Origin of the sequence: Lactobacillus sp., from assembly GCF_051893255.1 — a bacterium.
Lineage (GTDB): Bacteria > Bacillota > Bacilli > Lactobacillales > Lactobacillaceae > Lactobacillus.
Genome location: NZ_JBJFHB010000023.1, coordinates 1 through 43,151 on the forward strand (window position 1 = coordinate 1; position 43,151 = coordinate 43,151).

A 43,151-nucleotide genomic window follows, 5' to 3' on the forward strand; every position below is an offset into this window, starting at 1 on the left:
TATCTTGTATTTGAATTCGATAAATGCTTCAGCGGCTGTCCAACCTGCATAAAAGATAAAGATAAAAACGAGAATACTTGTAGCAACTTTACTTGTTAAGATGTCTTTTAGCTTTTTCATTTTTAGCCCTCCAAATAAAACCTGTTACCTACGCCCTTATGGTAGCACTTTTTTGGGATTGTACAATATTAATTTTTTAATATTGCTATAAAAAGTCAAATAAAAAAGAGCTCCGTTCAAAGACGAGGCTCTTAGTAGATATCAATTTTTTACAAAGTCCATGGGTCTTGCAAAACGATGGTTTGTTCCCGGTCTGGACCAACAGAAACAGTCACAACTGGTACGCCAGTCAATTCGCTGATTCTCTTAACGAAGTTTTGCGCATTTTCTGGAAGATCTTCCCACTTCTTGGCAGAAGTAATGTCTTCTTCCCAAGCTGGCAATTCTTCGTAGATTGGCTGGCAAGCTTCAACTTCCTTCAAGTTGGCTGGGTAGTAGTCGATTTGTTCACCGTTCAAGTCGTAGGCTACGCAGACCTTGATCTTGTCAAAGCCGCTGAAGACGTCCAGCAGGTTCAAGCTCAAAGCGCTGATGCCGGCTACACGCTTTGCGTGACGCAGGGCAACTGAGTCAAACCAGCCAACCCGGCGTGGACGGCCAGTAACCGTACCGTATTCGTGGGCGATGTCTCTGATCTTGTCGCCAGTTTCGTTGTTCAATTCAGTTGGGAATGGACCAGCACCAACTCTAGTGGTGTAGGCCTTGCAGATCCCTAAGACCGTCTTGATCCGGTTGGCACCGATCCCGCTGCCGGAAGCAATCCCGCCGGAAACGGAGTTAGATGAGCTGACAAATGGGTAGGTACCTTGGTCAATGTCCAGCATGATCCCTTGAGCACCTTCAAAGAGGACCTTTTCGTCCTTGTCTAAAGCGTCGTTTACGTAAAGAGACGTGTCGCAAACGTACTTAGCGATGCGCTTGCCGTATTCAACGTACTTGTTGTAGATTTCGTCAAAGTCCATCGCTGGCTTGCCGTAAACCTTGGTGAACAGTGCGTTCTTGCTTTCCAAGTTGAAGCGCAATTTTTCAGCAAAAGTTTCTGGGTCGATCAAGTCGCAAACCCGGATGCCGATTCTAGAAGCCTTGTCCATGTAAGTTGGCCCGATCCCGTTCTTGGTCGTGCCGACCTTCAAGCTGCCCTTAGCTTCTTCTTCATAAGTGTCTTGCATTACGTGGTAAGGCATGATCACGTGCGCACGGTTTGAGATCTTTAAGTTGCTGGTGTCAATGCCGCTCTTTTCCAGGTTGTCTAATTCGCCTAAAAGGACTTCTGGGTTGATAACGACCCCGTTGCCGATTACGGCACCTAACTTAGCTGCGAAGATCCCGGAAGGGATGAGCCGCATCTTGAATTCCTTGCCATCAAAGTCGATGGTGTGGCCAGCGTTGTTACCACCGTTGGCGCGGACTGATAAGTCAGCGGTCGTTCCTAAAAAGTCAGTAATCTTACCTTTGCCTTCGTCGCCCCATTGGCTGCCGACAACTGCGATTGATGTCATTTTTTCACCTCAAAAAAATTTCGTTAAACTTACGTATGAAAGATTAGCATTTACGAGCCAATTAGTCAATAAAAATCCGAATAATATTTTTTAAATGTTCGTGAATCGTCCGAATAAGTCTTGACTTTTTATAAAAATGTAAGTAAAGTATCAAAGGTAATTTAGAAAAGGAGCTGGAAAAATGAGTAATTATTTCAGTATGGAAGCCTTTGACTATGATGATATTCAACTGGTTCCCAACAAAGCAATCGTAAAGTCCCGTAAGGAATGCGATACTAGCGTTAAGTTTGGAAACCGAACTTTTAAGATCCCAGTCGTTCCAGCCAACATGGCCAGCGTAATCGATGAAAACTTAGCTGTTTGGCTAGCAGAAAATGGCTATTACTATGTGATGCACCGTTTTGCTCCAGAAAAGCGGGCTGGTTTTATCAAGATGATGCACGAAAAGGGCCTTTTTGCCTCAATTTCCGTTGGCATTAAGGATGACGAATACGACTTTATCGACAGTCTGGTTAAGGAAAACTTGATCCCAGAATACACCACTATCGATGTGGCCCACGGTCATTCCGTTTACGTGATCAAGATGATCAAGTACATCAAGGAAAAGATGCCAGATACCTTTTTGACGGTCGGCAACGTGGCTACCCCAGAAGCTGTCCGGGAACTGGAAAATGCCGGCGCTGACGCTACCAAGGTGGGCGTTGGCCCAGGCAAGGCCTGCATCACCAAGCTCAAGACCGGTTTTGGTACGGGCGGCTGGCAGTTAGCTGCTTTAAGAATGTGCAGCAAGGTAGCCAGAAAGCCATTGATCGCTGACGGCGGCATCCGCCACAACGGTGACATCGCCAAGTCGGTCCGCTTCGGCGCTAGCATGGTCATGATCGGCTCCATGCTAGCCGGTCATGAAGAATCTCCTGGCAACATCATCAAGATTGACGGCAAGACCTATAAGCAATATTGGGGCTCAGCCAGTGAAGTGCAAAAGGGTGCTTACCGCAACGTTGAAGGCAAGCAGATGCTGGTGCCATACCGGGGCCACATCGCTGACACCTTGGAAGAGATGAAGGAAGACTTGCAGTCTTCAATTTCTTACGCCGGCGGCAAGGACCTAGAATCAATCAAGCGGGTTGACTACGTGATCGTCAAGAACACGATCATGAACGGCGACTATTAAGCCGAATAACATGAAAAAGGCAAAACTGAATAAACCGAAAATTGCTTCAAAAATTTTGAAGCAATTTTTTTCTGCGTTCGCTTGCAATTTCGAACTAACGTTCTAAAATAGAGTTATCGAAATTCGAACAAGTGTTCAAAATTCCAGAAATGTCAAGTGAGGGGGCAAAGACGATGTATGATTACCGCTATGAGCCGCACCGGCTGATTTTCATGATTGACAACAAGTCCTTTTTTGCCTCGTGTGAGGCCTTGCGACTGGGGCTGAACCCGATGCTGGTGCCGCTCGTCGTCTTGTCTCGGCCAGAAGCCGGAAAGAGTGCCTTGGTCATGGCGGCTTCTCCTGTGGCCAAGAGCAAGTACGGCTTAAAGAACGTTATGCGGGCCAAAGACCTGCCCAGCCGGCAAGAAGCACCAGATTTAATGATCGTCCAGCCGCACATGGCCTTATATATTGAAAAGAGCATGGCAGTGCGGGAGATTTTTAGAAAATATGCCGCTGATGAGGACATCTATGTTTACTCGATCGATGAAGCCATGATCGACATGACTGCTTCGTGGAAGCTGTTTGGCGAAGACCCTTATCTGGTGGCCCGAAAGATTCAAAAAGACATCCATGATGAACTGGGCTTGTATACAACCTGTGGGATTGGGGAAAATCCCTTGCTGGCTAAACTGGCCATGGACCTGTCGGCCAAGCACCGCAAGTCGATGATTGCCTACTGGCACTATATTGATGTCCCTGACACCATCTGGCAGGTCAAGAATCTAGAAGACGTGTGGAGCATCAACACCCGGACGGCGCGGAGGCTGGAAAGACTGGGCATCCATAACATGTACCAGCTGGCCCACAGCGATCCGGCTGTACTTCACAAGGAATTTGGTCTTTTGGGCGACCAGCTTTTTGCCATCAGCTGGGGGGTGGACCGGAGTATCATCAAAGAGCGCCGGCCTCATGGGAAAAGCTGCGGAAACTCACAGATCTTAGACCGGGACTATTTGGACCAGCGGCAGATCGAGATCGTGATTGAGGAATTAGCTGACCAAGTAGCCAGCCGGATTCGGGCCAAGGGACTCTTAGCTGGTCAGGTTCGTCTAGAAGTCGGCTATTCCTATTTAGAAGAAGAACGGGGCTTCACCAAGCAAGTCAAGATCACGCCTACCGATGTGTCTAAAGATTTGGTGGATTTCCTGTGGAGAATTTTTCGCCAAAACTGGCGCGGGCAAGCCGTCCGGCAATTGGGCGTGTCGTGCGGCTATTTGGCGCCAGCGACGGCCATGCAGCTGGACTTGTTTATTTCCCCGGAAGCAGCCGAGAAGAAGCGGCGTTTTGATCAGATTGTGGACCAAATCCGGAATAAATACGGCTTTGTCAGCTTAGTCCGGGCAGCCAGCCTCTTGCCGGGGGCAACGGCTATTCGCCGCAGCCGCCTGATTGGCGGGCACCAGGCATGAGTGCCTTTGACAAGCGGGTGGAGGACTTTTTCGCCCACTACCAAGACCGGGGGATGCTGAAGTGGGAAGGCTTTTTCCTAAGCGACCACCGCGAGCAGCTGGCCCGGGCGCGCAAAGCGGATGCCGCGCCGGCTTTTAAGCCGGTGGCGATGAGCCAAGAAGAGGCGGCTAATGCGCTATATCTTGCTTGCTTCAGTGACAAGCCGGTCAAGGTCGTCTTATGCCAGGTTGACAGCGAGGGCCACTTTAAGACGGTAACGGGGCCGGTTGCGGCTGACCAAGAAGGCGGGATCTTGATTGGTCAGCAAAAGCTGGATCTAGACGAGATCGTGCAGGTGATCGTGCTGTAGGCAAAAGAAAAAAGCTGCCAAGTGGCAGCTTCGATTTTCGCTAATCAATGAAAGTGCAGATTTGAATTATTCGTCTAATCCCTTTTTGCCCTTAAAGATCAGGTTCAAGAGAACTGAAGAGATGGAGGCAATCACGATCCCGTTTTCCAGGAACAGTTGAAGGGATGCAGGCAGGAATTGGAAGATGCTTGGGTAAACGGACACGCCCAGGCCCAGCCCCAAGGAAATGGCCACGATCAAGAGGTTGTGGTTGTCGTTAAAGTCAACCTTTAAGAGCATCTTGATCCCTTGCACGGCGATGGAAGAGAACATGACTACCATGGCCCCGCCCAAAACGGCAGTTGGCATGATGGTTACCAGGGCACCAACCTTTGGTAAGAGCCCCATGGCCATGAGGAGGCCGGCTGCCCAGTAGATTGGCCGCTTGGACCGGATGCCAGACAATTGGAGCAGACCCACGTTTTGGGAGAAGGTCGTGTATGGGAAAGTGTTGAAGAGGCCGCCGAAGATTTGGGCCAAGCCTTCAGCTCGGTAGCCGCGCTTTAAGTCATCTTCCGTAATTTCCTTGCCTAAGAGGTCGCCCAAGGCGAAGAAGACGCCAGTTGATTCCACCATGGAAACCAGGGCAATGATCATCATGGTTAAGCTGGATGACCATTCAAATTTTGGCATCCCGAAGTAGAAGAATTGCGGGAAGTGGAACCAGGCTGCTTGACTAACTGGAGCCAGGCTAACCATGCCCAGGCAGGCCGCTAAGAGGGTGCCGACGATCAGGCCAACCAAAACAGAGATGGAGGACAAGAAGCCCTTGGCAAAAGCCTGCAGAGCCACGATGACCAAGATGGTCACAAAGCCAACGATCAAGTTCTTGGGACTGCCGAAGTCCTTGGCCGTTGCCGTGCCCCCGCCCAGGTTTTGGATGCCGACGGGGATCAGGGTTAAGCCGATCGTGGTGATTAAAGTCCCGGTAACGACTGGCGGGAAGAGCTTTTTGATCTTGGAGAAGACCCCAGCGATCAAGAAGACGAAGATCCCGGCTACGATGATGGAGCCGTACATGGTGCCGACTGAATACTTTTGCCCGATCATTTCCAGTGGGGCCACGGCTTGGATAGCGCAGCCTAAAACGACTGGCAGGCCAATCCCGAAGTAGCGGTTCCGCATCAATTGGAGCAGAGTAGCCAACCCGCACATAAAGATGTCGATGGAAACCAGGTAAGTCAATTGTTCTGAGTTAAAGTGCAGGGCGTTCCCAATCAAGATTGGAACAGCAACTGCGCCAGAGTACATGGCTAACAGGTGCTGCAGGCCCAGTACAAAAGAACGTCCTTGTGATGGTTCTTGAGTTTGATCCATTTTTTAGTTTTTACTCCCACGTAAATCTTAGTTAAAGATAACTTTGCCGTCTTTGAATTCCTTGATGCTGGCCAGGGCTTCCAAGCGGTAGCCGTGGTCAAGCAGCCAGTCATGGCCGCCTTGGAAGGCTTTTTCAACGACAACGCCCACGCCAACGACTTCAGCGCCGGCTTGTTCAGCCAAAGAAATCAAGCCCTTGGCTGCTTCGCCGTTAGCCAAGAAGTCGTCGATCACCAAGATCTTGTCGTCTTTGTCCAAAAACTTGGCTTCAACGGAGATGGTGTTGGTCACGTGCTTGGTGTAAGAGAAGACTTCCGCGGTGTAGACATCGTCGGTCACCGTAGATGGCTTCTTTTTTCTGGCAAAGACCATCGGCACGCCCAAGCAGTAGGCAGCCATGATCCCGGGAGCAATCCCGCTGGCTTCTGCCGTCAAGACGCGGGTGACGCCAGCGTCTTTAAAGAGGCGGGCAAATTCTTCACCCAAAGTCATCATTAATTGGGGGTCGATTTGGTGGTTGAGGAAGGAATTAACCTTTAAAACGTCCCCAGGTAAAACAACGCCATCTTTTTCAATGCGTTCTTCTAAAAGCTTCATGTTACTCCTTATGAACAAATAAACGATAAAAGCAAAAAAGCTTCTTTTACCAAGTAGAATTAGGTAAAAGAAGCTATGGCAATCTCAAATATTGTCGAACAGACTTCTAGTACCTATAGTCCGGGATTTACGGCCCCGGGTAGAGACTGCTGACCATATTACAGCGATATATAGATAAGATCATTTGTTAAGTTATTGCTAAATATTACAGCAAAAACCGAATTAAATCAAATATATTTGTTAGAAAATTGCTAATTTCGCCTGTAAATAAGCAATTGATTAAAAAAATAAGCGAAAGATTCGTTTTTTGTTGACCTCGACCGGAAAAACGTGTAAAGTTGTTTAATTAAAAGTATCAGAGTTTTTTGAAAGGATGAAATCATGTCTTTGTGGGAAACCAAATTTGCTAAAGAAGGTATTACTTTTGACGATGTGCTCTTAATTCCAGCCGAAAGTCACGTTTTGCCAAACGAAGTTGATCTGTCAACGCAATTAGCCGACAACCTGAAGTTGAACATTCCGATCGTTTCTGCCGGGATGGACACTGTAACTGAAGGCAAGATGGCTGCTGCCATGGCTAAGATGGGCGGCTTGGGGGTTATCCACAAGAACCTTTCAATCAAGGCACAAGCTGACGAAGTAAGACTGGCTAAGAACACCCCAGTTACTGAAGCTGACACTCACGCAGCCGTTGACAAGGACGGCAAGCTCTTGGTAGCTGCTGCTGTCGGCGTTACTAGCGACACCTTTGAAAGAGCAGAAGCTTTGTTTGAAGCTGGCGCTGATGCCATCGTAATCGACACGGCTCACGGCCACTCAGCCGGCGTTTTGCGCAAGATCAAGGAAATCCGCGACCACTTCCCAAAGAACACCTTGATTGCTGGTAACGTGGCTACTGGCGAAGGCACTCGTGCCTTGTTTGAAGCCGGCGTTGACGTTGTTAAGGTTGGGATTGGGCCAGGCTCAATCTGCACTACGAGAGTCGTTGCCGGTGTCGGCGTACCACAATTGACTGCGATTTACGACGCAGCTGACGTTGCCAAGGAATTCGGCAAGCCAATCATCGCTGACGGTGGGATCAAGTACTCCGGTGACGTGGTCAAGGCATTGGCAGCCGGCGGCAACGCCGTAATGCTGGGCTCCATGCTGTCAGGTACTGAAGAAGCACCTGGCGACGTCCAACAAGGTGCTGATGGCCGCTTGGTTAAGTCATACCGCGGCATGGGATCAGTTGGTGCGATGTCACAACAACACGGCTCAAGTGACCGTTACTTCCAAGGCGGCATTAACGAAGCCAACAAGCTGGTTCCAGAAGGCATCGAAGCTGTTGTTTCCTACAAGGGCTCAGTTAACAACGTTGTTTACCAAATCTTGGGCGGTTTGCGTTCAGGTATGGGCTACTGCGGTGCTGAAAACATCCAAAAGCTGATTGACACTGCACAATTTGTCCGCATTTCAAACGCTGGTCTGCGCGAATCTCACCCACACGACGTCATGATGAGCAAGGCAGCACCTAACTACGGAGGGATCGACTTCTAATGGCCAAGATTGACTTAAGCAACTTTGACAAAATCATCGTATTGGACTTCGGCAGCCAATACAACCAATTGATTACTCGCCGGATTCGTGACTTTGGCATTTACTCCGAACTTTTGCCACATACCATTACCGCTGATGAAGTAAAGAAGATTGCCCCTAAGGGGATTATCTTCTCTGGTGGTCCAAACTCCGTTTATGACGAAAACGCGCTGGACGTGGACCCAGAAATTTTTGAATTGGGGATTCCAATTTTGGGCATCTGCTACGGGATGCAGCTGATGACCAAGGAACTGGGCGGCAAGGTCGAAAAGGCAGAAGACGCTGAATACGGCAGTGCTGAAATCGAAGTTAAGGATCCAGAAGCCTTGATCTACAAGAGCTTGCCAGCAAAGCAAGTTGTTTGGATGAGCCACGGCGACTTGGTAACCGAAGTGCCAGCAGGCTTCAAGGTTTTGGCTTCAAGCCACAACTGTCCAATCGCTTCTATGGCTGACCCAAGCCGCAAGTTCTACGCTATTCAGTTCCATGCAGAAGTGCGCAACTCTGAATACGGCTTGGACATCCTGCGCCGCTTTGCCTTTGACGTTTGCGGCGCTGAAGCCAACTGGACCATGGATGACTTTATTGACTTGTCAGTTCAAAGCATCCGTGAAGAAGTAGGCGACAGCAACGTTATCTTGGGGATCTCCGGCGGGGTTGACTCTAGCGTTACTGCAACCCTTTTGCACAAGGCCATCGGCAGCCAATTGACGGCGATCTTCGTTGACCACGGTCTTTTGAGAAAGAACGAAAGCGAAGAAGTTATGGCTGCTTTGAAGGAAGGTCTGGGCGTCAACATCGTGAGAGTTGATGCTAAGGACCGCTTCATGAAGAAGCTGGCTGGCGTTACTGACCCAGAAAAGAAGCGGAAGATCATCGGTAACGAATTCGTACAAGTCTTCAACGATGAAGCTAAGAAGATCAAGAACGCTAAGTTCTTGGCTCAAGGGACCTTGTACACTGACGTTATCGAATCAGGTACCGACACGGCCCACACCATCAAGAGTCACCACAATGTTGGGGGCTTGCCAGAAGACCTGCAATTTAAGCTGATCGAACCACTCCGTCAATTGTTTAAGGACGAAGTTCGCGTCTTGGGCGAAAAGCTGGGCTTGCCACACGACTTGGTATGGCGTCAGCCATTCCCAGGCCCAGGTTTAGCAATCCGGGTAATTGGCGAAATTACGGAAGAAAAGCTGCGGATCGTGCGCGATGCTGACGCCATCTTGCGGGAAGAAATCAAGAACGCTGGTCTGCAAGAAAGCATCTGGCAATACTTCGTTGCCTTGCCAGGAATGCGCAGCGTTGGGGTCATGGGCGACGGTCGGACTTACGACTACGCAGTCTGCATCCGGGCGGTGACGTCCATCGACGGGATGACTGCTGACTTTGCTCAGATTCCATGGGATGTTTTGCAAAAGATCTCAGTACGGATCGTCAACGAAGTCAAGCAGGTTAACCGCGTACTCTACGATGTGACGAGTAAGCCACCTGCAACGATCGAATACGAATAAGATATAAAAGAACTCGCTTTGGCGAGTTCTTTTTTGCCTTAGCGAGGGGAGACTCCCTCAAAGGTTGCTAGCCATGGGGATTTTAGGCAAGTGATTCCCTCAAAAGTTGCTAGCCATGGGGATTTTTGGCAAGTGACTCCCTCAAGCGTTGCTAGCCATGGCGATTTTTGGCGAGTGCTTCCCCCTGACGTAGTTAGCCACGGCGATTTTCGGCGAGTGCTTCCCCCTGACGTAGTTAGCCACGGCAATTTTAGGTAATTAATTCCCCCAAACGTAGTTAGCCAAAGACTTTTTGACAAGGGAATAACTAAGGTGAGATAATCGGTGGTATTAAAAGCACTGGAGGCGGGAAAATGATCGAAATTCGGGATGCAAAGCTGGAAGACAGCCAACGGCTGGTCGAGATTTACAACTACTACATTGAGAAAACGGCGATTACCTTTGAAACTGAGCCGGTAACGGCTGCGGACTTTGAAGCGCGGATGGCCAAGACGATGGAGACCTATCCGTACCTGGTGATCGTCAAAGATGGCGAGGTCGCCGGCTATGCCTACGCGGGGCCGTTTAACCCGCGAGAAGCCTACCAGTGGTCCTGCGAGATGACCATTTACCTGGATTCTAGCCAGCGCGGCGGAGGTTTTGGCAAAAAGCTGTACCTGGCCATGGAAGAGGCTCTGCGGAAGATGGGGATTTGCAATCTGTATGCCTGCATCGCCTATCCGCAAAAAGCTGACGAGTACCTGACGACCAATAGTGCCGACTACCATGCCCATCTGGGCTACCGGCAGGTAGGGCGGTTCCACTCCTGTGCTAACAAGTTTGGTCGCTGGTACGACATGATCTGGATGGAAAAGGAACTGACCGATCACCAGAGCTTGCCTGAATTTGTGCCTTATCCAGAAGTCAAAAATAAATAGGAACAAACAGAATAAAGACGAAAGACTTTTAGCAAAATGCTAGAAGTCTTTTTTGGTTTAAGAAGGAAAAATACTATGGTGATAGGTAAAATGCAATCATTATTATAATCTAGCCCTGCCATACCATTACGTTTCGATTATATTAAAACAGAAATAGTCTTCACTATTTGTTATAGTCAATTATTAAGTGATTGATAATATTTTACGGACTAGTGATTGAAGCCGTGGCTAAAAAGATGCTTATAAGGCATTCTGCTTTGATAATTGCAAAAATGTTCAAAAATATCAAATAACCACTATGAAATGGCTATGTATCAAGCTTTCGTGAAGGCGAAAGGGCGGTGAGCCTGAATGTCATAGCTCCAGTCTATAGACAATCATCTATACAATCTAGAACACCACTGCGACAGCAATATTTGTTGATTCGTGATTTTCATAATCAAAAAGTAATAAAAATCGGTGAAAATCTATCGACAAACGGTAATAAAGCGTCTATAATCATAAGTGTAAAGATAAGGAACGAGTAATACTTATCATTGTGTAGATATAGAGGTACTATTATGAAAAAGACGATTTTAACGCTGGCAGCATTTGCAGCATTCCTTGGCTTAGCAGCAACGCCAGCTCCTGTTTCAGCAAAGGCCTCAACTACTAAGACTGTAACCCGGACGATCAAGGTTTACCGTCCTAGCCACTACACAACTGTTAAACAAGTCGCTGTTTTAAGAAAGAGCGGCAAGAAGTGGGGCACGGCTACTTGGAAGGCTTACAAGGCTCCTAAGCAAGCTGGCTACAAGGCAAGTACTTCAACTGTTAAGGCAGCTAAGGTAACTTCTAAGACCAAGAACAAGACGGTTAAGATCACCTACAAGGCTGTTAAGAGTACTAAGAAGACCGCTGTTAAGGCAACTTCAACTGACAGCCAACTGCAACTGCGTCAAGCAGCTTTGAGCGTAGTTAACAGCTTCCGTGCTAAGGCAGGCGTTAAGGCCGTACGTCTTAACGCCAAGTACAACGCCGTTTTGGACAAGCGTGCTACTGCTAAGGCAAAGCAATACGTAACTACTGGGACTTACGACCACTCTGGCTACGAAAGTCTCCCAACTTACCTGAACACTTACCCAATCGTTCACGGCAAGGTTTACTACCACGGCGGTGAAACTCTTCACGCTTGCTACTACGACGCTAATACTGGCAACGCCACTAGCGCAATGGCATCCGCAATCACGAGCACCTTCACCGAAAACATGCAAGACGAAAAGAACGACTACCAAGCAATCGTTGTTAAGAAGACCAGAAAGAACATCACCAACATCAGCGGGACTTACGAACACTACACCATGATGGTTGATGGTGGCAACCACCAAGCCTACATCGGCGTTGGCCACTACGGCACTGGCGCTAACGCAATGGTTTGCATCGTAATCGAATTCCACAACTAAGAGATAAAAAATGGCACTTCCAACAGGAAGTGCCATTTTTGTATTTTTTACTTGTCAAAGTAAGCTGCTTTGTTGACCTTGAAGTAGCGCTCGTAGTCCTTGTAGTAGTTGTGGTACATATGCTTCATCAGCAGCCATCTCTTGGGGCTGAAGTCCTTCTTGTAAAAGACGGTCGTCCCGTAGCGCTTGTCATTTAAGAGGGCCATGGCCGCCATCTTGGCATCTGAGTCAACGGCGTACTTTTCAAAAATCTTGGGCGGAACCCCCAGCCAGAGGCGGTGGGTTTGCGGATTCTTGTTGCCATAGACGGTTTCCTTGTCCTTCAAGGAGTCCTCTACGTAGTCATCGATGTACCACTTGGCCAGGTTGTAGCCGTTCAAGGTGACGTAGAAGCTGGAGCGGCCTTGGCGGAGGTTGATCTCAAAGAACTTGTACTGGCCATCACGGCTATCGTACTTGATGTCGAAGTTGGCCATGCCGGTGTAGTTAATTTTTTCCAAAAAAGCCTTAACCGCGTTGTAGAGCTGTTGGTCATAGTCCGGCGTGATCACCATGTAGTTGCCGATGGCGATGGGGTCTGGGTCTTCCAAGAGCGGGTGGCCCAGGCACATCATCTTGACCTGGTGGTTTTTATCCACATAAGCGTTCAGGACCCGCATGTTGGAGTCATCGCCCGGGATGAAGTCTTGGAGGATCAGGTCTTCTTTATAGCCGTTAGTGTAGATCTTGCCCACGATGTCCTTAAATTCGGCTAGGTCCTTGATGACAAAAGCCTTTTTCCGTCCTTCAAATTGGACATCCAGCCAGGAGACTGGGTCTTCTGGCTTTAAGGCAACCGGGAAGGCGAAAGGCACATCCGCGTAAGATCCATCTTGGTAGTCGGCCATGGTGATGATCTTGGTCTTAGGGTACGGCAAGCCGTATTCTTCGCAGACTTCGTAAAAGCCTTCTTTAGAGATCAGCTTTTTCAAAAGGCTGTAGTCGATATAAGGCACGATGAAGGCCTCTTCCAATTCTTTCTTGTGCTTGGCCAAGAGCTCAGAATAGCCGTCCCCGCAGGAGATCAGGATTACCGGTTCTTCGTGGTTCTTGTATTCCTTGATCTTCTCCCGCATGACCTTGATGAATTCTGGGTCTTCGCTAAAGCCGGGGTGCTGCTCAATATTGACGATCTTGGAGTAGCGGGTGGGAGCCAGGGTGCTGGCAGCCAGGGCTGTGACCTTGATGCCGTAAGCTTCGTTAAAGGAGCGCGCCATCCCGTACACGTTGATGTCGCTGCCTAACAGGATTGGGGTAAATTTTTGCATTGTTTTGCCAGGTTTCTATCTTAAATTTGAATCTAAAAAAGTCCTTTCCTATAATAGCACCTTTAAAAACAAATGCTATAAGGGAAGGACTTTTTTTAGGCTTTTGCCTGTTTCTTTTTGGCATAAAAGTGGTGGGCCAGGTAGCAGAGACCCACGAATGGCACAGTAGCGTACAAGGCTACCCGCTGGGAGGGGTCAAACCAGATGAGAAGGCATGAGGCCAGGCTGGCGATAAAGGCAAACCACGGGGTGAAGGGGTACCAAGGCGTCTTGAACTTCAACTCGCTGACGCTGTGGCCCTCAGCCAGCCACTTTTTTCTAAAGCTGATCTGGCATAGAGCGATGGCCATCCAGACGAAGACCACGGCCAGGCCGGAAATGGAGACCAGGACCAGGTAGATGGTGTCGGCGGCGTAAACGCTGGTTAAAAGCGAGAAGACCCCGCCCAGCATGCTGACAACGAGGGAGATGGCCGGGATGCCCCGTTTGTTGGTTTTGGCGAAGGCAACCGGGATGGTGCCTTCGTTGCCTAGGGACCAGAGCATTCTGGTTGAAGCGTACAGGCCGGAGTTGCCGGCGGAGATGATGGCCGTCAAGACGACGAAGTTCATGATGTCGCTAGCGTAGGGGATGCCCATCTGCTTGAAGATGTGGACAAAAGGACTCTCGGTTACGCCAGCTTGCTTGTAAGGGATCAGGCAGGCCATGACGAAGATGGAGCCGATGAAGAAGATGATCAAGCGCCACAAGGTGGTGTGAATGGCCTTGGGCAGGGTCTTTTCTGGATTTTTAGCTTCTCCAGCCGTGATTCCGATTAATTCCGTCCCGGAAAAGGCGAAGTTGACCGTGAGCATGGTGGTGAAGACGCCGCCAAAGCCGGTCGGGAACCAGCCATCCTTGGTCAAGTTGGCCAAGCCTGGCGCATGCTGGTAGCCCTTCATGGGGATCAGGCCAATAATGGCTAGAGAGCCCAAAATGATGAAGGCCACGATCGCCGCTACCTTAATGGCCGCAAACCAGAACTCGCTTTCCGCAAAGACCTTGACTGAGAAGTAGTTGGATAAAAAGATCAGGATCATGAAGACTAGGCTCCAGACCCAGACCGGGACCGCCGGGAACCACTTTTGCATAATGATCCCGGAAGCCGTAAATTCACTGCCAAGAGCGATGGTCCAGGTCAGCCAGTAGAGGATGGCCACGGTAAAACCGGTAGCGGGGCTGAGCAGATTTTTGGCATAGACGTGGAAAGAGCCGGTGTAAGGCATCGCCACGGACAATTCGCCTAGACAGAGCATGACCGCGTAGACCAGGATGGCCCCGAAGAAGTAGGCGATGATGGTGCCAATCGGGCCAGCTTGCTTGATGGTGTAGCCTGAGCTGAGGAAAAGCCCCGTCCCGATCACGCCCCCTAAGGAGATCATCTGGATGTGGCGGGCCTCCATCTTCCGCTCGAGGTGTTCAACTTTTTCTTGATTAGCCATGAAATACCTCTTTAAATTTGATTAGTTTTTGATTAAAATAAGGACTATTACAGGATAGCACAAACTAGAGGTGAAAACTATGACGAACTTGCTTGATAAACTAACGAAACCCGTGATTTTGGATGGATCCATGTCAACGCCTCTAGAGGCCATGGGCGAAGAAACCAATTCTGACCTGTGGACGGCCAAGGCCCTAGTTGATCACCCGGGCCGGGTCTACCAGGTCCACTATGACTACTTTAAAGCTGGCGCCCGGATTACCATCACCGACAGCTACCAGGCCAGCTTGCCCGCTTTTGCAAAATATGGCTATAGCGAGCAACAGGCCCGGTATCTGATTAAAAAGTCGGCTGAAATCGCCATTCAGGCCCGAGACGACTACGAACAAGCAACCGGGGTCCACAACTATGTGGCGGGTTCGGTCGGCCCTTACGGGGCTTATTTGGCTGATGGGAATGAATACCGGGGCGACTACCACTTGACTCCAGAAGAATACATGGACTTTCACGCACCGCGGATTGACGAGCTAGTGCAGGGCGGGGTCGACTGCTTGGCTATCGAAACCCAGCCCAAGCTAGAAGAAGTCTTGGCCATTTTGGACTATGTGCAAAAGACCTATCCAACTTTAGACGTTTATGTCAGCTTTTCCTTAAAGGATCCCCAGACCATCAGCGAGGGGACGCCGCTAACTGAGGCTGCTCAAGCCGTGCAGGCTTATCCGCAGGTTTTCGCAACTGGGGTCAACTGCATGAAGCTGAAGTGGACGGTTGATGCCATCAAGACCTTAAAGGGGGTAACGGATAAGATTATCGTTTACCCCAATTCCGGTGCTGAATACGACCCGCAAGTGAAAAAGTGGGTCTACCCACCAGATGCTCCGGACTTTGGCCAGGCAGGCCCTGACTGGGTCAAGGCCGGAGCTACCATCGTTGGTGGCTGCTGCACGGTCATGCCAGCCGACATTCAAAAGCTGGCCGAAGCCGTTAAAAAAGAAACTGACTAGTCAAGAAAAGAACAACTAGTGACAAATAGAAAGAAGCAGACAAATGGCAGTAGACTTAGTAAAAGATTTTTTCCAAGATACGGATGTTGACGTAATTGAGCTTCCTGAATCATCGGCAACGGTGGCCCTGGCCGCTCAAGCCTTAAATACGGAACCTGACCAGATCGCCAAGACTTTGTCATATTTGGTTAACGACCAGCCAATCTTGATCGTGATGGCTGGGGAAGCCCGGACCGACAACCGCAAGTATAAGGACACCTTCCACAAGAAGGCCAAGATGATTCCTTTTGACCAGGTTGAAGACTACATCGGCCACGCGCCAGGCGGGGTGTGTCCTTTTGGCGTGAAAGACAATGTTAAGGTCTACTTGGACCAATCCTTGAAGCGGCATGAAACGGTCTTTCCAGCCGCTGGCAGTGAAAACAGCGCAGTCAAGCTGACTATCCCGCAGCTGGAAAAGTACTCTGGCTACGAGGCTTGGGTGGACGTGACCAAGACGGCGGAATAGGCAATAAACAATCTCAGAGAAACAAAAAATGCGAACCAGCCGGTTCGCATTCTCTGTGATGTGAAAAATTACACTTAACAACAATAACAATTTACTGAAGATAAAGTCGAAGGTTTGGTGTGACCCTCAACCTAATCGTAATTTTCTCATATCTATGATAATACTTTCATTTTCTTTCGTAAAGCCCTAAGGCAAGATTTTTCTTGAAGATGGTCCGGGCAACTTTTCTCCGGCAAAAAATGTTAAAATTAAGCGTTAGGCGCAAAACAAATCAGTAAAAGGAAGTATTCGCATGAGGATGGACTTAGGGCTAAAAATTAAGAAGATCAACGACTTGATGTACAAGTTTGGCAACCAAGAGCTGAAGAAAATCGATCTGACTTTTTCCCAATTCCACGCGTTGGTCTACCTAGAGCATTGCGAAAATGGCGAAGCCACGCTCAAGCAGCTGGAAGCCCACTTCAAGGTGGCCCAGGCGACCATGGCCGGAATCATTAGCCGATTGGAATGCAAGGGCTACGTTAAAGGACACTTGGCCGAAAACGATAAAAGGGTCAAGGTGGTGGCGCTGACGCCAGAAGGAAAGACTTTTTGCGAAAAGGCCAAAGTGGGCCTGCACCGCTTCCACCACCGGCTAGAAGGCTTGTATACGCCAGAAGAGCTGGAGCAATTTAATGACTACTTGGACCGCCTGTATCAAGAGCTGCTGGAGGACCAAGATCCTGCTGGCAAGAATGAGGACGAATAATGACTAATAAGAAAATTTTGCTGTTATCAACGGGGGGCACGATTGCCTCTGTCGCTTCTGAAGAAGGCCTCATTCCGGGCCAGTCGGGGGCTGAGTTGCTCCACACCCTGGGCGGGTTGCCTTATGACGTAACCGCCAAGGATATTTTGGCTCTTGACTCAACCAACATCCAGCCAGAAGAGTGGGCTTTTATCGCGGAAAAAATCTACGAACTGAGAAAGGGCTTTGACGGTATCGTTGTTTCCCACGGGACCGACACCATGGCTTATACGGCGTCCATGCTGACTTTCATGCTGCAGGGGATCGACCTGCCGGTGGTCTTGACCGGGAGCCAGGTGCCCATGCAGGCCATCTTGAGCGACGCTCCAGACAACCTGCGGGTGGCCTTTGCAGCGGCAGCGACTTGCAAGCCCGGGATCTACATTGCTTTTAACCGGCAGATCATGCGGGGATGCCGCTGCGTCAAGATCAGAACGACAGGCTTTGACGCCTTCAAGAGCATCAACGTGGATCCGGTGGCCATGGTGACCAGCGACGGGATTGACATCAAGCACAAGGACTTTGAATACGTGCCAAGTGAACACGGCATCTGCGTCTTAAACACCAAGGTAGAAAGTCATGTGGCCATGGTTAAGCTCTTCCCAGGCTTTGACCCAGCCATCTTGCAGGCCATGGTCGACAGCGGCGTAAAGGGGATCGTGATTGAGGCCTACGGTCTTGGCGGGATCAACTACATGCGGCGGAACATGGTCAAGGCGATCGGCGAGCTGGTTAAGCGAGGCGTGCCGGTTGTTGCCTGCTCCCAGTGTCTTTATGAGCGAACGGACCTGACCAAGTACGAGGTCGGCCGGGCCGCCATGCTGGAAGGGGCCATCAGCGGCCGGGACATGACCAGTGAAAGTGCCGTGACCAAACTCATGTGGGCCCTGGGTCAGGGGATGGACTTAGACGAAGTTAAGGCCTTTTTCAACAAGGATATCGCCGGCGAGGTTACGATCAGCAAGTAATTTTTTAAAAAAGCAACCTACAATCTACCTGGAGGAAGAGGAAAAAGATGGCAAGTAAAGGAAAAGTAAATTTGACGGATAATAAGGCGATCGAGTCTACCAAGGGCTTCTTCGGTGAATTCAAGGCCTTCATTTCCAAGGGCAACGTGATGGACATGGCCGTTGGTATCATCATTGGTGGTGCCTTCACCAGCATCGTTAAGTCCTTGGTTAAGGACATCATCAGCCCGCTCTTGGGTTTGGTCGGCGGGATGAACTTTGACCAGTTCTCCTTGAAATTTGCTGGGATTACCCTGGCTTACGGGAAATTTTTGACGGCGACGATCAACTTCTTGCTGATGGCCTTCGTCTTGTTCTTGATCGTGAAGGCTTTTAACAAGGCTAGCTCCATTGTGAAAAAAGACGAAGCAGAAGAAGAGGCAGCTGAAACTAAGACCTGTCCTTTCTGCAAGAGCGAGATCAACATCGAAGCCACTCGTTGCCCAATGTGCACGTCAGAATTGGCTAAGTAAGAAAAATAGCTCTAGCCCAAAAGGGACTAGAGCTATTTTCATATCTACTATTTTGCGTCCAATTAATTGAATTATCGTCCAAAATCGCTTAAAATTGGACGATAAATGATAAATTGGACGATAATTGGACGATAAACAATGAAAACTTTTGACTACACTAAACTTGCTAACCAATCCTGGCCGATGGAAATTGTCAATTTGGTGGCCAAGATTCATGAATATAAAGGGCGACAAGACCTCTTTATTCGGCAAAAGCCAGTGGAACTGACTCGGCTGGTTGAGATTGCCAAAATTCAAAGTACTGAGTCTTCTAACAAAATCGAAGGGATTGTCACAACTAGTACCCGGATGAGGCAACTAATGGACGATAAGACTACTCCGAGAAACCGCGATGAAGATGAAATCATGGGTTACCGGGATGTGTTGAATACGATTCATGAGAGCTACGACTACATTAAAATTACTCCAGCCTACATCCTGCAGCTGCACAAAAATCTTTTCCGCAGATCCGGGGTATCTTATGGTGGTCACTTTAAGAGCGTTCAAAATTACATCAATGAAACTCTGCCGAATGGCGAAAATGTAACGCTATTTACGCCGATTCCGCCATATGATACGCCGCAAGCCATCGATAATCTGTGCCAGGCTTATGAACAGGCCCTGGCACAGGAAAAAGTTGATCCCTTAATCTTAATCCCCGTATTCATCTGTGACTTTCTCTGCATCCACCCCTTTAATGATGGCAATGGTCGGATGAGCCGGCTTTTGACCTTACTTTTGCTCTATCAAAACGGCTATAACGTTGGGAAGTATATCAGTATTGAAAAGAAGATTGAAGAAACCAAGGATGTCTATTATGAGGTCTTGCAGAGAATCGATCTAGGCTGGTATGAAGGCAAAAATGATCCAGTTCCGTTTATCAAGTACTTACTACAGGTAATTTTGGCCTGCTACATCGACTTTGAAGACCGGGTCGGACTGATGAGTGAAGATGCGCCAAGCAATGCATACGAAATTGTCAAAGCATATGCGGCTGAACAACTGGGCAAATTCACAAGCAGAGATGCCTTGATCCACTGTCCAAGTCTCAGTCGGTCCTCAATTGCGACCGCTTTGCGTAAGTTAACCGAAGAAGGTTACTTAGTTAAAAAGGGTGCCGGACGGGGAACCTACTATCTGAGAAATGATGGTGAATAATAAAAAAGCTTAGTCAATGACTAAGCTTTTTACTTGCCAGAAATGAAAAATACCAAAATATCAAGAATAACCGAAATTACATAGAAAATAACGGTAAAAGTACATTTTAATGTCTTACGATCAGATAAGAAAGACAGGCTGTCTAAATAGGCATAGAAGATTGCTGCGCCGAGCCAGTCGATGAAGAAGACTGAGGATCCTGAGATCCATAAGAGACTAACGGCAGTGAGGATGCTAGCAAGGATCGAAAACCAAAATAGACAAATCGATTTTTTTGTTGGAAAGTATCTGTTCATTATTGATATCTCCACCGAATCATAAAACTTACTAAATCTTGATAATCACATCAATATTGGTAAGTTTTTCTGATATTCCTTTCTAGTTAAATCTATGGGTAGATTCAACTTGGCAAAAGAAATCAGATTTTTAACCTTTTGAAGTTAAGGTCAGTGAGTACGGTTGGCTGTCAAACAACGCCAAATGGCATTATCCAATAGCTTTTTATCTGCCTCACTGGAAACTTTTAGCATGGCAGCCTTGAAGGCATCTTGCCTGCTAAAAAGCAGGCAAGCATATCGTGATGCCTCCTCGAAGCAGTCAAGCTGTGATTTTAATACCCCGAACTAAGTTCGTTAAAGCTGACTGCTCTTACATGCTAGAGCCTTCAACTTTGTAGTATTACGTGGCTTATGCTTCTTTTATCCGACTGTCAAGAATCTCCTTAACTCGCTTGTAAGGCGTGTAAAGCGTGATTTCTTTGTCAGTTAATCTACTCAATATATTTTTTGCAGCGGCGGTATTTGCATTCATCTCGCCGCATTTCTTGCACCTGGTGAGTTCATGATGACTGCCGTATCTTTCCTCAAAATGCTGCCCGCAAATTGGACAGTACTGAGAAGTATATGCCGGGTTGACATCATGAGTTTCAATCGAATTCTTGCTTGAAAGATATACAATGCGATCATCTAATTGACCCTTAGTCCATGAATTCAAGCGCTTGCGCATCTTTCTTGCGAATCTGCTGTTGTCTGATTTGACGCCTTTTTCTTTTACAAACGTCAAGTCTTCCTTGGCAATAACCGCCGGATGCTCAGTCTCGATCATTCTGTTTATCGCATAGTTGATAAAGCTGCTGATAGTTTCTTGCGCTGAGCGGTAGCTCTTGCCATACGACTTTCTGCCGATATTGTTCTGCTCCAGATTCTTAAGCTTGCCAAGCAGTTTTCTTTTCTTCTTTAAAGCAGTCTTAGACAAAGCTTTGTTTGCCTTCTCCAGTTGCTCAAGCTGCTGATTGAGCTGCCAGCGCAAACTCATATAAGGCTGCCGATTTGCGTTTCTCTTGCCGTATTTGTCAACGATGGCATTGGCAAGCTTGCTGAAGTTTTTACCATATTCATTGCCGCTGCTGCAGGAAAGCAGGGTGGCAAGCCCCTTGTCAATGCCGATCGCCTTCTTTGAATCGCTGCTGTAGCGTTTGCTATAGATCAGCTTATGAACTTCGAGGCGCTGCTTGATGCGGTCAAGCACCACTGTGATATCGCCGGTGCGTGGATAACTCCACGGGCTGGTCATCTCTACAGAAAACTGCTTTCTAGGCAGGTCTGAACTGAATGAAAAAGTATTTCCTTCAAATGCCCAATTCAAATCACACTTCATACTAGAGCCAAGCTTGCCCGACTTGCGTGCCCGATAGTGGTAGCGGTAAGTAATCCGGCGCAGGTAGCTATACGCTTGCTTGATTTCCTTATCCGTTAGCTTAGCTTCTATTTCAGTTAAAGCCTCAGCGTATTCTTCTGGCAGCTCAATTGGCTTGTAAAGAAGAACGGCTTGCCATGCGCTCTTAAATTTTAAGGTAAAGAACAAAAGGTGACGCTGATCTGCAGAAAGATTTTCATTTGCTTGGATCAGCTTCTTCAAACGGTTAGCCAGATTTGACCACATGCTTTTTATGTTAGCGCATGCTTCACGGAGAGCACCAACCCAATGCTTGGTCTGAAAGTTATAGACTGTTTCCAGCTTGCCTTTTGAGCCTTTAACCGGCTTGTCCAACTTGCGAACTTGGTTGCGCAGAGCCTGCCAGTTATTAACCGCTAGCATTGATTTGATGCCACAGTAGCGGTTCAAAAAGGAATGCCGGCACCTGCCGTATCTTTCAAAGAAGTCTGACATTCTGGCAAATTCTTCATCGCTTAACTTTTTGGAGTAGACTTTAATCGTCTTGGGCTGAGTCTTTGTCACTGTCTGCTTGATTGAAGAGCTTTTTACTTTCTTGGATGACTCTTGCATTTTGATGCGACCTCTTTCCATACAGCTTAGCTGAGAAAACAGTGATTATAGATAAAACATCTTCCACAAGTTCTGAATTCGGATCAACGTTGTCTGTCTGATTGATGACAACCAAGTCAACGTCGTTTGCCTGGCAGATTGTCTCAATCATTTCAAAGCCAAAACGAACAAGTCGATCTTGGTAATTTACCACGACTCGTTCGCACTGCTTCTTGCAGATCATATTGATCAGCTCTGTCAAGCCCTTTTTCTTATAGTTGAGACCAGATCCAATGTCTTGAATGATCTTAAACTGATAGCCATTGACTTCACAATATCTGGATACTACGTCTTTCTGCCTTTGGAGGTCTTCTTTTTGATGACCAGAAGAAACCCGGCAATAGCCGATGGTCAGCAGCTTCTTAGGCTTGGCAGCTTTCACATTTCCTTGCAAAACTTCATCTAGCATTTCTTTAGTATAGCGACGTTGATTGGAGGCGGTTCTAAGCGGCGTAATCAGTCCCTCAGCTTCCCAATTGCGGAGAGTTGACTTGGCAACATTAAGATATTCAGCTGCTTTTGATATGGACATGTATTCGCTCATTATTTCTTCCTTCCAATCTTTTGATACCGGAATCATATCATGAATTGGCAAGAAATAACACTATTTAGCATTGGATAAAATGAATACTTTTTAGCAGTCATACCCCTTTAAATTTCCATGATCTGAAAATGAACTTTCTTCCATAAGAAAATCCTTTTTCTGTGTGTTTGATATAGTTGGTGATAATAAATTTCGCCATCTGTTTTTCTTCAATCGAAGCTTCATAGGGCCAGACTTTAGACAATAATGTATACATGATAGTGTAACCAGCTGTAATAGATACGCCTCTAAGCGCATTTAACATTCTTTTGCTGAGATAGATATCTACATTGCCGTATCGAGCTTTACCATGCCAAATAATCTTAGTAACTCCTTGATGATGTTTAGCTGCTTGTACTTGATCAAGTTGCTGGGGTGTTAGAATGTTACTTAAAATATCGATCAGATCATCATCGGTTAGTGTAGCTGTGGATTCGTTATCACTAGACACTACACTAACCTTTTCTTGAATTTGAGAATCGATATTGTTTATTTGCTCAGAATCTAACTTGAGTGAACCAGATGTAGTATTAGTGTCATCTAAAACTTGCTCAATTTGATTAGGAGAAACAGCATTGTCTGCTTTGGCAAAAGAAATGAATAGGTCGCCAATTGCAAGAATAAATTGAACACTTACCAATAACATCTGGTAGATTTTGACTATCTGCGCCGATAAATATGGTCAAGCTCTACGTCAAAGCACTCTTCTCTTGATCATAAATGTAATAACGCATTTTTTCTCCTTGTGAAAAACTTTTTCTCTTACTATTCTTAACTTTGTAAGTTTTTTAGTCACCGCTTTGTAAAAAATCAGCAAAAATAAAACTGCCTGTTTCAGGCAGTTAAAGATCAGCTATTGGCTTCTTTGAAGAAGAAGCCCTGTGACCGGGTCAGGTCTTCAGCAACTTTCTTCTGCTCATCCGTCAAATTGTAAAAACTTAGCCGCAAGCCGCCTTCAAAGAGCATCAATGCCAAATTGTCATAATCCTGCAAGGCAATTTTTAAACCAAGTGTTTCGTTCACGCAAAAGTGCTTGATGAGCTTGCTCAAGTCCTGGTATTCTAATTGGCTTAAAAGATCTTGATGACGCAAGGAGTTCAGCCAGTCATCACCGTAATCTACATCATACAAATAGATTTCCGCGTCATAATAGCTAACCAGGCCCAAAATAATGAAAGAAAGCTTTTTAGAAAAAGATTTATAGTACTTTTCTTGGATAAACGACTCAAACTCATCAAATTTATCATTTCCAGCTTGAAAGGTTACGGGAAAGAAATCAAGGTAATACCACTTACCTTCATTCTCTTCGTCATCTTTCGCCAGAATATCGTCTAGTTTATTTTCCAACAATTCTACCATCTCCTGCTAAGCTAGCAATCTTACGATTCTTATTCTATCACTCACTTTTTGTCAAATTGCACTAAAAAAGGCTTAACCCCGATATTAGGGCTAAGCCTTTTGGCATTTTAGCATTGATTAAAAAGCGTGCGCAAACTCGTGTCTTTAGACATGAGTCAAGCACGCAAAAAGCGTCCCAGACGGGGCCCTTTTTTAGTTCCTGTTTTTTCTTTCTCTTTCCAATTCGCCATACTTGCCGTTTTGCTGACTCTTCATTGCTGCTGTGTATTGAGAAGCAATGTATTTTTTAACGACTTCTTTGCTCATGTCACCCAAAGTACTCATGAAATAGCTTGGCGACCACAGATGACCGCCCCACAGCATCTGCTTGGTTTCCGGGTGCAGCTCAAACCATTTCCGTGCCGTCCAGCCTTTCAGTCCCTTAACTATGTCTACTGGTCTTTCCTTTGGCGAAAAAGAAATGAGCATGTGAACGTGGTCGGGCATCACTTCCATTTGCTGGATGTCAATTTCTGACATATCTGCTCTCTCCCGGAGCAGCTCTTTCATCTCTTTAACTTTTTCTGGGCTGTCAAAAACTTCTTTCCGATACTTAGTTACGAAAACCAGATGGAAATTAAAATTATAAACGCAGCCTCTTTTATGGATTATCATATATTGCATACTACCTTTCTTCGTGATATTATTATAGCATAGATAAAGCGAAAGGGGGGTATGCATAAGTGCCTAGCAAAAAGAAATACGGCTTTACCAGACAGTACCACGTACTGCTGACTGACGAGCAAAAAATCCAGCACGAAAAGGCTCTGGAAACGCAGAATGCTCTATTTCAATATGCATTAAAATATTTATTTAAAACTTATGGCGTAAAACATATCGGACGGCCGATGCCATTCAGCCAAAAGCCTATTCAGTACGTCCTTAACAAGGTAAAAGCCGGCTTCATCAAGGACAAGTACGGCTTAGCTCGTTGGAATAAGTCTGTGCTGTTTTTGTCATCTCATTCAGCTGATGAGTTTCTCAAGACTGTCTACACCAACTTCTCACAATATCGCAGGCGCTTGGAGAAAGCGGACAAAAGCATGGACGAAAAAGCTCGCTACAACTTCAAAATGAACGTCACTAAAGACAAACATGGCAAGCACAAGAACCCGCTCCACAAGTCATGGTATCGCAAGGGATCGATCAACTTTTTGAGAAACGGCGCAAGCTTTAAAACCATCACTTCGCAAAAGCTTCCAAAAGATTCTAAAGGCGGTATCAGAATCGAGGACAAGCATACAGACAACCACACCTTCTTAACAGTAGCTGACTTTGGAACTGTCGAAGTCATTGAAGATTTGTCAGAGGTGAGCTTGAAGGATGTTGCTTCAACGAAAATAAAGAAGCTTTCCGATGGTACTTACAGACTGCAGCTGACCTTTTCCCTGCCACGCGAGAAAAACAAGTCGCAAACGATCAAGGGCTTTGACTGGAACATGGCTAACAATGAAGCTTTTTGCTCATCTGATGGCAAGCGCGTTAAGGTGTCAGACGACACGATAAAGCGAGCTGACCAGTACGAGCAAAAGATCAATAAAATTAAGTCAGAGCGTGATCTGGAGGAGAACGTTCACGGTAAAAACAAGCGATACCGCAAGCTGCACCGCAGACAGCAGAAGCTGAATGCCAAACGTACAAACCTGCTGACCAATGAATATCGTCATCTGGTACACCAAGTGGTGGATGACTGTGATACGATCATTGTCGAACACTTGGATGCCTACGAAATGCGGAAGCGTGGAAATGGCTCGGCCCAAAGCAAAGGCGTCAACCGCAGACTGGCTATCCTCAAGCCTTATGAGCTGATGACCATTTTAGGGTCGCTGGTAAAGAAGCAGAACAAGACGCTAATCAAAGTGGATTCGTTTTGGACAAGCAAAGCATGTAATAATTGCGGGTACATTAACAAAGAACTAAAAGTTGGTCAAAAAGAATGGCAATGTCCGAGCTGCAAGAAAACAATAGACAGAGATCTAAACGCGGCTAGAAACATTTTAGATTGGGGAATTCATCCTGAGCATCATGCAAAGCTAAAGAAAGCAATCGAAGAAGGAAAAAAGCTTAGCCCCTCATCACTGGTGGAGGAAGTCTAAGCTTAATGTAGATAAAAAATAAACGTAGATAAATAGCCTGGGCGAAACGGAACAATCGTCCTTAGCATTAGACGGTATCTGCCTGCGTAATCTCCTGAGCGAGTCAAAACGGAGACGAGACGGTACCGGGCAGCTGTGAAGCTAACCTAAGCGCTCTGAGTATTTCTTGGAGTCAGCGTTCTTATGTGCAATGTGCTGGGTGGCCCTCAGATTCCTGCGACTTTAGTCATGGGAGGTTCAAATTAATGCTTCTTTTCCTTGTGATCCTTGATCATCTTTTGCTGCAGATCAGCCAAGGCTGGAGTCAGGTAAACTGGGTAACGGTCTGGGTTAAGCAATCTTTGCGTTTCTTCAGGCAGTTCAGCCAGCTTTCCGTACATGTGCTTTTGAATCTTGAAGGTGTCAGTTTCAATTGACTGAGCTCTTGGCCCAACAACGACTTGCGTCAGCAATTCAGCATCGAAGTCCTTCAAGTCAGCTTCGGTTTCAGTCATCATTGGGTCCATGTTGATCCCAACGAATTCTTCAGGCAATTCTTCGTCGGCCAGGGCGATCACGTCGGCAAAGGCGTTTCTCGTGCCCTTGTGGTAGAGACGGTAAGCCTTCTTTTCACCTGGCAGGGTGATCTTTTCCTTAGAGTTGGACAGCTTGATCTTTGGTTCCCAGTCGCCGCCGTCAACCTTCAAGGCTGCTAGCTTGAAGACCCCGCTCAAAACTGGGGAGCTAGAGCTAGTGATGAGTTGTTCACCAACGCCGAAGCTGTCAAGCGGTGCACCTTCTTGCAAGAGGGAGTGAATCACGTTTTCGTTCAAGGCGTTTGAAGCAGTGATGGTTGCTTCTGGGAAGCCGGCGTCATCCATCATCTTCCGTGCCTTGCGTGACAGCTTGGCGATGTCGCCGGAGTCGATCCGGATCCCGAACTTCTTGTAGCCCTTTTCGCGGAGTTCTTTGAAGACCTTGATGGCGTTTGGCACGCCGGAGTTCAAAACGTCGTAAGTGTCAACCAAGAGCAGGGCGTTGTCTGGGTAAACTTGTGCCCACTTTTCAAAGGCGTCCAGTTCAGTTGGGAAGCTTTGGACCCAGGCGTGAGCCATGGTGCCGGCAACTGGGATGTTGAACTTGGCAGCAGACAAGACGTTGCTGGTTGACCCGCAGCCGCCGATCACAGCAGCTCTAGCGCCCAAAACAGAAGCGTCTGGACCTTGGGCCCGGCGAGCACCGAATTCCATGACTGGGCGGCCAGCCGCAGCCAGGTTGATCCGGCGAGACTTAGTAGCGATCAGGGATTGGTGGTTGATTAAGTTCAAAACAAAGGTTTCGAGCAATTGGCATTGAATTAAAGGCCCCTTAACCGTTAAGATTGGGACTCTTGGAAAGACTGGAGTACCTTCTGGAATAGCGTAAACCACGCAGTCAAAGGTCATCGTTTCCAAGTAGGAGATGAATTCATCGCTAAACAGCTTGAGGGACTTTAAGTAGTCGATGTCTTCCTTGGTGTAGTGGAAGCCTCTCAGTTGTTCAACGACTTGTTCCAAACCCGCTGAGATGACGAAGGAGCCATTGTCTGGAACGGTCCGGTAGAAGACGTCAAAAACGGCTTCAGTATCTCTTGGCAGGGTTTCAAAGTAGCCATTGGCCATGGAGAATTCATACAGGTCAGTAATTAATGCGTGTGATAAAGACATAGTAATAAAAATCTACTTTCTCAATATATAACTACAAAATAAAATTAATCGACAACTTCCGCGCCCAGGCAGGACTTGAAGTGGTTCAAGGCCCAGTTTTGCCCAGCGTCGTTCAAAGCGGCAACCGCCTTTTCGTGAACGGTGATGTCATAGCCGTGATTGTAGGCATCCATCGCCGTGTGCAAAACGCAGATGTCGGTGCAAACGCCGGTTAGGTGGACGCGTGAGACCTTTCTTTCTCTTAAAAAGAGGTCCAGCCCCGTCCCGCAGAAAGCGGAGTAGCGTGACTTATCCAAGACCACTACGCGGTCATTGTCTTTGTGTTCATTATACCAAGTTTGCAAGGGACCATAAAACTCTCTGCCCCAAGTATTTGGCAGGTTGTGAGGCGGGAAGAGCTTGGTCTCTGGGTGATAAGGATTCCCCTTATAGTGCTTGTCGGTTGGCAAGATAACCCACTTGCCACTTGTTAAAAATTGATCAGCTAACTTCACGATTTGGTCAGCCAGGACTTGGGCAGGCTTGCCGCAGGTCAAGGCCCCCTTGTCGTCAACAAAGTCGTTGGTGTAGTCAATAATTAATAGAGCTTCGTCTTCCATTATTTATTCCTAATCCTTGTTAAAAGTATAACTTACCTAAAAACCAGTAAAAATAAAAGTAAAATAAACTTTTACTTACTTGACGTCAACTTTACTCCATAAAATGTTATTTTGCAAGTTTTTCAGACAATATAGTTTGGGTGGCCGGCCACTTTTATGAAAATTCTTCTGCACGCCGAGTTCCGTAAAGAGGAAGCCATGGGTCTTGCGGAAGTTGGAATTGTCAATCTTGTCTACGCTGGTTTGGAAGAAGGGAGCGTAGACTTCCCGGGCCTGGCGCAGGGTGAAGCTGGGCCCCAGGATTTGCAAGATAGTTGGCTGGTAGTCTAATTTGTTGCGGATCCGCTGGATGGCCACGGCCACGATTTCGTCGTGGTCAAAGGCTAGGGCGCGCGAATCTTGGGCCAGGATAAAGGTCAAGCCTTCATTGCCAGAAGTCAGCTCATACTTGTGGCCAAAATTTTCAAAGCTAAACCAGTCAACGGCGCTGGCTCCGTAGCCAGGCCGCAGGGCCGGCATGGCGGGCAGGTAGGTCATGTAGGTCAAGGCTAGCGCCCGCTCGCCTGGAGCCCGGTCAGGGGAAGTGAAGGTGGCCAGCTGCTCAGTGGCCGATTCAGGCAGGTCCAACCCGATCTTGTCCTTGATCAAGCGGACAGCCGCTTGGTCGGCACTTTCTTTTTCCCGGAGCAGGGTTTCGGGCAGGGCCCACTGACCAGCGAAGGGTTCGTCCTTGCGGCGGATAAGCAGGAGCTGGACCTTGCTGGTTTCTTTGTTGAAGCTCCAGATTAAGTTGGTAATGGTAATTAAGGGCCGGGCCACAATCTTCTCTAAATCAGCCATGGTATCACGTCACTTTCCAATAGTGCTTTTTCTATCTCTACATTATAGCAAATTAGTTTGGATTTTATTTGACCAAGCCTTTTGGGCAAAAAGGATGAAAAGAGAAAAACGAGAAAAGGAACGTATTTCTTAAAAACATTGCACTGCCTGTAGCTTTTTTGTCAAAAGAAAGACATAAAACCAGGCCCAATCTTTGGTATAATTAATTATTCATAAGCATTACGTAGGAGGGTAGGAGTATGAATACGCCGAGATCTAGAGAAGGGAACATGATTCGCTATCTGGTCTATTTGATCTTTTTTATCATGGTGGCCTTGACCGATAACCTGGCTTTGAGGAGCAGCGCCATCAGCATCTGGCATGTCATCTTGTTCCTCATTGTGGCGGCCATGTGCAGCCTTTTCTACGTTTACCGTTTTAAAAGAGAGCAGCGCTTCTTTGACTTAAGCTATAATTCAGCCTGGACCAGCTGCTACAAGCAGACCCTGATCTTAAGCGTCGCAGTGGCCTTGATCCGGATCGGGGTTTCCTATTTGCAGCTCTACCAAGGAGCGCCGGCATCGGGCCTGCAGATGGCCTACATGCAGCACTCGTCAAACCTCCTTTACTGGTTTGTGATGCTGGCTAACGGGATCGTCTTGCCGGTTTTAGAAGAGTACCTGTGCAGCGGCTTTTTGTTCAACTATTGGTTTAGAAATGAGAAAAAGGCTGTCGCTTACTTTGGAATTCTCTGCTCAGGCCTTTTGTACGCGGTTTTGACCTTCCAGTTTGTGCCGATCATCTTTACGGCTAACCTGCTGCTGGGGATGATTTTTGCCTGGAGCTACCTGAGCACCCAAACCCTGTGGCTGCCGCTTTACCTGGCGGTATTAAACGGCGTTTTAACCGTGATTACCATTACGATTTAGATGTAAAAAAGGAGCCGAATCTGTGATTCGACTCCTTTTTGCTTGGGAAAATATTTTTTACTTCAAAACAACGCCATTTGCGCCAAAAGCAGTGTACTTGGCTAAGTCAAGTTGCAAAGCCTTAACGCTCTTTGGCAATTCATTTTCGGCAAAGTGACTTCTGATTTGTAAGTCCAGGCTAGAAGCGATGGAACGAATAGATTCGTTTTTTTCGCACTTCTTGACCGCGCCTGAAAGCAATTCGCTCAAAGCAGAATTGCTCTTGACTGCAGGATCGCTGATTAATTCTTCCAGCTTCTCTTTAAATTGTTCATTTTCTTTAGACATTGATTTATTGAAAAACATGATATGCCTCCAAATATTACTTTTGTTTTTCAGCCGTAATTGTAGCGCTAAAAGTAAAAAAATAAAGGCTTTTCAGAAAACATTACAAAAAACTACACAAAAAAGCTGATCCCGTAGGATCAGCTTTTCTTAGCTATTGAATTTTTGATAATAAAGCGGATAGAGTGAATCGAACCCTCATCTCCAGCTTGGGAAGCTAGCGTTCTACCATTAAACTATACCCGCAAGATGTTTTAATTGTATCATGTAAATTTGATTTCGCCAAGTCCGTTTTTTAAAAAAGTTGAAAATCGCTCCTTTTTTCGCAGTGGTTTAATCTATTTGTTATTTTTGCTAGAATATTAATAATAGTACCTGCTTACGGGCAGCTAAGTGAAAAAGTGAAAAGGACAAAAAATTATGGCTAAAGATATTATTTTAACTGGGGACCGCCCAACCGGTAAATTGCACATTGGCCACTACGTTGGCTCTTTGAAAAACCGGGTTGTTTTGCAAAACACTGGCAAGTATGACCCATACATTATGATTGCGGACACGCAAGCCTTGACCGACAACGCCCGCAACCCTGAAAAAATCCGCAACTCCCTGATCGAAGTTGCCCTGGACTACCTGGCAGTTGGTCTTGACCCTGAAAAGTCAACCATCTTCGTTCAATCCCAAATTCCAGCCTTGTTTGAACTGACTTCTGACTACGCTGACTTAGTAACCTTGGCGCGCCTTGAAAGAAACCCAACCGTTAAGGCTGAAATCAAGCAAAAAGGCTTTGGCGACTCCATCCCGGTTGGCTTTTTGACCTACCCAATTTCCCAAGCAGCGGACATTACCGCCTTTAAGGCTAACCTGGTACCAGTTGGCGATGACCAAGAGCCAATGCTGGAACAAACCCGGGAAATCGTTAGAACCTTCAACCGGACTTATGGCGTCGATGTCTTGGTTGAGCCAAAGGGCTACTTCCCGCCAAAGGGCCAAGGCCGCCTGCCTGGCCTTGATGGCAATGCCAAGATGTCCAAGTCCTTGGGTAACTGCATCTACTTGTCAGATGATGCTGAAACGGTTAAAAAGAAGGTCATGTCCATGTACACTGACCCTAACCACATCCACGTGGAAGATCCTGGCCAAATCGAAGGCAACGTGGTCTTCACTTACCTGGACGTCTTTGACCCAGACAAGGAAACCGTTGCTCAGCTTAAGGAAGACTACCAAAAGGGTGGTCTCGGCGACGTTAAGATCAAGCGCTACTTGAACAAGGTTTTGGAAGCGGAACTGGCTCCAATCAGAGAACGCCGGGAAAAGTACGCCCAAAATATCGATGCCGTTTACGACATGCTGATCGCTGGGTCCAAGAAGGCTAACGAAGTTGCCAACCAAACCCTGGATGAAGTCCGCGACGCAATCGGCTTTAACTACTTTAAGAACCGGGGCTAAAAGATGACCCGGAAACGCATCCCTTGGAAGCAATACTTTATGATGCAGGCCCTGGTCATTGCCCAGCGGTCGACCTGCGACCGGGCCTTGGTCGGCAGCGTCTTGGTCAAAGACAAGCGCATCCTCAGCACCGGCTATAACGGCTCCGTGTCTGGCCAGCCCCACTGCGATGACGTGGGCCACCAGCTGGTTGACGGCCACTGCGTCAGAACCATTCACTCAGAAATGAACAGCTTGATTTCCTGCGCCAAAAATGGGGTCTCAACTGACGGCACCGAAATCTACGTCACCCATTTTCCTTGCTACAACTGTACCAAGCACCTGGTGCAAGCGGGCATCAAGAAGATCAACTATTACTATGATTATCATGACAGTCCTTTAGCGATCGAATTGTTGCGTGATAGTGGAGTACCTTATGAACAGATTAAGCTTGATCGCCAATTCGTCGAAGAGTTGGCACACAAACTTGAAGACGATAGCGAATAGGCTTTTAGCAAGCCTAGCTTTACTATTGGCCTTTTTCACCTTGACCGGGGCCAGCAGCTTTTTTGTCCAAGACAACGCCAGCCTGATCAACATGGACACCAAGCAAATCGTTGAAAGGAAAAACGCCAAGTACCAAAAGACGGCGGCGCACCCCATTATCATCGTTGAGACCTTAAAGCATGCCAAAAAGATCCAGCCTGACGGTTTAAGCAAGGCCACGCGCACGGTCTACATTGTCATCAACATCGGCAAAGACGGCAACAAGCGGGCTTATATCTATTCCAGCAGCGACCTGCACAGCCAGTTTACGGCCCAGGTGCGGCGGAATATCTTGAGCTACACGGCCGGCAACATCAGCTCTGATGACAGCTTGGCCTTCAACCAGGGCGTCCAAGACCTCTTTCACATCTGCACGACCTTAGTCGACCAAGGCTTAGGCCTGAAAAAAGATGCGCAAGACCTGTCTAACGAAGAATTGAACCACATCATCAAGCCCGCCGACCTGCGGATTCCCATCATGGTCGCCTTGGGCGTTGTGGTGTTAGCCCTGATCCTCTTTTTGCGCCACATCGCCAAGCAGCAGGGCCGGTAATCACTAAATCTTCACTTTTCTGCAAAAAGTGGTTTACAAATGAGCCAAGAGCGAGTATAGTTTGCTTTGGTAAAAATAAATAAGAGCAAATGAACTGTTAGGTGAGACTCCTACGTGAACACACGCTATCGCCCAGAAACATCCAGAGATGCCAACGGGTTAAATAGAAATTGTCGAAATAAGGCACTTTCCAGGTAGCTAGCATGTGCTTACGTCACGTAGTGTTAAAGCTGAGCGATTAGTCAATAAAGTGGCCTTGTTTGGCAAGCCTCCCTTACAATTCGTAAAGGGAGGCTTTTTTGTTCGTTTGCGCGTTGTCATAAGGAGGGTACAACCATGCTCAACAAGTCAATGAACAAAATGGCTAGCAAAGATGCAAAGCGGGTACCAAGAATCGCTTTGGAAAAGAGAAGCGTCACCTTGGCCCAGCTGCACACCAACAGCAACGGCTTGAGCACCGAAGAAGCCGCAGCCGTTAGAGAAAAAACTGGTGCCAACGAAATCGCGAGCACCAACAAAGACAGCAAGCTGAAGTTTTTGGCTGAAGCCTTTTTAACGCCATTCACCCTGGTCTTGCTGGTTTTAGCCACGATGTCCCTGTTTACTAACTACATCCTGGCCCCAGCCGATCAAAAAGACCTCAGTACCGTCATCATCATGGTGGTCATGGTCTTGATTTCCGGGATTACCTCTTTTGTCCAAAACGTCCGGACCTCTAACGCGGTGCAGTCACTCTTAAAGATGGTTTCCGTAACTACCAACGTCCGCCGGGATGGCAAGGACCAAGAAATCCCTACTAAGGACGTGGTTGTTGGCGACATCATCAACATCTCTGCCGGCGACATGGTCCCAGCTGACATGAAGCTCTTGTCCAGCACCGACCTGTTCTGCTCATCCAGTTCTTTGAACGGGGAATCAACGCCTGTAGAAAAGAACGCCAACTTTGTCCCAACCCCAGACAAGATGGACAACTACTTGGACTACCCAAACATCTTGTTTGAAGGGACCACGATCGTTTCTGGATCTGGCAGAGGCGTGGTCTTTGCCACTGGCAGCCACACCATGTTTGGTAAGATGGCTGCTGAAATTGCCAACACCCAGATGAAGGAGACGACTTTTGATACCGGGATCAAGGACATCTCCAAGCTCTTGATCACCATGACGGCGATTATCGCTCCTTTGGTCTTCATCATCAACGGCTTGACCAAGGGCAACTGGAGCGACGCCTTGATCTTCGCCATTGCCACGGCGGTGGGCCTCACGCCAGAGATGCTGCCGGTCATCGTGACCACCAACTTAGTTCGGGGCAGCGTGGAAATGGGCAAGCACCAAACCATCGTTAAGAAGATGAACTCCATCCAAAACTTTGGCTCAGCCGACATCCTCTGCACCGACAAGACCGGCACCTTGACCCAAGGGCAGGTCATCTTGGAAAAGCACTACAACCTGGAGATGAAAGAAACTGACCGGGTCTTGAAGATGGCCTACCTCAACTCTTACTACCAAACGGGGATGAAGGACCTGATCGACCGGGCAGTCATCGATGTGGCTGACGATGAGCTAGATACGAGCGAAATCCAGCGCGACTACCACAAGATCGACGAAATTCCTTTTGACTTCCAAAGAAGAAGAATGAGCGTCGTTGTGGCCAACTCTGACCAAAGACACGGCGAGCACCTCTTGGTCACCAAGGGGGCCGCTGAAGAAATGCTGTCCGTTTCTTCCCGGGTTGAAATCAACGGTGAAACCCTTCCTTTAACTGAGGAACGGAAGAAGCAGATTTTTAAAAATATCGAAGACTTAAACGATGATGGGATGCGGGTTATTGTTTTAGCCTACAAGGTGGACCCATCCCCAGTCGGCGAATTTACCGTTAACGACGAAAACGACCTGATCGTGATTGGCTTCTTGACCTTCCTGGATCCACCAAAGGAAAGTGCCAAGATGGCGCTAGACAGCCTGCACCGAGACGGCATCACCGTCAAGATCTTGACCGGGGACAACGAAGCTGTTACCCGGAACGTGGCCTTAAAGGTGGGCTTAAACATTAATACGGTCTATAGTGAAAAAGACTTGGTCGGCAAGAGCGACGAAGAATTAGCCGACATGGTGGAAAAGTGCGACATCTTCGTTAAGCTATCCCCAGAATGGAAGACCAAGATCATCGCTACCTTGCAAAAGAACGGCCACACGGTCGGCTACATGGGCGACGGGATCAACGATGCTCCGGCCATGAAGCAAGCGGATGTGTCCATCTCCGTTGACTCCGCCGTTGACGTGGCCAAGGAATCAGCCGACATCATCCTGCTCCAAAAAGACCTGAGCGTCTTGGAACACGCGGTGCGGATTGGCCGCAAGACTTTGACCAATACCATGAAGTACATCAAGATCACCCTGTCATCCAACTTTGGGAACATCTTGTCCATCATGGTGGCATCCATCTTCTTGCCATTCTTGCCAATGCTGCCGCTGCAGCTCTTGATCCTGGACCTGCTCTACGGGACCAGCTGCCTGGCTTTGCCATTTGACAAGGTTTCAGAAGACTATTTGCGGGTGCCAAGAGAGTGGACGACCAAGAACATGCCAAAATTCATGTTCTACTTTGGTCCAGCTTCATCCATCTTTGACGTGATCACCTTTGCAGTCCTCTTCTTCTTGGTTTGCCCAAGCATAGTTGGCGGCTCTTACGCTAGCCTTGATGCCGGCGGCAAGCTGCTCTTCATGACCATCTTCCACACCGGCTGGTTCGTGGAATCCCTGTGGACCCAGGAAATGGTCATCCACGCCTTGCGCGACGAACGTCTGCCATTCATTCAGCAAAGAGCTTCTTTGCCGGTCATGGTTGCCACCTTTGGCGCGGCCATCTTCGGGACTTTCCTGCCATTCTCCGGCGTTGCTCACGCTATGAAGTTTGGCCCACTGAATGGGGAATTCCTGTGGATTGTGGCTGGCCTCTTGGTTTGCTACCTGGCTTTGACCACGCTGGTTAAGCACTTCTACATGAAGAAGGAAAAATTCTTGATTTGATTTTTAACAAAAAGGCTCTTTTGAGCCTTTTTTTGCTGGGGAAAAGTTGTGGACGGCTTTATTTACCAGGCTTTTTTGTTGTATGATAGAGAGTAAAGATTTTTTAGGAGACGACGACGATGGCAGAAAACAAGAAAACTTTTTATATCACTACGCCAATTTACTATCCATCCGGCCGCTTGACGATCGGCAATGCTTACACGACGATTGCTGCCGACACCATGACCCGCTACAAGAAGGCGCGCGGCTACGACACCTTCTTCTTGACCGGGACTGACGAACACGGCTTGAAGATTGAACAAAAGGCTGAACAACTTGGCATGAAGCCTAAGGAATACCTTGACGGCATGGTTAAGGACATCAAGGCCTTGTGGAAAAAGCTGGACATCAACTACGACAAGTTCATCCGGACCACCGACGAAGAACACGTTAAGGCTGTTCAGAAGATTTTTGAAAAATTAAAGGCCTCAGGCGACATCTACCTGGGCGAATACACCGGCTGGTACTCAGTTGAAGACGAAGAATACTTCACGGAAAGCCAATTAAAGGAAGTCTTCCGCGACGACCAAGGCAACGTGACTGGCGGGATCGCGCCATCTGGCCACGAAGTGCAATTGGTTAAGGAACCTTCATACTTCTTCAGAATGAGCAAGTATGCAGACCGCCTTTTGCAATACTACAAGGACCACCCAGAATTCATCCAGCCAAACTCCCGGGAAAAGGAAATGGTGAACAACTTCATCAAGCCTGGTTTGGAAGACTTGTCTGTGACTAGAACCACGGTTGACTGGGGGATTCCAGTGCCAAGCGATCCAAAGCACGTCGTTTACGTGTGGATCGATGCCTTGGCTAACTATATCACGGCTTTGGGCTACGGCTCAGACGACGATTCCCTCTTTAAGAAGTACTGGCCAGCTGACGTGCACCTGGTTGGGAAGGAAATCGTGCGCTTCCACACCATCTACTGGCCAATTATGCTGATGGCGCTAGATTTGCCGCTGCCTAAGCAAGTCTTTGGCCACGGCTGGGTCTTGATCTACAAGGACAAGATGTCTAAGTCTAAGGGCAACGCCGTTTACCCAGAATCCCTGATTTCTCGCTATGGCCTGGACCCAGTTCGCTACTACTTGATGCGGGCTATTCCATTTGGTGCTGACGGTTCCTTTACCCCAGAAGACTTTGTGGAAAAGACCAACTTTGACCTGGCTAACGACCTGGGCAACCTTTTGAACCGGACCGTTTCCATGATCAACCAATATCAAGATGGCTTGGTAGCCCCAGTTGCCAAGGAACAAGACAAGTACGGCAAGGACTTAGCAGCCGTTGCCGCTAAGACGGTTCAAGACTACTACGAAAACATGGACCACATGCACTTCTCTAACGCCTTGGAAAATGTCTGGCAACTGATTTCTCGTTCCAACAAGTACATCGACGAAACCACGCCATGGGTTTTGAACAAGGAAGGCAAGACCGAAGAACTGTCCCGCGTCATGAGCAACTTGGCTGAAAGCTTGCGTTTGGTTGCGCTCTTGATCGCACCAGTGATGACCGAAACGCCAGCCAAGATGTTCACTCAACTGGGTCTTGACTGGGATAACGCTGACCAAAAGACGGCTGAATTTGGCGCCTTTGGCTGGAACCTGCACGTTATTGCCAAGCCAACCCCAATCTTCCCACGTCTTAAGCAAGATGAAGAAGTTGCCTACATCAAGGAAGAAATGAAGAAGGCTAAGCCAAAGAAGCAATCTAGAAGAGAACAAAAGCAAGACGAAAAGCTGATCACCATCGATGACTTTGACAAGGTCAAGATCCAAGTCGGCAAGATCCTGTCAGTTGAACCAGTGCAAGGGTCAAGCAAGCTTTTGATGTTCAAGCTGGACTTTGGTCAAGGGAACGAGCGTCAAATCCTGAGCGGGATCCGCAAGTTCTACCCAGACGAAAGCATTCTGCTCGGCAAGAAGGTTTTGGCGGTCACTAACCTCAAGCCTCGCAAGATGCTGGGCCACGAAAGCCAAGGCATGCTTTTGTCTAGCGAAAAAGATGGCGAGGTCAAGCTAGCTATCGTTGGCGATGACCAGCCAGTAGGGGCAGAATTAGGCTAATGAAGATTTTTGACAATCATACCCACTTAAACGACGCGCCCTTTAAGGGCAAGGAAGCTGAATACGTTCAAAGAGCCGCGGACTTAGACGTGGTGGGGATGAACTGCGCTGGGCAAGACCCGCAGATGAACCTGGATGCCTTGAAACTGGCAAGCAAGTTTGACAAGGTTAAGGCAATTATTGGCTATTGCCCAGACGTGGCCAAGGACTATGATCAAGCCGCTGAAGATCTGCTGGTCGAGCAATGCCAAAATGACCAAGTAGTGGCGATCGGCGAAATTGGCCTGGACTACTACTGGGATGAATCGCCTAGAGACGTGCAGCGGGACGTCTTTCGCCGGCAGATTGAAGTGGCTCATGACCTGAAATTGCCGGTCAACGTCCACACCCGGGATGCTTTTGACGATTGCTACCAAATTCTGAAAGAGGCAAATCTGGAATACGGGGCAATCTTGCACAGCTACAATGGCGGGCCAGAATGGACGGAAAAGTTTGCGGACTTAAACGTGACCTTCTCCTTCTCCGGGGTCGTTTCCTTTAAAAAAGCGCTCGAGGTGCAGGAATCAGCCAAGATGCTGCCTCTTGACCGCTTTATGGTGGAAACCGACGCGCCATTTTTAACGCCAGTTCCTTACCGGGGCCGGCAGAATGAGCCAGGGTACGTCCGCTACGTGGCTGAGGCCATCGCCAAGTTAAGAGGCGTGGACTTAGAAGTGATCGCGGACGCCACCTTTGCCAATGCAATGAGGGTATACGGATTAAATGCAGAAGAATTTTAACGCGGTCGTGGTCGTCGAAGGCAAGGACGATACGATTCGCTTAAAGCAGTTTTTTCCAGGAATTGAAACGGTCGAGACGAATGGCTCGGCCGTTTCTGATGCGGTTTTAGCCAAATTGAAAAAATTGGCAAAGACCAGAGAAATTATCGTGCTAACTGATCCAGACGTTAACGGCGAACGAATCAGGCGGCTGGTCACCGCAGCCGTGCCCGGCGCCAAGCAGGCCTTCATCACTAGAAACGAAGGCCGGCCGGAAAAAGCGGGCAGCTTGGGCGTGGAGCATGCGTCAAAAGCGGCTCTTGAGCGAGCCTTGAGCGACCTGCACGAAGTAGCAGCAAAGCCTGGCATCGACTACGATGACTACCTGGACTTAGGCTTGGCTCTCGGGGGCCACTCCCGGAAATTGCGCGAAGCAGTCGGAATTAAGTTAGGGATCGGCTATGCCAACTCCAAGCGCTTTTACGAGCGCCTGCGGACTTTTGGCATCAGCCTAGAAGAATTAGAACAAGCAGTTAAGGAGGCAGAAAATGGCCAAGCAGATTCCCATCGCTAGTCCGGTTCGGACCCAGGCGATCGTCAACCGTTACTTTGTGAAAGCCAAGAAGAACCTAGGACAAAACTTCTTGGTTGATTTAAATGCCGTGCAAGGCATTGCCGAAGCCGCCGGCATCCATGAAGGCGACCAGGTGATTGAAATCGGGCCAGGGATTGGCTCTTTGACCGAGCAGCTCCTGTTATATGGGGGCAAGGTTTTTGCCTACGAAGTTGACGACTCTTTGCCAGAAATCCTTGAAACGGAACTGCCGCAAAGAATCAATGGCGAGCCACTTTCAAGCCGCTTTAAGTTAATGCTCAAAGACGTTTTAAAGGCGAACTTTGCAGAAGACTTAGCTGGCTTTTTCGACCTAACTAAGCCAGTAAAGGTGGTTGCCAACCTGCCATACTACATCACGACGCCAATTATTTTCAGCCTGCTGGAATCCGGCTTAAACTTCACCAGCTTGACCTTGATGATGCAAAAAGAGGTTGCAGACCGCCTGGCAGCTGTTCCTGGCAAGAAGGACTACGGTCCTTTGACCATTGCCGTCCAAACCCGGATGGCCGTCAACTTGGCCCTGAATGTGGGCCACGCCTCCTTTATGCCCCAGCCTAAGGTTGATTCGGCAGTCGTCGTTTTAACGCCGCTGGAAACGCCAGTTGACGTGGGCGACCCCGAAAAGTTCAACCGCCTGGTCAAGCTCTGCTTTGCCCAGCGCCGCAAGACTCTGTCTAACAACTTGAAGACCCTGGTGCCGGACAAGGCAGAGCGGGAAAGTCTGTTAACTGATCTGAAGTTAGACCCACGGGTACGGCCAGAGCAATTATCGATCGACGACTATGTAGCTTTGAGCCGGGCCTTGAATACTAGACAAACAAAAGAATAAATAGGCAAGCTTGATTTTTATTTAAAATAATGATATAATATTTCGAATAAAGGAGTGTCAGATATTGCCTATTAATATTCAATCCATCAAGCAAAAGTTAGACGCCCATCTAGGCCAAGAATTAACGATCGTTGCGCAAGCCGGTCGCAAGAAGGTTACTAGACGACGCGGAGTATTGAAGAATACTTTTCCAGCAGTTTTCGTTGTTGCCCTGGACCAAGACAGCAACAACTTTGAACATGCATCTTACAGCTACACCGACGTTTTAACCAAGAACATCTTGGTAGAATTCGATGACGAAACAGATGCCGAATAAAAAACGAATTTTTACACTAACATTTCTTAAAAATGTTAGTGATTTTTTTTGTTCTTTAGAGTATATTAGTATAAGTACAAAAACAGACATTAGGAAGGAAAGAGAATGAAACGTTCTGAAAGATTAGTAGACATGACCAAATATTTGATGGAGCGTCCGCATACTTTAATCGCTCTGCCCTTCTTTGCCAAGCGTTACGGTGCGGCTAAGTCTTCCATCTCTGAAGACCTGGCAATCTTGAAGCACACCTTAGCTGACAATGAAGACGGGATTTTAGAGACGGTAGCCGGCGCTGCAGGGGGCGTGCGCTACATTCCATTTCTTGGTCAAAAGCCTGCTGAAAAGTATTTGAATGACCTGGCTGGCCGAATTCAAGACTCCAGCCGGATTCTGCCAGGCGGCTTTGTCTACCTGTCAGACATCCTGGGCAAGCCTTACGACCTGGAAATGATCGGGAAATTGATTGCTACCCGCTATGCTTACGCTGATATCGAAGCCGTAATGACGGTCGAAACCAAGGGGATCTCTCTGGCTAACGCTGTAGCCAGCTACTTAAACGTGCCCGCCGTGACTGCCCGCAAGCGGTCCAAGGTGACGGAAGGGGCAACGGTTTCCGTTAATTACATGTCTTCATCCACTTCTCGGGTAGCCAAGATGGAATTGCCAACCCGGGCCCTAGAGAAAGAGACGAACGTTCTGATTGTGGACGACTTTATGAAGGGTGGCGGCACTCTGGACGGGATGCGGCAACTGGTTAAGGAATTCAACTGCCAAGTAGCCGGCGTCTGCGTTTTATGCGAAACCGAATACGAAGACGAGCGCAAGATCAAGGACTACGTTTCCCTGATCAACATCGACCAAATCGACAGTGAAAAGGAAATCATCTTGGCTCAGCCAGGGAACTTTTTAACTAGAACTAACTTCGACCGCTTCTAAATGTTACAATATAAGCTAGCCAATACGGCTAGCTTATTTAATTTAGAAGGTAATTAACATTATGAAAAAATACGTGATTGTTTTGGCTGCCGGCAAGGGCACCAGAATGAAGTCTAAGCTCTACAAGGTCTTACATCCCGTTTGCGGCAAGGCCATGGTAGAGCATGTCGTTGACGCGGCCAAGACCGTTGAACCGGAAAAGATCGTGACGGTGGTTGGCCACGGCGCCGAAGACGTAGAGAAGGTTTTGGCTGGCAAGGCTGACTTTGCCCTCCAAGAAGAGCAGCTGGGGACGGGTCACGCGGTTATGCAGGCTGCTGACCAATTGGCCGGCCTTGAAGGGGCAACTTTGGTTGCAACTGGCGATACGCCTTTATTTACCGGGGAAACCTTTAAGAAGCTTTTTGCCTACCACGAAGCAGAAGGCAATGCTGCAACCGTTTTGACGGCAGAAGCACCAAATCCTTTTGGCTACGGCCGGATCATCAGAGACGACCAGGGCAATGTCTTGCGGATCGTGGAACAAAAAGATGGCAATCCTGAAGAACTTAAGGTCAAGGAAATCAACACGGGGATCTTCTGCTTTGACAACCAGAAGCTTTTTGAAGCTTTAAAGCAAATCGGCAACGACAATTCCCAAGGCGAATACTACTTGACTGATGTCTTGGAAATCTTGCGCAAGGCTGGCCAAAAGGTTGGTGCCTACAAGATGCCTGACTTTAGCGAAAGCTTGGGCGTCAACGACCGGGTGGCCTTGGCTGAAGCAACGCGCCTCATGCAAAGACGGATTAACGAAAAGCACATGCGTAACGGCGTGACCTTTATTGACCCAAGTACCGCTTACATCGACGTTGACGTCGCGATCGGCAACGACACGGTGATCGAAGGCGGCGTGACCATCAAGGGGCACACCGTGATCGGGTCCGACTGCTTGATTACGTCAGGTTCACGCATCATCGACAGCAAGATTGGCAACGGCGTGACGGTAACGTCATCAACGATTGAAGAATCCATCATGGAAGACAATACCGACATCGGCCCAAACTCCCACTTGCGGCCAAAGGCCTTGATTAAGCGCGGTGCTCACCTGGGCAACTTTGTGGAAGTCAAGAAGGCCGAAATCGGCGAAAACACCAAGGTGGGCCACTTGACTTACGTTGGGGATGCAAGCTTGGGCAAGGACATCAACGTCGGCTGCGGGGTCATCTTCTCTAACTTTGACGGGGTGAAGAAGTTCCACACGACCGTTGGCGACAAGTCCTTCATCGGGGCTGGCTCAACCTTGATTGCTCCAATTAAGGTGGCAGACCACGCCTTCGTAGCTGCGGACTCCACCATCACCAAGGACGTGGGCAAGTACGAAATGGCCATTGCTCGCGGCCGCCAGGTCAACAAGGAAGACTACTGGCACAAGCTGCCACTGTCTGAATGCAAGGACTGGCAATAGATTTTTAGCAAAACTCTCTAGCATTCCTAGAGAGTTTTTATCTTGCTATTTTTTGAAAAAATGCAATATCGCTTACATGATCTTTAAGAAAAAATTGTTACTTTTTCCAAAAGCTTAAGCAACACTTTTAATTT

At 47.9% G+C, this 43,151-nt stretch carries 40 protein-coding genes, 1 tRNA gene and 2 riboswitches; of the genes, 26 read left to right on the forward strand and 15 right to left on the reverse strand.

Annotated elements, in window-relative coordinates:
* Positions 1–269 precede the first annotated feature (269 nt).
* Complete coding sequence (locus ACI4WN_RS01850; RefSeq protein WP_279189896.1) at positions 270–1,559, reverse strand: adenylosuccinate synthase; 1,290 nt, start codon at positions 1,557–1,559, stop codon at positions 270–272.
* A gap of 181 nt (positions 1,560–1,740) precedes the next feature.
* On the opposite strand from ACI4WN_RS01850, the gene ACI4WN_RS01855 reads away from it, so the two are divergent.
* From ACI4WN_RS01855 to ACI4WN_RS01865, 3 genes are all read left to right on the forward strand, one after another.
* The gene (locus tag ACI4WN_RS01855; protein WP_439776733.1) at positions 1,741–2,733 is read left to right on the forward strand and encodes a GMP reductase; all 993 of its coding nucleotides are present in this window, start codon (positions 1,741–1,743) and stop codon (positions 2,731–2,733) included.
* 173 nt (positions 2,734–2,906) lie between these two features.
* A complete protein-coding gene (locus tag ACI4WN_RS01860) occupies positions 2,907–4,187 on the forward strand; it encodes a DinB/UmuC family translesion DNA polymerase (protein WP_439776734.1) in 1,281 nt (426 codons plus the stop codon).
* The gene (locus tag ACI4WN_RS01865; protein WP_439776735.1) at positions 4,184–4,537 is read left to right on the forward strand and encodes a hypothetical protein; all 354 of its coding nucleotides are present in this window, start codon (positions 4,184–4,186) and stop codon (positions 4,535–4,537) included. Before ACI4WN_RS01860 ends, ACI4WN_RS01865 begins: the two co-directional genes overlap by 4 nt.
* 66 nt (positions 4,538–4,603) lie before the next feature.
* Here ACI4WN_RS01865 and ACI4WN_RS01870 read toward each other — a convergent pair whose 3' ends face one another.
* Positions 4,604–5,893 (reverse strand): nucleobase:cation symporter-2 family protein, encoded by a 1,290-nt coding sequence (locus tag ACI4WN_RS01870; protein WP_439776736.1) that lies wholly within the window; start codon positions 5,891–5,893, stop codon positions 4,604–4,606.
* Positions 5,894–5,920: 27 nt separating this feature from the next.
* A complete protein-coding gene (locus ACI4WN_RS01875) occupies positions 5,921–6,490 on the reverse strand; it encodes a xanthine phosphoribosyltransferase (RefSeq protein ID WP_154486245.1) in 570 nt (189 codons plus the stop codon).
* Positions 6,491–6,586: 96 nt separating this feature from the next.
* A riboswitch (purine riboswitch) is annotated at positions 6,587–6,684 on the reverse strand.
* A gap of 187 nt (positions 6,685–6,871) precedes the next feature.
* Here ACI4WN_RS01875 and guaB point away from each other — a divergent pair.
* The 4 genes from guaB (at position 6,872) to ACI4WN_RS01895 (ending at position 11,941) form a co-directional block, all read left to right on the forward strand.
* Positions 6,872–8,029, forward strand: a complete 1,158-nt coding sequence (guaB, locus tag ACI4WN_RS01880; RefSeq protein WP_439776737.1) for an IMP dehydrogenase — start codon at positions 6,872–6,874, stop codon at positions 8,027–8,029.
* Complete coding sequence (gene guaA, locus ACI4WN_RS01885) at positions 8,029–9,582, forward strand: glutamine-hydrolyzing GMP synthase (protein ID WP_439776738.1); 1,554 nt, start codon at positions 8,029–8,031, stop codon at positions 9,580–9,582. Before guaB ends, guaA begins: the two co-directional genes overlap by 1 nt.
* A 353-nt stretch (positions 9,583–9,935) precedes the next feature.
* Positions 9,936–10,499 carry a GNAT family N-acetyltransferase gene (locus ACI4WN_RS01890; protein ID WP_439776739.1) on the forward strand — a complete coding sequence of 188 codons (564 nt, stop codon included), beginning with the start codon at positions 9,936–9,938 and terminating at the stop codon, positions 10,497–10,499.
* A 560-nt stretch (positions 10,500–11,059) separates the two neighbouring features.
* Complete coding sequence (locus ACI4WN_RS01895; RefSeq protein WP_439776740.1) at positions 11,060–11,941, forward strand: CAP domain-containing protein; 882 nt, start codon at positions 11,060–11,062, stop codon at positions 11,939–11,941.
* A 47-nt stretch (positions 11,942–11,988) separates the two neighbouring features.
* Here ACI4WN_RS01895 and ACI4WN_RS01900 read toward each other — a convergent pair whose 3' ends face one another.
* Both ACI4WN_RS01900 and ACI4WN_RS01905 read right to left on the reverse strand, forming a co-directional pair.
* The gene (locus ACI4WN_RS01900) at positions 11,989–13,248 is read right to left on the reverse strand and encodes a carboxylate--amine ligase (protein ID WP_439776741.1); all 1,260 of its coding nucleotides are present in this window, start codon (positions 13,246–13,248) and stop codon (positions 11,989–11,991) included.
* Between the two features lie 95 nt (positions 13,249–13,343).
* The gene (locus ACI4WN_RS01905; RefSeq protein ID WP_439776742.1) at positions 13,344–14,729 is read right to left on the reverse strand and encodes an amino acid permease; all 1,386 of its coding nucleotides are present in this window, start codon (positions 14,727–14,729) and stop codon (positions 13,344–13,346) included.
* A gap of 79 nt (positions 14,730–14,808) precedes the next feature.
* Here ACI4WN_RS01905 and mmuM point away from each other — a divergent pair, with 79 nt between their 5' ends.
* The 6 genes from mmuM (at position 14,809) to ACI4WN_RS01935 (ending at position 19,704) form a co-directional block, all read left to right on the forward strand.
* On the forward strand, positions 14,809–15,732 hold the full coding sequence (gene mmuM / locus ACI4WN_RS01910; protein WP_439776743.1) for a homocysteine S-methyltransferase: 924 nt from the start codon (positions 14,809–14,811) through the stop codon (positions 15,730–15,732).
* 43 nt (positions 15,733–15,775) lie between these two features.
* Positions 15,776–16,240 (forward strand): YbaK/EbsC family protein, encoded by a 465-nt coding sequence (locus tag ACI4WN_RS01915; RefSeq protein ID WP_439776744.1) that lies wholly within the window; start codon positions 15,776–15,778, stop codon positions 16,238–16,240.
* Positions 16,241–16,538: 298 nt separating this feature from the next.
* Positions 16,539–16,988, forward strand: coding sequence for a MarR family winged helix-turn-helix transcriptional regulator (locus ACI4WN_RS01920; RefSeq protein ID WP_439776765.1), 450 nt, complete (start codon positions 16,539–16,541; stop codon positions 16,986–16,988).
* A complete protein-coding gene (locus ACI4WN_RS01925; RefSeq protein ID WP_439776745.1) occupies positions 16,988–17,995 on the forward strand; it encodes an asparaginase in 1,008 nt (335 codons plus the stop codon). The genes ACI4WN_RS01920 and ACI4WN_RS01925 overlap by 1 nt, the downstream gene beginning before the upstream one ends.
* Before the next feature lie 47 nt (positions 17,996–18,042).
* Entirely contained in the window at positions 18,043–18,507 is a 465-nt protein-coding gene (mscL, locus tag ACI4WN_RS01930) for a large conductance mechanosensitive channel protein MscL (RefSeq protein WP_279189324.1), read from the forward strand.
* Between the two features lie 138 nt (positions 18,508–18,645).
* A complete protein-coding gene (locus tag ACI4WN_RS01935) occupies positions 18,646–19,704 on the forward strand; it encodes a Fic family protein (protein ID WP_439776746.1) in 1,059 nt (352 codons plus the stop codon).
* 687 nt (positions 19,705–20,391) lie between these two features.
* On the opposite strand, the gene ACI4WN_RS01940 is transcribed toward ACI4WN_RS01935, so the two are convergent.
* The 5 genes from ACI4WN_RS01940 to tnpA form a co-directional block, all read right to left on the reverse strand.
* Positions 20,392–21,990 carry an RNA-guided endonuclease TnpB family protein gene (locus tag ACI4WN_RS01940; protein WP_439776747.1) on the reverse strand — a complete coding sequence of 533 codons (1,599 nt, stop codon included), beginning with the start codon at positions 21,988–21,990 and terminating at the stop codon, positions 20,392–20,394.
* The gene (locus tag ACI4WN_RS01945; RefSeq protein WP_009557375.1) at positions 21,914–22,573 is read right to left on the reverse strand and encodes an IS607 family transposase; all 660 of its coding nucleotides are present in this window, start codon (positions 22,571–22,573) and stop codon (positions 21,914–21,916) included. The genes ACI4WN_RS01940 and ACI4WN_RS01945 overlap by 77 nt, the downstream gene beginning before the upstream one ends.
* A gap of 97 nt (positions 22,574–22,670) precedes the next feature.
* The gene (locus ACI4WN_RS01950; RefSeq protein ID WP_439776748.1) at positions 22,671–23,252 is read right to left on the reverse strand and encodes a hypothetical protein; all 582 of its coding nucleotides are present in this window, start codon (positions 23,250–23,252) and stop codon (positions 22,671–22,673) included.
* A gap of 209 nt (positions 23,253–23,461) precedes the next feature.
* Positions 23,462–23,962, reverse strand: coding sequence for a hypothetical protein (locus ACI4WN_RS01955; RefSeq protein WP_439776749.1), 501 nt, complete (start codon positions 23,960–23,962; stop codon positions 23,462–23,464).
* 201 nt (positions 23,963–24,163) lie between these two features.
* Positions 24,164–24,625, reverse strand: coding sequence for an IS200/IS605 family transposase (tnpA, locus tag ACI4WN_RS01960; RefSeq protein ID WP_439776750.1), 462 nt, complete (start codon positions 24,623–24,625; stop codon positions 24,164–24,166).
* A 68-nt stretch (positions 24,626–24,693) separates the two neighbouring features.
* On the opposite strand from tnpA, the gene ACI4WN_RS01965 reads away from it, so the two are divergent.
* The gene (locus tag ACI4WN_RS01965; RefSeq protein WP_439776751.1) at positions 24,694–26,106 is read left to right on the forward strand and encodes an RNA-guided endonuclease InsQ/TnpB family protein; all 1,413 of its coding nucleotides are present in this window, start codon (positions 24,694–24,696) and stop codon (positions 26,104–26,106) included.
* 242 nt (positions 26,107–26,348) lie between these two features.
* Here the strand turns inward: ACI4WN_RS01965 and ACI4WN_RS01970 are convergent, their stop codons facing one another.
* The 3 genes from ACI4WN_RS01970 to ACI4WN_RS01980 all read right to left on the reverse strand — a co-directional run bounded on the left by ACI4WN_RS01970 (position 26,349) and on the right by ACI4WN_RS01980 (position 29,230).
* A complete protein-coding gene (locus ACI4WN_RS01970; RefSeq protein ID WP_439776752.1) occupies positions 26,349–27,791 on the reverse strand; it encodes a nicotinate phosphoribosyltransferase in 1,443 nt (480 codons plus the stop codon).
* A 44-nt stretch (positions 27,792–27,835) separates the two neighbouring features.
* Positions 27,836–28,390: a cysteine hydrolase family protein gene (locus ACI4WN_RS01975; protein WP_154486230.1), complete on the reverse strand. Its 555-nt coding sequence runs from the start codon at positions 28,388–28,390 to the stop codon at positions 27,836–27,838.
* A 75-nt stretch (positions 28,391–28,465) separates the two neighbouring features.
* Positions 28,466–29,230, reverse strand: a complete 765-nt coding sequence (locus ACI4WN_RS01980) for an NUDIX hydrolase (RefSeq protein WP_439776753.1) — start codon at positions 29,228–29,230, stop codon at positions 28,466–28,468.
* A 239-nt stretch (positions 29,231–29,469) separates the two neighbouring features.
* Between ACI4WN_RS01980 and ACI4WN_RS01985 the strand changes: the two genes are divergently transcribed.
* A complete protein-coding gene (locus ACI4WN_RS01985) occupies positions 29,470–30,138 on the forward strand; it encodes a CPBP family intramembrane glutamic endopeptidase (RefSeq protein WP_279190601.1) in 669 nt (222 codons plus the stop codon).
* 57 nt (positions 30,139–30,195) lie between these two features.
* Here ACI4WN_RS01985 and ACI4WN_RS01990 read toward each other — a convergent pair whose 3' ends face one another.
* Together ACI4WN_RS01990 and ACI4WN_RS01995 are read right to left on the reverse strand one after the other, a co-directional pair.
* Positions 30,196–30,483 carry a bacteriocin immunity protein gene (locus ACI4WN_RS01990; protein WP_008462124.1) on the reverse strand — a complete coding sequence of 96 codons (288 nt, stop codon included), beginning with the start codon at positions 30,481–30,483 and terminating at the stop codon, positions 30,196–30,198.
* 154 nt (positions 30,484–30,637) lie between these two features.
* Positions 30,638–30,708 (reverse strand) — tRNA-Gly (locus ACI4WN_RS01995).
* A gap of 174 nt (positions 30,709–30,882) precedes the next feature.
* Here ACI4WN_RS01995 and trpS point away from each other — a divergent pair.
* The 11 genes from trpS (at position 30,883) to glmU (ending at position 43,017) form a co-directional block, all read left to right on the forward strand.
* Complete coding sequence (gene trpS / locus ACI4WN_RS02000; protein ID WP_279190604.1) at positions 30,883–31,908, forward strand: tryptophan--tRNA ligase; 1,026 nt, start codon at positions 30,883–30,885, stop codon at positions 31,906–31,908.
* Between the two features lie 3 nt (positions 31,909–31,911).
* Entirely contained in the window at positions 31,912–32,394 is a 483-nt protein-coding gene (locus ACI4WN_RS02005) for a deoxycytidylate deaminase (protein WP_008462127.1), read from the forward strand.
* Entirely contained in the window at positions 32,375–32,986 is a 612-nt protein-coding gene (locus tag ACI4WN_RS02010) for a methanol dehydrogenase (protein ID WP_439776754.1), read from the forward strand. Before ACI4WN_RS02005 ends, ACI4WN_RS02010 begins: the two co-directional genes overlap by 20 nt.
* Positions 32,987–33,072: 86 nt before the next feature.
* Positions 33,073–33,236, forward strand: a riboswitch (M-box (ykoK) riboswitch).
* Between the two features lie 86 nt (positions 33,237–33,322).
* Positions 33,323–36,013: a magnesium-translocating P-type ATPase gene (gene mgtA, locus ACI4WN_RS02015; RefSeq protein WP_439776755.1), complete on the forward strand. Its 2,691-nt coding sequence runs from the start codon at positions 33,323–33,325 to the stop codon at positions 36,011–36,013.
* Positions 36,014–36,132: 119 nt separating this feature from the next.
* The gene (gene metG, locus ACI4WN_RS02020) at positions 36,133–38,115 is read left to right on the forward strand and encodes a methionine--tRNA ligase (protein WP_439776756.1); all 1,983 of its coding nucleotides are present in this window, start codon (positions 36,133–36,135) and stop codon (positions 38,113–38,115) included.
* Positions 38,115–38,894, forward strand: a complete 780-nt coding sequence (locus tag ACI4WN_RS02025) for a TatD family hydrolase (RefSeq protein WP_439776757.1) — start codon at positions 38,115–38,117, stop codon at positions 38,892–38,894. The genes metG and ACI4WN_RS02025 overlap by 1 nt, the downstream gene beginning before the upstream one ends.
* Positions 38,878–39,447 (forward strand): ribonuclease M5, encoded by a 570-nt coding sequence (rnmV, locus tag ACI4WN_RS02030; protein WP_439776758.1) that lies wholly within the window; start codon positions 38,878–38,880, stop codon positions 39,445–39,447. The genes ACI4WN_RS02025 and rnmV overlap by 17 nt, the downstream gene beginning before the upstream one ends.
* Positions 39,422–40,318 carry a 16S rRNA (adenine(1518)-N(6)/adenine(1519)-N(6))-dimethyltransferase RsmA gene (rsmA, locus tag ACI4WN_RS02035; protein ID WP_439776759.1) on the forward strand — a complete coding sequence of 299 codons (897 nt, stop codon included), beginning with the start codon at positions 39,422–39,424 and terminating at the stop codon, positions 40,316–40,318. Before rnmV ends, rsmA begins: the two co-directional genes overlap by 26 nt.
* A gap of 64 nt (positions 40,319–40,382) precedes the next feature.
* Positions 40,383–40,634: a Veg family protein gene (locus tag ACI4WN_RS02040; RefSeq protein WP_439776760.1), complete on the forward strand. Its 252-nt coding sequence runs from the start codon at positions 40,383–40,385 to the stop codon at positions 40,632–40,634.
* Positions 40,635–40,739: 105 nt separating this feature from the next.
* On the forward strand, positions 40,740–41,570 hold the full coding sequence (gene purR, locus ACI4WN_RS02045; protein WP_439776761.1) for a pur operon repressor: 831 nt from the start codon (positions 40,740–40,742) through the stop codon (positions 41,568–41,570).
* A gap of 61 nt (positions 41,571–41,631) precedes the next feature.
* On the forward strand, positions 41,632–43,017 hold the full coding sequence (gene glmU, locus ACI4WN_RS02050; RefSeq protein ID WP_439776762.1) for a bifunctional UDP-N-acetylglucosamine diphosphorylase/glucosamine-1-phosphate N-acetyltransferase GlmU: 1,386 nt from the start codon (positions 41,632–41,634) through the stop codon (positions 43,015–43,017).
* Positions 43,018–43,151: the final 134 nt, after the last annotated feature.

Bases quoted from the DNA above. Each gene is read 5' to 3' on its own strand.
- glmU (WP_439776762.1), top strand. From the start codon at position 41,632: ATGAAAAAATACGTGATTGTTTTGGCTGCCGGCAAGGGCACCAGAATG.
- ACI4WN_RS01975 (WP_154486230.1), bottom strand. From the start codon at position 28,390: ATGGAAGACGAAGCTCTATTAATTATTGACTACACCAACGACTTTGTT.
- mgtA (WP_439776755.1), top strand. From the start codon at position 33,323: ATGCTCAACAAGTCAATGAACAAAATGGCTAGCAAAGATGCAAAGCGG.
- ACI4WN_RS01990 (WP_008462124.1), bottom strand. From the start codon at position 30,483: ATGTTTTTCAATAAATCAATGTCTAAAGAAAATGAACAATTTAAAGAG.
- ACI4WN_RS01925 (WP_439776745.1), top strand. From the start codon at position 16,988: ATGACTAATAAGAAAATTTTGCTGTTATCAACGGGGGGCACGATTGCC.
- ACI4WN_RS01970 (WP_439776752.1), bottom strand. From the start codon at position 27,791: ATGTCTTTATCACACGCATTAATTACTGACCTGTATGAATTCTCCATG.
- ACI4WN_RS01980 (WP_439776753.1), bottom strand. From the start codon at position 29,230: ATGGCTGATTTAGAGAAGATTGTGGCCCGGCCCTTAATTACCATTACC.
- mscL (WP_279189324.1), top strand. From the start codon at position 18,043: ATGGCAAGTAAAGGAAAAGTAAATTTGACGGATAATAAGGCGATCGAG.
- ACI4WN_RS01940 (WP_439776747.1), bottom strand. From the start codon at position 21,990: ATGCAAGAGTCATCCAAGAAAGTAAAAAGCTCTTCAATCAAGCAGACA.
- ACI4WN_RS01935 (WP_439776746.1), top strand. From the start codon at position 18,646: ATGAAAACTTTTGACTACACTAAACTTGCTAACCAATCCTGGCCGATG.
- trpS (WP_279190604.1), top strand. From the start codon at position 30,883: ATGGCTAAAGATATTATTTTAACTGGGGACCGCCCAACCGGTAAATTG.
- ACI4WN_RS01905 (WP_439776742.1), bottom strand. From the start codon at position 14,729: ATGGCTAATCAAGAAAAAGTTGAACACCTCGAGCGGAAGATGGAGGCC.
- ACI4WN_RS01855 (WP_439776733.1), top strand. From the start codon at position 1,741: ATGAGTAATTATTTCAGTATGGAAGCCTTTGACTATGATGATATTCAA.
- ACI4WN_RS01850 (WP_279189896.1), bottom strand. From the start codon at position 1,559: ATGACATCAATCGCAGTTGTCGGCAGCCAATGGGGCGACGAAGGCAAA.
- mmuM (WP_439776743.1), top strand. From the start codon at position 14,809: ATGACGAACTTGCTTGATAAACTAACGAAACCCGTGATTTTGGATGGA.
- purR (WP_439776761.1), top strand. From the start codon at position 40,740: ATGAAACGTTCTGAAAGATTAGTAGACATGACCAAATATTTGATGGAG.
- ACI4WN_RS02005 (WP_008462127.1), top strand. From the start codon at position 31,912: ATGACCCGGAAACGCATCCCTTGGAAGCAATACTTTATGATGCAGGCC.
- ACI4WN_RS02025 (WP_439776757.1), top strand. From the start codon at position 38,115: ATGAAGATTTTTGACAATCATACCCACTTAAACGACGCGCCCTTTAAG.
- rnmV (WP_439776758.1), top strand. From the start codon at position 38,878: ATGCAGAAGAATTTTAACGCGGTCGTGGTCGTCGAAGGCAAGGACGAT.
- ACI4WN_RS01865 (WP_439776735.1), top strand. From the start codon at position 4,184: ATGAGTGCCTTTGACAAGCGGGTGGAGGACTTTTTCGCCCACTACCAA.
- ACI4WN_RS01895 (WP_439776740.1), top strand. From the start codon at position 11,060: ATGAAAAAGACGATTTTAACGCTGGCAGCATTTGCAGCATTCCTTGGC.
- ACI4WN_RS01875 (WP_154486245.1), bottom strand. From the start codon at position 6,490: ATGAAGCTTTTAGAAGAACGCATTGAAAAAGATGGCGTTGTTTTACCT.
- guaA (WP_439776738.1), top strand. From the start codon at position 8,029: ATGGCCAAGATTGACTTAAGCAACTTTGACAAAATCATCGTATTGGAC.
- ACI4WN_RS01890 (WP_439776739.1), top strand. From the start codon at position 9,936: ATGATCGAAATTCGGGATGCAAAGCTGGAAGACAGCCAACGGCTGGTC.
- ACI4WN_RS01900 (WP_439776741.1), bottom strand. From the start codon at position 13,248: ATGCAAAAATTTACCCCAATCCTGTTAGGCAGCGACATCAACGTGTAC.
- guaB (WP_439776737.1), top strand. From the start codon at position 6,872: ATGTCTTTGTGGGAAACCAAATTTGCTAAAGAAGGTATTACTTTTGAC.
- ACI4WN_RS01870 (WP_439776736.1), bottom strand. From the start codon at position 5,893: ATGGATCAAACTCAAGAACCATCACAAGGACGTTCTTTTGTACTGGGC.
- ACI4WN_RS01945 (WP_009557375.1), bottom strand. From the start codon at position 22,573: ATGAGCGAATACATGTCCATATCAAAAGCAGCTGAATATCTTAATGTT.
- ACI4WN_RS01920 (WP_439776765.1), top strand. From the start codon at position 16,539: ATGGACTTAGGGCTAAAAATTAAGAAGATCAACGACTTGATGTACAAG.
- ACI4WN_RS01915 (WP_439776744.1), top strand. From the start codon at position 15,776: ATGGCAGTAGACTTAGTAAAAGATTTTTTCCAAGATACGGATGTTGAC.
- ACI4WN_RS01860 (WP_439776734.1), top strand. From the start codon at position 2,907: ATGTATGATTACCGCTATGAGCCGCACCGGCTGATTTTCATGATTGAC.
- rsmA (WP_439776759.1), top strand. From the start codon at position 39,422: ATGGCCAAGCAGATTCCCATCGCTAGTCCGGTTCGGACCCAGGCGATC.
- ACI4WN_RS01985 (WP_279190601.1), top strand. From the start codon at position 29,470: ATGAATACGCCGAGATCTAGAGAAGGGAACATGATTCGCTATCTGGTC.
- metG (WP_439776756.1), top strand. From the start codon at position 36,133: ATGGCAGAAAACAAGAAAACTTTTTATATCACTACGCCAATTTACTAT.
- tnpA (WP_439776750.1), bottom strand. From the start codon at position 24,625: ATGATAATCCATAAAAGAGGCTGCGTTTATAATTTTAATTTCCATCTG.